General features: G+C 60.2%; 53 protein-coding genes (1 of these 53 running past the window's edge). 7 read left to right on the plus strand and 46 right to left on the minus strand.

From position 1 onward, the window contains the following. Window positions 1-81: 81 nt before the first annotated feature. From ABI546_RS02295 to ABI546_RS02390, 20 genes are all read right to left on the minus strand, one after another. Window positions 82-606 carry a phosphoribosyltransferase gene (locus tag ABI546_RS02295; RefSeq protein WP_348043698.1) on the minus strand — a complete coding sequence of 175 codons (525 nt, stop codon included), beginning with the start codon at window positions 604-606 and terminating at the stop codon, window positions 82-84. A gap of 75 nt (window positions 607-681) precedes the next feature. After that, window positions 682-2,022 (minus strand): adenylosuccinate synthase, encoded by a 1,341-nt coding sequence (locus tag ABI546_RS02300; protein WP_348043700.1) that lies wholly within the window; start codon window positions 2,020-2,022, stop codon window positions 682-684. Window positions 2,023-2,074: 52 nt separating this feature from the next. After that, on the minus strand, window positions 2,075-3,265 hold the full coding sequence (locus ABI546_RS02305) for an ATP phosphoribosyltransferase regulatory subunit (RefSeq protein ID WP_348043702.1): 1,191 nt from the start codon (window positions 3,263-3,265) through the stop codon (window positions 2,075-2,077). Window positions 3,266-3,403: 138 nt separating this feature from the next. Beyond that, complete coding sequence (locus ABI546_RS02310; protein WP_348043704.1) at window positions 3,404-3,592, minus strand: DUF2065 domain-containing protein; 189 nt, start codon at window positions 3,590-3,592, stop codon at window positions 3,404-3,406. A gap of 6 nt (window positions 3,593-3,598) precedes the next feature. Next, window positions 3,599-4,504, minus strand: coding sequence for a protease modulator HflC (gene hflC, locus ABI546_RS02315; protein ID WP_348043706.1), 906 nt, complete (start codon window positions 4,502-4,504; stop codon window positions 3,599-3,601). 11 nt (window positions 4,505-4,515) lie between these two features. Continuing rightward, window positions 4,516-5,931: an FtsH protease activity modulator HflK gene (gene hflK, locus ABI546_RS02320; protein WP_348043708.1), complete on the minus strand. Its 1,416-nt coding sequence runs from the start codon at window positions 5,929-5,931 to the stop codon at window positions 4,516-4,518. A gap of 57 nt (window positions 5,932-5,988) precedes the next feature. Continuing rightward, window positions 5,989-7,122, minus strand: a complete 1,134-nt coding sequence (gene hflX / locus ABI546_RS02325) for a GTPase HflX (protein ID WP_348043710.1) — start codon at window positions 7,120-7,122, stop codon at window positions 5,989-5,991. 44 nt (window positions 7,123-7,166) lie between these two features. Next, window positions 7,167-7,436 carry an RNA chaperone Hfq gene (hfq, locus tag ABI546_RS02330; RefSeq protein WP_309683960.1) on the minus strand — a complete coding sequence of 90 codons (270 nt, stop codon included), beginning with the start codon at window positions 7,434-7,436 and terminating at the stop codon, window positions 7,167-7,169. A gap of 51 nt (window positions 7,437-7,487) precedes the next feature. Beyond that, window positions 7,488-8,831, minus strand: coding sequence for a ribosome biogenesis GTPase Der (gene der / locus ABI546_RS02335; protein ID WP_348043712.1), 1,344 nt, complete (start codon window positions 8,829-8,831; stop codon window positions 7,488-7,490). A 27-nt stretch (window positions 8,832-8,858) separates the two neighbouring features. Then, window positions 8,859-10,013 (minus strand): outer membrane protein assembly factor BamB, encoded by a 1,155-nt coding sequence (gene bamB, locus ABI546_RS02340; protein WP_348043714.1) that lies wholly within the window; start codon window positions 10,011-10,013, stop codon window positions 8,859-8,861. Continuing rightward, complete coding sequence (locus ABI546_RS02345; RefSeq protein WP_348043716.1) at window positions 10,010-10,702, minus strand: tetratricopeptide repeat protein; 693 nt, start codon at window positions 10,700-10,702, stop codon at window positions 10,010-10,012. Before ABI546_RS02345 ends, bamB begins: the two co-directional genes overlap by 4 nt. A 90-nt stretch (window positions 10,703-10,792) precedes the next feature. Continuing rightward, window positions 10,793-12,142, minus strand: a complete 1,350-nt coding sequence (hisS, locus tag ABI546_RS02350) for a histidine--tRNA ligase (RefSeq protein WP_348043718.1) — start codon at window positions 12,140-12,142, stop codon at window positions 10,793-10,795. A 5-nt stretch (window positions 12,143-12,147) separates the two neighbouring features. Beyond that, window positions 12,148-13,425, minus strand: a complete 1,278-nt coding sequence (ispG, locus tag ABI546_RS02355; RefSeq protein ID WP_348043720.1) for a flavodoxin-dependent (E)-4-hydroxy-3-methylbut-2-enyl-diphosphate synthase — start codon at window positions 13,423-13,425, stop codon at window positions 12,148-12,150. After that, window positions 13,426-14,433 (minus strand): RodZ domain-containing protein, encoded by a 1,008-nt coding sequence (locus ABI546_RS02360; RefSeq protein ID WP_348043722.1) that lies wholly within the window; start codon window positions 14,431-14,433, stop codon window positions 13,426-13,428. It abuts the gene before it with no gap. Beyond that, window positions 14,426-15,235: a type IV pilus biogenesis/stability protein PilW gene (gene pilW / locus ABI546_RS02365; protein WP_348043724.1), complete on the minus strand. Its 810-nt coding sequence runs from the start codon at window positions 15,233-15,235 to the stop codon at window positions 14,426-14,428. Before pilW ends, ABI546_RS02360 begins: the two co-directional genes overlap by 8 nt. After that, window positions 15,232-16,380 (minus strand): 23S rRNA (adenine(2503)-C(2))-methyltransferase RlmN, encoded by a 1,149-nt coding sequence (rlmN, locus tag ABI546_RS02370; RefSeq protein ID WP_348043726.1) that lies wholly within the window; start codon window positions 16,378-16,380, stop codon window positions 15,232-15,234. Before rlmN ends, pilW begins: the two co-directional genes overlap by 4 nt. A gap of 79 nt (window positions 16,381-16,459) precedes the next feature. After that, window positions 16,460-16,885 (minus strand): nucleoside-diphosphate kinase, encoded by a 426-nt coding sequence (ndk, locus tag ABI546_RS02375; protein WP_348043728.1) that lies wholly within the window; start codon window positions 16,883-16,885, stop codon window positions 16,460-16,462. A gap of 128 nt (window positions 16,886-17,013) precedes the next feature. After that, entirely contained in the window at window positions 17,014-18,630 is a 1,617-nt protein-coding gene (locus tag ABI546_RS02380) for a pseudouridine synthase (protein WP_348043730.1), read from the minus strand. A 3-nt stretch (window positions 18,631-18,633) separates the two neighbouring features. Next, a complete protein-coding gene (gene scpB / locus ABI546_RS02385; protein WP_348043732.1) occupies window positions 18,634-19,398 on the minus strand; it encodes an SMC-Scp complex subunit ScpB in 765 nt (254 codons plus the stop codon). 122 nt (window positions 19,399-19,520) lie between these two features. Beyond that, window positions 19,521-20,555, minus strand: coding sequence for an RluA family pseudouridine synthase (locus tag ABI546_RS02390; RefSeq protein WP_348043734.1), 1,035 nt, complete (start codon window positions 20,553-20,555; stop codon window positions 19,521-19,523). Window positions 20,556-20,572: 17 nt separating this feature from the next. Here ABI546_RS02390 and ABI546_RS02395 point away from each other — a divergent pair, with 17 nt between their 5' ends. Next, a complete protein-coding gene (locus tag ABI546_RS02395; protein ID WP_348043736.1) occupies window positions 20,573-21,397 on the plus strand; it encodes an outer membrane protein assembly factor BamD in 825 nt (274 codons plus the stop codon). On the opposite strand, the gene ABI546_RS02400 is transcribed toward ABI546_RS02395, so the two are convergent. Together ABI546_RS02400 and ABI546_RS02405 are read right to left on the minus strand one after the other, a co-directional pair. Next, window positions 21,360-23,366: an ATP-dependent DNA helicase gene (locus tag ABI546_RS02400; RefSeq protein WP_348043738.1), complete on the minus strand. Its 2,007-nt coding sequence runs from the start codon at window positions 23,364-23,366 to the stop codon at window positions 21,360-21,362. The genes ABI546_RS02395 and ABI546_RS02400 overlap by 38 nt on opposite strands. Further along, window positions 23,366-23,569 (minus strand): DUF465 domain-containing protein, encoded by a 204-nt coding sequence (locus tag ABI546_RS02405; protein WP_348043740.1) that lies wholly within the window; start codon window positions 23,567-23,569, stop codon window positions 23,366-23,368. Before ABI546_RS02405 ends, ABI546_RS02400 begins: the two co-directional genes overlap by 1 nt. Before the next feature lie 84 nt (window positions 23,570-23,653). Here ABI546_RS02405 and ABI546_RS02410 point away from each other — a divergent pair, with 84 nt between their 5' ends. Next, on the plus strand, window positions 23,654-24,412 hold the full coding sequence (locus tag ABI546_RS02410; RefSeq protein WP_348043742.1) for a protein phosphatase 2C domain-containing protein: 759 nt from the start codon (window positions 23,654-23,656) through the stop codon (window positions 24,410-24,412). Between the two features lie 32 nt (window positions 24,413-24,444). Here ABI546_RS02410 and ABI546_RS02415 read toward each other — a convergent pair whose 3' ends face one another. The 14 genes from ABI546_RS02415 to ABI546_RS02480 all read right to left on the minus strand — a co-directional run bounded on the left by ABI546_RS02415 (window position 24,445) and on the right by ABI546_RS02480 (window position 39,919). Then, window positions 24,445-25,104, minus strand: a complete 660-nt coding sequence (locus tag ABI546_RS02415; protein WP_348043743.1) for a hypothetical protein — start codon at window positions 25,102-25,104, stop codon at window positions 24,445-24,447. Next, window positions 25,101-26,204: a cell division protein ZapE gene (gene zapE, locus ABI546_RS02420; protein WP_348043745.1), complete on the minus strand. Its 1,104-nt coding sequence runs from the start codon at window positions 26,202-26,204 to the stop codon at window positions 25,101-25,103. Before zapE ends, ABI546_RS02415 begins: the two co-directional genes overlap by 4 nt. Window positions 26,205-26,223: 19 nt before the next feature. Further along, a complete protein-coding gene (gene lpdA, locus ABI546_RS02425) occupies window positions 26,224-27,651 on the minus strand; it encodes a dihydrolipoyl dehydrogenase (RefSeq protein ID WP_348043747.1) in 1,428 nt (475 codons plus the stop codon). 3 nt (window positions 27,652-27,654) lie between these two features. After that, on the minus strand, window positions 27,655-28,128 hold the full coding sequence (locus ABI546_RS02430) for a hypothetical protein (RefSeq protein WP_348043749.1): 474 nt from the start codon (window positions 28,126-28,128) through the stop codon (window positions 27,655-27,657). An 8-nt stretch (window positions 28,129-28,136) separates the two neighbouring features. Further along, window positions 28,137-29,411 carry a 2-oxoglutarate dehydrogenase complex dihydrolipoyllysine-residue succinyltransferase gene (gene odhB / locus ABI546_RS02435; protein WP_348043751.1) on the minus strand — a complete coding sequence of 425 codons (1,275 nt, stop codon included), beginning with the start codon at window positions 29,409-29,411 and terminating at the stop codon, window positions 28,137-28,139. Between the two features lie 55 nt (window positions 29,412-29,466). Then, window positions 29,467-32,355 (minus strand): 2-oxoglutarate dehydrogenase E1 component, encoded by a 2,889-nt coding sequence (locus tag ABI546_RS02440; RefSeq protein ID WP_348043753.1) that lies wholly within the window; start codon window positions 32,353-32,355, stop codon window positions 29,467-29,469. 285 nt (window positions 32,356-32,640) lie between these two features. Beyond that, window positions 32,641-34,359 carry a thiosulfohydrolase SoxB gene (gene soxB / locus ABI546_RS02445; protein WP_348043755.1) on the minus strand — a complete coding sequence of 573 codons (1,719 nt, stop codon included), beginning with the start codon at window positions 34,357-34,359 and terminating at the stop codon, window positions 32,641-32,643. Between the two features lie 108 nt (window positions 34,360-34,467). Further along, complete coding sequence (gene soxX / locus ABI546_RS02450) at window positions 34,468-35,127, minus strand: sulfur oxidation c-type cytochrome SoxX (RefSeq protein WP_348043757.1); 660 nt, start codon at window positions 35,125-35,127, stop codon at window positions 34,468-34,470. Between the two features lie 17 nt (window positions 35,128-35,144). Continuing rightward, window positions 35,145-35,951: a sulfur oxidation c-type cytochrome SoxA gene (gene soxA / locus ABI546_RS02455; RefSeq protein ID WP_348043759.1), complete on the minus strand. Its 807-nt coding sequence runs from the start codon at window positions 35,949-35,951 to the stop codon at window positions 35,145-35,147. A gap of 84 nt (window positions 35,952-36,035) precedes the next feature. Further along, window positions 36,036-36,347, minus strand: a complete 312-nt coding sequence (gene soxZ, locus ABI546_RS02460) for a thiosulfate oxidation carrier complex protein SoxZ (protein ID WP_348043761.1) — start codon at window positions 36,345-36,347, stop codon at window positions 36,036-36,038. Window positions 36,348-36,383: 36 nt separating this feature from the next. Continuing rightward, complete coding sequence (gene soxY, locus ABI546_RS02465; RefSeq protein WP_348043763.1) at window positions 36,384-36,851, minus strand: thiosulfate oxidation carrier protein SoxY; 468 nt, start codon at window positions 36,849-36,851, stop codon at window positions 36,384-36,386. Between the two features lie 146 nt (window positions 36,852-36,997). After that, window positions 36,998-38,197 (minus strand): c-type cytochrome, encoded by a 1,200-nt coding sequence (locus ABI546_RS02470; RefSeq protein WP_348043765.1) that lies wholly within the window; start codon window positions 38,195-38,197, stop codon window positions 36,998-37,000. Further along, window positions 38,184-39,518 (minus strand): sulfite dehydrogenase, encoded by a 1,335-nt coding sequence (gene soxC / locus ABI546_RS02475; protein ID WP_348043767.1) that lies wholly within the window; start codon window positions 39,516-39,518, stop codon window positions 38,184-38,186. Before soxC ends, ABI546_RS02470 begins: the two co-directional genes overlap by 14 nt. A 17-nt stretch (window positions 39,519-39,535) precedes the next feature. Further along, window positions 39,536-39,919 carry a metalloregulator ArsR/SmtB family transcription factor gene (locus tag ABI546_RS02480; protein WP_348043769.1) on the minus strand — a complete coding sequence of 128 codons (384 nt, stop codon included), beginning with the start codon at window positions 39,917-39,919 and terminating at the stop codon, window positions 39,536-39,538. Between the two features lie 254 nt (window positions 39,920-40,173). On the opposite strand from ABI546_RS02480, the gene ABI546_RS02485 reads away from it, so the two are divergent. Beyond that, on the plus strand, window positions 40,174-41,505 hold the full coding sequence (locus tag ABI546_RS02485) for a surface lipoprotein assembly modifier (protein WP_348043771.1): 1,332 nt from the start codon (window positions 40,174-40,176) through the stop codon (window positions 41,503-41,505). Between the two features lie 37 nt (window positions 41,506-41,542). Further along, window positions 41,543-42,874 (plus strand): FecR family protein, encoded by a 1,332-nt coding sequence (locus ABI546_RS02490; protein ID WP_348043773.1) that lies wholly within the window; start codon window positions 41,543-41,545, stop codon window positions 42,872-42,874. On the opposite strand, the gene ABI546_RS02495 is transcribed toward ABI546_RS02490, so the two are convergent. Further along, complete coding sequence (locus tag ABI546_RS02495; protein ID WP_348043775.1) at window positions 42,846-43,874, minus strand: glycosyltransferase family 4 protein; 1,029 nt, start codon at window positions 43,872-43,874, stop codon at window positions 42,846-42,848. The genes ABI546_RS02490 and ABI546_RS02495 overlap by 29 nt on opposite strands. Window positions 43,875-44,052: 178 nt before the next feature. Between ABI546_RS02495 and ABI546_RS02500 the strand changes: the two genes are divergently transcribed. Beyond that, window positions 44,053-46,143 (plus strand): tetratricopeptide repeat protein, encoded by a 2,091-nt coding sequence (locus ABI546_RS02500; RefSeq protein ID WP_348043777.1) that lies wholly within the window; start codon window positions 44,053-44,055, stop codon window positions 46,141-46,143. A 68-nt stretch (window positions 46,144-46,211) separates the two neighbouring features. On the opposite strand, the gene ABI546_RS02505 is transcribed toward ABI546_RS02500, so the two are convergent. The 3 genes from ABI546_RS02505 to ABI546_RS02515 form a co-directional block, all read right to left on the minus strand. Next, complete coding sequence (locus ABI546_RS02505) at window positions 46,212-47,255, minus strand: XdhC family protein (RefSeq protein WP_348043779.1); 1,044 nt, start codon at window positions 47,253-47,255, stop codon at window positions 46,212-46,214. Window positions 47,256-47,330: 75 nt separating this feature from the next. Further along, window positions 47,331-49,481 carry a xanthine dehydrogenase family protein molybdopterin-binding subunit gene (locus tag ABI546_RS02510; RefSeq protein WP_348043781.1) on the minus strand — a complete coding sequence of 717 codons (2,151 nt, stop codon included), beginning with the start codon at window positions 49,479-49,481 and terminating at the stop codon, window positions 47,331-47,333. A gap of 13 nt (window positions 49,482-49,494) precedes the next feature. Next, complete coding sequence (locus ABI546_RS02515) at window positions 49,495-49,959, minus strand: (2Fe-2S)-binding protein (protein WP_348043783.1); 465 nt, start codon at window positions 49,957-49,959, stop codon at window positions 49,495-49,497. Between the two features lie 314 nt (window positions 49,960-50,273). Between ABI546_RS02515 and ABI546_RS02520 the strand changes: the two genes are divergently transcribed. Further along, a complete protein-coding gene (locus ABI546_RS02520) occupies window positions 50,274-50,903 on the plus strand; it encodes a hypothetical protein (RefSeq protein WP_348043785.1) in 630 nt (209 codons plus the stop codon). A gap of 60 nt (window positions 50,904-50,963) precedes the next feature. Further along, window positions 50,964-51,572 (plus strand): hypothetical protein, encoded by a 609-nt coding sequence (locus tag ABI546_RS02525; RefSeq protein WP_348043787.1) that lies wholly within the window; start codon window positions 50,964-50,966, stop codon window positions 51,570-51,572. A 111-nt stretch (window positions 51,573-51,683) separates the two neighbouring features. Here the strand turns inward: ABI546_RS02525 and ABI546_RS02530 are convergent, their stop codons facing one another. From ABI546_RS02530 to ABI546_RS02555, 6 genes are all read right to left on the minus strand, one after another. Continuing rightward, window positions 51,684-53,609, minus strand: a complete 1,926-nt coding sequence (locus ABI546_RS02530; protein WP_348043831.1) for a propionate--CoA ligase — start codon at window positions 53,607-53,609, stop codon at window positions 51,684-51,686. A 26-nt stretch (window positions 53,610-53,635) separates the two neighbouring features. Next, complete coding sequence (locus tag ABI546_RS02535; protein WP_348043789.1) at window positions 53,636-54,613, minus strand: MDR family oxidoreductase; 978 nt, start codon at window positions 54,611-54,613, stop codon at window positions 53,636-53,638. A gap of 413 nt (window positions 54,614-55,026) precedes the next feature. Continuing rightward, window positions 55,027-55,917: a DMT family transporter gene (locus ABI546_RS02540; RefSeq protein ID WP_348043791.1), complete on the minus strand. Its 891-nt coding sequence runs from the start codon at window positions 55,915-55,917 to the stop codon at window positions 55,027-55,029. A 122-nt stretch (window positions 55,918-56,039) separates the two neighbouring features. Beyond that, window positions 56,040-56,594 (minus strand): NUDIX hydrolase, encoded by a 555-nt coding sequence (locus ABI546_RS02545; RefSeq protein ID WP_348043793.1) that lies wholly within the window; start codon window positions 56,592-56,594, stop codon window positions 56,040-56,042. A gap of 12 nt (window positions 56,595-56,606) precedes the next feature. Next, window positions 56,607-57,002 (minus strand): NAD(+)--rifampin ADP-ribosyltransferase, encoded by a 396-nt coding sequence (arr, locus tag ABI546_RS02550; protein WP_348043795.1) that lies wholly within the window; start codon window positions 57,000-57,002, stop codon window positions 56,607-56,609. Between the two features lie 231 nt (window positions 57,003-57,233). After that, window positions 57,234-57,671, minus strand: the 3' portion of a protein-coding gene (locus ABI546_RS02555; protein ID WP_348043797.1) for a hypothetical protein. It continues 243 nt past the right edge of the window; the window shows 438 of its 681 coding nt (coding positions 244-681); its start codon lies beyond the right edge, outside the window; it ends in the stop codon at window positions 57,234-57,236.

Below are 57,671 nucleotides of genomic sequence, written 5' to 3' on the forward strand. Positions count from 1 at the left end.
CGCGGAACCGGCTTAGCCGGGCCGCAGGCGCAGCGCCCCCTCGGGGGGCAGCGCATTACACGCAGTGAAAAGCGTGGGGGCCTATATCTTCCACTTGGCCATGAGCTGCTCAGGCGAGAGCGCGTCATAGCCTTCAAACGGCTGGTGAATCCATGGATTGGTGGGCAGCAGCTCGACCGAGTAATCGGGCTGAAAGGTGGAGACGCCCTTGGTCCAGATCACGGCGCTGCGCAGCTCTGTGATCGGTTTGTAGTTGTTCTTCAACTGGTGGATCACGGCATTGAGCGTGTGACCTGAATCGGCCAGGTCATCGACCAGCAGCACCTTGCCGGCGATTTCGCCCTTGGGTGTGGTGATGAAGCGGGCGATGTCGAGGTTGCCCTGCGTCATGCCGGCGTCGGCCCGGTAGGAGCTGGTGGACATGATGGCCAGCGGCTTGTCAAAGATGCGCGACAAGATGTCGCCGGGGCGCATGCCGCCGCGGGCCAGGCACAGGATGGTGTCGAACTTCCACTCGGACTGGTGAATCTTGATAGCCAGTTTTTCAATCAGGTTGTGGTATTCGTCATAGCTCACATAGAGATGCTTGCCGTCTTCTGTCAACATGAAATGCTCCTGATTTGATAGCTGCTTGCGCCCGCCCTGATTGGGCTGGAAGCCTGTTTTTCCAAATATTTCGGACTAGGCGGCGTAAGGGTTGCGCAGCAGGATGGTGTGGTCTCGGTCCGGGCTGGTGGAGACCATGTGGATCGGCACGCCGGTGACTTCTTCGATCCGGTGCAGGTACTTTTGGGCAGCCGCCGGCAGCTTGTCATATTCCGTCACGCCCACCGTGCTCTGGCTCCAGCCCAGCAGGGTTTCGTAAATCGGCTTGCAGCGCTCGATTTCTTCGGCGCCCATGGGCAGGATGTCGGTGATGTGGCCGTCGAGCTCGTAGCCGGTGCACAGTTTGAGTTCGTCAATACCGTCGAGCACGTCGAGCTTGGTAATGCACAGGCCCGACAGGCCGTTGACCTGCGCCGAGCGCTTGAGCAAAGCAGCGTCAAACCAGCCGCAACGGCGGCTGCGCCCGGTGGTCACGCCTTTTTCAGCGCCCACGGTGCTGAGGTGGTAACCCACAGTACCGGGCTTTTCCCAGTCGAGCTCGGTCGGGAAAGGCCCGCCGCCCACGCGCGTGCAGTAAGCCTTGGTGATACCCAGGATGTAATGCAGCATGCCAGGGCCCACGCCGGCGCCGGCAGCCGCATTGCCGGCCACGCAGTTGCTGGAGGTCACGTAGGGGTAGGTGCCGTGGTCAACGTCGAGCAAGGTGCCTTGTGCGCCTTCAAACAGCAGGTTGGCGCCGCCTTCATTGGCGTCGTTGAGTTCGCGCGAAACGTCAGCCATCATGGGCTTTAGCAGCTCGGCGTGGCGCATGGCTTCTGCGTACACGGTGTCGAAATCAACAGCCGGCGCATGCAGGTAGCCGGTCAGCACGAAGTTGTGCAGATCCAGCAACTCGCGCAGCTTGGCGGCAAAACGGTCGGGGTATTTGAGATCCTGCACGCGCAGGGCGCGGCGGGCTATTTTGTCTTCGTAGGCGGGGCCGATGCCGCGTCCGGTGGTGCCGATCTTGGTCGTTCCGCCCTTCTCGCGATAGGCTTCGCGTGCGACATCCAGCGCGACGTGGAAAGGCAGAATCAGCGGGCAGGCTTCGCTGACGCGCAAGCGCGAACGCACCTCAACACCGGCTTTTTCAAGCCCTTCAATCTCTTCAAACAGCTTGGCGGCCGACAGCACCACGCCGTTGCCGATGTAGCACTTCACCCCCGGGCGCATGATGCCGCTGGGAATCAGGTGCAACGCCGTCTTGACGCCGTTGATGACCAGCGTGTGGCCGGCGTTGTGGCCGCCCTGAAAGCGCACCACGCCCTGCGACATCCCGGTCAGCCAGTCGACCAGCTTGCCCTTGCCTTCGTCGCCCCATTGGGTACCCACGACCACGACATTGCGGCCCGCGGTTGCGGTTTGTTTGTTTGTCATCTTCAATTCTCGTTAAGGTTCGTTGGAGTCAAGCCGGGCGGAGCTGAGGCCCTTAGGCGGCTTTCTTGAGGGGCTGGACCACCCATTGACCGGCAGCCTGGGCCAGTTCGCGGTCGCAATCAAATTCATTGACTTCGTGTTCGTGGCCCGGCAACACGCAGGCCACGGTTTCACCGCCGGCGCGCAGGCGGGCAATGGCCGCGCGCAAGCCGGCGTCTTCGCCCCAAGGCGCGCGGATGGCGGCCTTCAGGGGCCGGGGCAGCAGCACGCTGACCAGCTCCTTCAAATCCAGACTGAAGCCCGCTGCCGGGCGGTTACGGCCGAACACGGCGCCGACTTCGTCATAACGGCCACCACGGGCCAGTTCGGCGCCCTGCCCATAAATGGCAAAGCGGGTGCCGCTGTAATACGCATAACCGCGCAGGTCGGCCAGGTCAAAGCTGACCTTGACGTCGCCTTTTTCGCCGCCGGTGTGGGCAGCCAGCCATTTGAGGTTCTGCAACGCTGCCTTCAAACCGGTCGAAGGCGGCAAGACTCTTTCGGCCTCGGCCAAAACTTTCTCATCACCGTAGAGTTGCAACAGCGCCTTCAGGCCCTCGCGCGCTTCTGCGGAAATGCCGTCCTTGAGGCTGGCCACGAGGCTGCCGAGCTCGCTCGCGTCCTTAGCCGCCAGCGCGGCGTGGATGAGTGCCAATGTCTTGGCGTTGACGGTGGCGCCGGCCAGCAGGCTGTTGACGATGCGCACGTCGGCCATATCAACGCTCAATTCGGTGACGCCGGCAGCCTTCAGGCCTTCGAGTGCCAGTTGCTGGGCTTCAAGGTCGGCTTCAAGGCCGGCGTGGCCGTAGATTTCGGCGCCGAACTGCAATGGTTCACGGGTGGCGTGGGGCTTGTCGGTGCGGGTATGCAGAACGGGGCCGCAATAGCAAAGCCGCGTGACACTGTTGCGGTTAAGCAGATGGGCATCAATACGGGCCACCTGAGGCGTGGTGTCGGCGCGCAAGCCCAGGGTGCGGCCAGAGAGCTGGTCTACCAGCTTGAAGGTCTGTAAATCAAGGGCTTCACCGGTTCCGGTCAGGAGCGATTCGAGATGCTCCAGCAGCGGCGGCATGACCAATTCATAGCCATAGCTGCGGGCGGTGTCCAGGAAGAGGCGGCGCAGCTCTTCGATGTGGCGCGCCTCGGAGGGCAGGACATCGGCAATTTGATCAGGCAATTGCCATGACGACGACCAGGCGGGCATTGTAATTTTCGTGGGCTGTTAAAAACAGCATTTTACCGGGCTTGAAGCGGGTTTCCGACATACCGGGTGATCAATGCCGCAGTCAACCGCAAATACTGGCCCGAGCTGGATGTGCCGGGGCGACAGCGGCCAATCAGTTCATGCCAGCACGACCAGCATGATCACGCCGGCGGCGATGCTGCAAAGTCCAAAAAAACGGATTTGCCCATTGCCCAGAGCAAGGACTTGCTCAAACATGCGGCGCCAGCCGCCTGGAGAGATAAAGGGTAACAACCCCTCGATCACCAGCACCAGGGCCAGCGCCTGCCAGAGGGTGTTGCCGTCCACGGAGGATTATTTTTTGGCGGGCGCGGCATTGTTGCCGGTGCCGGGGCCGCGCATGGCCTTGAAAAAGTCCGACGACGGGTCCAGCACCATCACATCGCTCTTCTTGTTGAAGCTCGCCTTGTAGGCGTCCAGGCTGCGGTAGAACTGGGCAAACTGCGGATCGCGGCCAAACGATTCTGCATACGCGCGGGCCGCTTCGGCATCGCCCTCGCCCTTGACCTTCTGCGCATCGCGGTAAGCATTGGCGATCGTGACTTCACGTTGGCGGTCAGCATCAGCACGGATTTTTTCGCCTTCGGCAAAACCGGTGGAGCGCAGCTCGTTGGCGACACGCTGGCGCTCGGCCACCATACGCTTGTAGACGGAATCGGTGATCGCTTCCACGTAATCGACACGGGTGATGCGCACATCGACCACGTCCACGCCCCAGGGCTGCGCGCCCTGCACGGCCTGAAGCACTTCACGCTTGACGTCTGCCATCAGGGCTTCGCGCTTGAGCGAAAGCAAATCCTTGACGGTGCGTTTATTGATTTCTTCCTGGAAGGCATTGCGGACCACACGGTTGAGCTGACTGGCCCCCGCTTTTTCGTCCAGCCCGACGTTGCGGATGTATTCGCTGGGCTGGGTGATGCGCCAGCGAACATACCAGTCAATCACCACCCGCTGCTTTTCAGCCGTGAGCATCGGCTCTGCATCGACGCTGTCGAGCACGAGAAGGCGTTTATCGATATACGACACGTTCTGGAACGGCGGCGGGAGCTTGAAATGAAGACCCGGCTCGGTGACGACGTCTTTAATTTGGCCCAAGGCGTAAACCACGCCAAACTGGCGCTGGTCAACGACAAACAGCGTGGAACTGAGCAGCGCCAGGATGACCAGCAGCGAAGAAGCAATAAATCCAACTCTATTCACGATCGTCTTCCTTAGCGTGTTTCACGATCGCGCGTGCGGGAAGCATCGCGGGAACGGGCATCGAGGGGCAAGCTGGAAACGGGCGCAGCAGGCACCGCCAGCGAAGCCGCGGCTCCGGGTGCCGCCTCTGAGGCCGCATCGCCCTGCGCCGTCATCTGCATGATTTTGTCGAGCGGCAGGTACAAGAGGTTGGAGCCCTGTCGGGACTCCACCATCACCTTGGTCACACTGGAATAAACCTGCTGCATGGTGTCGGTGTACATGCGGTCGCGGGTGACTTGGGGTGCCTTCTGGTATTCGGTCAGAACAGAACGAAAGCGCTGGGCGTCACCCTGTGCCTGCGCCACAATTTTTGCCTTGTAGGCTTCGGATTCTTCCTTGAGGCGGGATGCGGAGCCGACGGCCCGTGGAATCACATTGTTGGCGTAAGCCTGGGCTTCGTTTTTGGCGCGCTCACGCTCCTGGCCGGCCTTGAGCACATCGTCAAACGCCGCCTGTACCTGCTCGGGAGGACGTACGCCGCTTTGCTGAAGGTTGATGCCCACCACTTCAACCCCGACCTTGTAACGATCAAGAATGGTTTGCATCAAGGCGCGGACGCGCGGTCCGATCTGGTCGCGCTCGTCTGCCAGGGCCAGATCCATCTTCATTTTGCCAACCACCTCGCGGACGGCTGTTTCGGCGGCTTGAACCACTGCGGCAGCAGGATCCTTGCTTTCAAACAGGTACGCACGTGCGTCGTTCAGGCGGTACTGCACGGCAAATTTGATTTCGACAATGTTCTCGTCTTCGGTCAGCATGGCCGAATCGCGAAGGCCTGTCGCCTTGATGATGACGTCGCGGCCGACATCCACAGAACGAATCTGCGTGACCACCACGATCTCGTGGCGCTGCACCGGATAAGGCATGCGCCAGTTAAAACCCGCACCCACCGTGGAATGGTATTTACCGAACTGGGTGATGACGGCCTGCTGGCCTTCCTGAACAATGAAAAAACCGGTGCCAAGCCAGATCAGCACAGCCACGCTGGCAATCAGCCCCACGCCGATGCCGGCACTTTTCATGTCGGGCTGAAAGCCGCCGCCATTGCCGCCGTTGTTACCCCCGCCATTGCCGCGGCCGAAACCTCCGCGGCCGGGATTGTTTTTACCGCCGCCGAAAAGGCCGCCGAGCTTGCGGTTGAAGTCGCGCCAGAGCTCGTCGAGATCAGGTGGCCCCTGATTCGGTCCCTGCCCCTGCGGGCGGTTGGCCGGCTTTGTGGGTGGACGTTCCTCGCGAGGGGCTTCGGGCTTGGCATCGTCGCCGGAAGACGGCTTGTCGTCGTCGCGGCCCCAGCGTGGATCATTGAGGTTGAACATGCCTTGGGCGCGTTGCTTGAGCCGGCCTGGCAAGCTCGTCAAGTTCTGCAGCACGGGGTTCAGATTCATGGGTTCAAACTCACTTTTTTTCATTACACCGACATTGTGCCTAATGAAACCGCCATATCAGGCAAGGTCCTCGGCAGTTTGGGGGATTTCGTCCGTCGGCGGGTTGGCCGCATAACCGGTCAGCAAGGCCCGCAGAAGCGGCAGACCCTCGCCGGTCTGTGCACTCACGAACACCCGTTCCACGCTGCGGCTGGATCCCTCAAACGCGTCCCTGAGTTCGAACATGTCTTGCATGTGCAGGGGCCAGTTGCCCTTTTCAATAGCGTCCAGTTTGTTGAACACCAATATTTGTGGCACGTCGGCCGCGCCAATTTCCGAAAGCACCCGTTGAACCTGCTCGATTTGCTCAAGGAAATCGGGATTGGCGCCGTCCACCACATGCAGCAACAGGTCGGCATCTGCGGCCTCCTGCAACGTTGCAGCGAAAGCGTCAATTAGCCCGTGAGGCAAGTCGCGGATAAAACCCACGGTGTCCGACAGGGAGACGGAGCGCGCAGCATCTCCAAGATAAAGCTGCCGGGTCGTGGTGTCCAGCGTGGCAAACAGCTGGTCGGCTGCGTAGGCACGCGCCTTGACGAGCGCATTGAAGAGGGTGGATTTACCCGCGTTGGTGTACCCCACGAGCGAAATGGTGAACGAGTTGCGGCGCACGCGCTGCTTTCGCTGGGTTTGCCGTTGCTTCTTCACCTTGGCCAGGCGCTCTTTGGTGCGCTTGATGGCGTCGCCGATCATGCGTTTGTCGAGCTCAATCTGCTTTTCACCCGGGCCGCCGCGCACGCCCGCACCGCCGGTTTGCCGCTCCAGGTGAGACCAGCGCCGTACCAGACGCGTTGACGTGTACTGCAGCCTGGCCAGCTCCACCTGAAGCTTGCCTTCATGGCTGCGGGCCCGCTGGGCGAAAATTTCGAGGATCAACAGGGTCCGGTCATTGACCGGCATGTCCAGGTGCCGCTCCAGGTTGCGCTGCTGCGCCGGGCTCAAGGACTGGTCAAAAAGCACCTCGGTGGCGCCGGTATCCAGCGCGAGCAACTTGATTTCGTCGGCTTTTCCCGTTCCGATAAAAAGCGCCGCGTCGGGCGCCCTGCGCTTGCAAGTCACGCGCGCAACCGGCTGCAGGCCTGCTGTTTGCGCGAGCAAACCCAGTTCCTGCAGATCGGCATCGAAATTTGGCAACCCCAGATCAACCCCCACGAGCAGAACCCGGGGTGTTGCGCTTACCGGAGTATCGTACGAACTCAGCTGGCGGGGCTTTCTTCAGAATCGCTGGTCGCGAAATTCACTGCGCGGCCTGGAACGATGGTGGAAATCGCATGTTTGTAGACCATTTGGGTCACAGTGTTGCGAAGCAGAACCACGTACTGATCGAAGGATTCGATCTGGCCCTGCAATTTGATCCCGTTGACGAGATAGATGGAAACAGGAACATGCTCGCGACGCAAGGTGTTGAGAAATGGGTCCTGCAAGAGCTGGCCTTTGTTATTGCTCACGATATTTTCCGTGTTCAAAAGTTAATAGAACCTGACCTTACCACAGGGCGTGTTCGTGGTCATGTAGTCCTAAGCCGATTCCTTGTCCTTAAAGGGGTTGTGAGAGCTCTTCATCTGGATGCGCAGTGGTGTGCCGACCAGATCGAACTCCTTGCGGAAACGCCCTTCCAGGTAGCGCTTGTATGACTCAGTGACGTGCTCAAGCGAGTTGCCGTGGATGATGATGATGGGCGGGTTCATGCCGCCCTGGTGGGCATAACGCAGCTTGGGGCGAAACACACCGGACCGCTGAGGCTGCTGAAACTGCACGGCTTCCAGCAGCAACCGCGTCAGAACCGGCGTGGACATCTTGCGGTTGGCCGAGGCATGCGCCTGAACAATGGACTTCCAGACCGGGCCCAACCCTTGGCGCTTGATGGCTGAGATCGGATGGATGGCTGCGAACTTGAGAAAACCCAGGCGCGTCTCAATCGACCGCTCCAACAGTTCGCGTTGGTAGGAGTCCACAGCGTCCGACTTGTTGATCGCCAGCACCACCGAACGGCCGCTTTCCAGGATGTAGCCGGCAATATGCGCGTCTTGATCGGTCACACCCTGTGTGGCGTCCAGCAGCAGTAGCACCACGTTGGCGTTTTCGATGGCCTGCAAGGTTTTCACAACGGAAAACTTCTCAATGGCCTCGAAGACTTTCCCTTTGCGGCGCAGCCCAGCGGTATCAATTAGTTCAAACTTTTGCCCATCCCGTTCAAAAGGCACTGAAATGGCGTCGCGCGTGGTGCCGGGCAGGTCGAATGCAACCAGACGCTCTTCCCCCAACCAGGTGTTGATCAGCGTGGACTTGCCCACATTGGGGCGCCCTGCTACGGCCAGACGGATGACCGATGGGTCTTGCGGTTCGACCTCTTCCTCGGGATCCGGCAAATTGAGCGGCGCGAGCGCCATGTCGACCAGCGTACGCATGCCCTGCCCGTGCGAAGCCGACACCGCCAGCATTTCGCCCAGGCCCAGTTCAAAGAACTCAGAAAGCTGCACGCCTTCAGTCATGCCTTCGGCCTTGTTGGCTGTCAGGACCGTGGGCTTGCCCAGCTTGCGCAGGTATTTGGCAATGTCGTAGTCTTGCGCGCTGATGCCGGCACGGGCATCGACCACAAAGACGACCACATCGGCTTCCGCGACGGCCTGCCGCGTCTGCTTGGCCATTTCCTTGTAGATGCCCGACGCCGCATCGGGTTCAAACCCGCCGGTGTCGATCACGATGTATTCGTGGGGGCCCAGCTTTCCGTTACCGTAATGACGATCCCGCGTCAGCCCGGCGAAATCGGCCACGATCGCATCCCGCGTCTTGGTCAACCGGTTGAAAAGCGTCGACTTGCCCACATTCGGGCGGCCAACGAGCGCTATGACAGGTTTCATCAATCAGTTTCTACGGGCCGGTGGCCCTTATTGGGGCTGGAAGCCGTAAACACCACCATTTTGGGTCACGGCAATCAGCGTACTGCCTACCAGCACGGGTGTTGCCGCGATGGCTGAGCCATCGGTGGGCAAGCGGTTGAGCAAGGAACCATCTTCGCGGGACAGCAGGTGGATAAAACCCGAAAAATCGCCGATTGCGATGGAACGACCCACCACCACCGGCGCCGTCAGGCTGCGATAACGCAGACGGTCCGTCGACCAGGCACGCTCGCCATCGGTTCGGCGCCAGGCGTTCACAGTGCCATCGGCTTCTGTGCCGAACAGCAGGCGATCATCGCCGTCAATACCCTGTATGCCATTGGCGGGCTTGGCCCAGAGCAAATTACCGCGCGCGGCGTTGACACAGCCGACGCTGGCCTGAAATGCCCGCGTACAAACAATGTCACCTTGCCGGCTGACGCGGCCCACGAGGTCCACCAGACGCTCAACGTCATTGATACCGCGGGGAGTGGCCACAGGTGCCTCCCAGCGGACGCTGCCATTGGATGGGTTGAGGCCTACGAGGCGACCCGCCAAGCCGACCACCAGGGTGTCACCCACCGCCAGCATGACGCCAGATTGGCGAAGCACCAGCGGTTCGTTGGGACGCTGCTGTGTCCACAGCTTGCGGCCCGTTTGTCCGTCAAAAGCCGAGACGGAGCGGTCTGCGGCCAGCACAAAGACCCTTAGCCCTGCCACGAACGGAGCCGAAAACGCCTGCGCGCCAAGCTTTTGGCGCCAGAGTTCACGGCCTTCCTGCAATGCGACGACTTCATTGGCCTTGGTGACGACAGCAACCAGCTTGCCGTCGTTTCCTACGCCTGCTGCCAGCGGCGTGTTCAGCGCAAAGCGCCAGACATCACGGCCGGTCTGGGCATCCAGCAAAGCCACGGTGCCATCGCTGCTGGCCACGGCTACGCTATTGCCGGAAACACCCATTTCAAGCGGAAAGTTCACTGCCCCAACACGGGTGGCCCAGATTTGGCGAGCCGACACCAGGCCCGTCACCGGCTGAAGTTCTGTGGGTTGCGGCTTGGCAGGTCCCCCACCAAAGAAAGAGCACCCCCCCAGAAGTGCTATGAAAATGATAGCTACTGGCGCACGCAGCACGTAGGCCAGGGGCCTGAAAGACTTATAAATCATTTTTTCACCTCTGCATTGGGTGTATCGGAAGCTTTGGCCTGCCCTGCCGCGGGATCAACTCCCAGCGCATTGAGCTTGACCTCAACCAGGCGGCGGTATTCGGAACGCTCATCGAGCCCTTTGTACGCCTTGTCGTACGCCTCTTTGGCATCGGACTTCTTGCCTTGCGCAGACAAAATGTCACCGCGCCGGTCCGCCGCCAGTGCGTCGAAATCTTTCGGGAACGGAGCGGAAAGCTGCTGCAAGGCTTCGTCATAGGACTTCTTTTCAAGAAGCAGCCCAGCCAGACGTAACCGGGCGACCGACTGATAACCTGCGTCGTTCGCTTTTTCAGCGACCCAATTCAGGGCGGCGCGCGAAGCGTCTATATTGCCTTTGTCGTAGTACGCCTTGGCCGCGAGCAATCCCGCCTGCTGCGCATAGCTTGTCCGGCCAAAACGGTCTTTCATATCGGCCAGCGAACGGTCCACTTTGGCCATGTCGCCGGACTGTACCGCGCGCTCAACTTCGTCATACATAACCGACGCCTGGGCATCCTGACTACGCTGCCAATACTGGTAGCCGTTCCATGCCGCGAAGGCTCCGAGCACCACGATCAGGGCCCAGGTGATCATGTCGCCGTACTGTTTCCAGAAATGCTTGAGCTCATCAAGCTGTTCCTGTTCTTCCAAATCGAGATGTTTTGCCATAAAGTTCTTGTTCTGCCCCGAGAAACGGCGCGGATTGAGTTGAGGTGATTGTAGAGGCCCGGCCGCCGCCCGAATGGCGGCCTTTCCAGGTCAGCTGAGCAGCGTGCGGGCCCAGCCCGCAATATCGGCCAGCGGCTGAAGTGCCTGGGCCGTCAGGGCCTCATTCTTTTCACCCCGGAGGTGCTTGACGGCAACGCAGCCTTGGGCGAGTTCAGTTTCGCCAAAAATCAGGGCATATCGCGCACCGCTGCCATCGGCCTTTTTGAATTGGGATTTCATGCTCCCCATGCCGTCTGTCGTGCCGGCGTGCATCTGCACGTTGACGCCAGCGGCACGCAAGGCTTCGCAGCTTGCCATCACGACCGGCATCGCATCGGCCGACGGCACGATCGCGTAGACGTCGGGACCGCTTGGGGGGGGCAGCACGCCAACAGCCTCAAGCAGAAGCAGCATCCGCTCCACACCCATGCCCCAGCCGACCGCGGGCGTAGGCTTGCCGCCCAGCTGCTCGAACAGGCCGTCATAGCGGCCACCACCGCAAACTGTTCCTTGAGAGCCCAGTTTGTCGGTGATCCATTCAAAGACCGTGAGGTTGTAATAGTCCATGCCGCGCACCAAGCGTGGATTGATGCGGTAGGCCAGCCCCGCAGCATCAAGCACCGCACGCACCGCATTCAGGTGCGCCAGCGAAGCCTCGCCAAGGAAGTCCATGAGCTGCGGCGCCGCGTTGACGATGGCCTGCATGGCTGGATTTTTGGTGTCAAGAATGCGCAGCGGATTGCTATGCAGCCGCCGCCTGGCATCTTCGTCGAGCACATCGGCGTGCGCTTCAAAGTGCGCAATCAGCGCGGCACGGTGCGCCATGCGCTCATCCGGCTGACCCAGACTGTTCAGTTCGAGCCGCACATGCTCCATCGGAATGCCCAGATTCTGCAGCAGCGCGCGGCACATTAGAATCTGCTCGGCGTCTACATCGGGGCCGGCAAAGCCCAGCGCTTCGACATCGATCTGGTGAAACTGGCGGTAGCGCCCCTTCTGTGGCCGTTCGTGGCGGAACAGCGGCACGGCCGACCAGACCCGCATGGGGCCGTTGTACAGGGCGTTGTGTTCGACCATCGCACGCACAATGCCGGCGGTGGCTTCCGGCCGCAATGTGAGCCGGTCTCCGTTCATGGAGTCGACGAAGGAATACATCTCCTTCTCGACTATGTCGGTGACCTCGCCCAGGCCGCGCACAAACAATGCGGTCGGCTCGACGATCGGGGTGCGCACGTTAGCGTAGGCATAGCGCGCCATCAAGGCGCGGACCTTGGCTTCGAACCACTCCCAGCGCGCCGACTCCGGCGGCAGGATGTCGTTCATGCCTTTGACGCCCGCCAGTTTTTCCGATTTGGACACGACAGTCTTCTCTACCGGGCCGGCAGTTGTTTTTTCAACCATGGGTATCACGCAACTTCAGCGACGGTATGCGTGCCAAAGCGTTTTTCAATATAGTTTTCGACAATGACCTGGAACTCCCGGGCGATGTTGTCACCGCGCAGAGTCAGCCTTTTTTCGCCATCAATGAACACCGGTGCGGCTGGCGCTTCGCCGGAACCGGGCAAGCTGATACCGATATCGGCATGTTTGCTTTCCCCCGGGCCATTGACGATACAACCCATGACGGCGACCTTGAGTCCTTCCACACCAGGGTACTGTTCACGCCAGACGGGCATCTGCGCGCGAAGGAAATCGTCAATTTGCTTGGCAAGCTCCTGGAACGTGGTGCTGGTCGTCCGCCCGCAACCCGGGCAGGCCGTGACACTGGGCACGAAAGTCCGCAGGCCAAGCGCCTGGAGGATTTCCGAGGCGACAACAACTTCCTGGGTACGAGCCTCGCCTGGCTGAGGCGTCAATGACACCCGGATGGTGTCGCCCACACCCTCTTGCAACAAAATCGACAGCGCCGCCGTAGAAGCGACGGTTCCCTTGGTTGCCATTCCAGCTTCGGTCAGGCCGAGATGGAGCACGTGGTCTGTCCGCTTTGCGAGCTCACGATAGACTGAAATCAGGTCCTGGACGCCGCTGACCTTGCAGGAAAGAATAATCTGGTTGCGGGGCATTCCCATTTCTTCGGCGCGCCGGGCGGAGTCGACCGCCGAGGTAATCAAGGCTTCGTACATGACCTGCCGGGCATCCCACGGAACAGCACGCGCGCTGTTTTCATCCATCAGACTGGCCAGCAACTCTTGGTCAAGGCTGCCCCAATTCACACCGATGCGGACAGGTTTTTTCCAGCGCATGGCCACTTCAATCATCTGGCCGAACTGCCGGTCGCGCTTGTCACCCTTGCCAACGTTGCCAGGGTTGATCCGGTACTTGGACAATGCTTCCGCACAAGCGGGGTAGTCAGTCAGCAGACGGTGTCCGTTGTAGTGGAAGTCACCGATCAACGGGACATCAATGCCCATCCGGTCGAGCTGCTCACGCACATACGGGACCGCCTGCGCCGCTTCTGGAGTATTGACAGTGATACGGACCATCTCGGAGCCCGCCAGCGCCAGCTCTTTGACCTGAATCGCGGTACCGATGGCGTCCACCGTGTCGGTATTGGTCATGGACTGAACGCGCACTGGCGCATCTCCGCCCACAGTCAAAATACGTCCGCCCCACGACACCTGCGCCTGGAGGGACCGGCGCGCTTTGGGAAATGCAGAATCGATTGGAAGACAGCCCGTCAGCATTTATTTCACCTCAAACCGGGCAACATTGTCACGGGCCACGCTGCCCAGGTCAAAAGCCTGTCCACGTATCTGTACCTGGGTGACGTCGGCTTTTCCCACCACGGCAGCCAGCGGCAATGCGCCTGACACGCCCGCCACTTCCCCGGCTGCCAGGGTGCGACGCAGCACAACGGTCCCCTTGGCATCAGTCACCTCCACCCAGGAAGCACCCTTGGCGCGGAAAACCACAATGCCCGATGGCGCAGCCGACGATGCTGGTGATGCGGCCGGCGTTACGGCACTGCCTGATACCGACGCCGGTGCAGGTTGAATCGCAGGAAGGGCTGAACCCGGTAGCGAGGCGGTTGGGGGGGAACTGGGCGGCGAGCCGGACGTCACGACGGAACCGGTGCCCGAAGTATTTTCATTAGTTTGCGGTGTGGGAAAGGCTGCCGGGGCGTCGTTTACCGGCCCCGCGCCAGTGATGGCCACGGCCGCGGGCAGCGGTTTGACAGCCTCGGCCCCGCCAGCCTGATCGCCGTCACCTTTTGCGGTATCCGGTTTAAGAACAGGCAGAAAAATCAACACCAAAGCGCCAAGCAGCAACGCCAGGACTGCGACCACCGCCGGCTTGGAAAGATGGGTCCACTTGGTAGGCCGCGGACCTTCGCCCGGCGAACGGAACGGCGTATTGATGCCCGCCTTGTGATAAGTCAGCTTTGGAGCGGTGGTTTGAGGCAGGCGCTCCAGCACAGGAGCGGCATCGAGCTTCAGGCTGCGGCATACGCTGGACGCCAGCGCACGAACAAAAACGGCATCCGGCAGCAACTCAAAACGATCCTGCTCCAACGCTTCGAGTTTTTTCACCGGAACCTTGAGAGAGACCGCGAGGGCAGCAATATGCATGCCCGCCGCCTCTCTTGCCTGGCGAAGCAGCGCACCGGCCGTGGGTTCGGGAGCGGTGTTGTGCTCAGAAGCAGACGCGTCCGTCGCCGACTCAGCAGCCATCGCCATATCAGCGTCACTCATTGAACGCCCCTTTGTCATAGGCCGCGGCTTCCTTCGACTGCGCGAAACGTTTTTTGAGCTGATCGCCAAGCTGCCGCACCGAGTCGCGGTTATTCAATTTGCGCTCAATTTTGATACCGAGCCAAAGTGTTTCTGCATTCGCCAAATCGCTGTTATTCAAGCGCCGAATGTAAAACTGGGCGCGCGTCAAATCACCGCGCTCATACAAAATACTTGCCAGGTTGTACCCAATGATAGGGTTGCCGGCATCCAGCTCGTAGGCCTGCGTCAAACTTTGCTCCGCTTCAGCACGCTGACCTGCACGCAGCTGGCAAATCCCCTGCGTCATCAAAGTTTTGGCTCTGCCAGCGTAGGTTGGGTTGGCGATTGCTTGAGCAAACCAGCGAAGCGAATCAGTGTATTTGGCTTGCTGACACAAGAGCCAGCCGTAGTTATGCGCTACGCCAGCGTCGCGCGGGTTCAATGCAAGTGCGCGGCGGAAACTGTCTTCCGCCAAAGGAATATCGTTTAGCCTCATATAAGCAAGCCCACGCAAGTTGTAGGCATCTGCAAAAGTGGGATCAATTACGAGTGCCTGCTTGATTTCATCAAGCGCCACATTGATCTGCCCCTGCTCGAAATAGCCTGTGGCCAACTCAAGGCGCAGCCTCGCACGCCGACGCTGATCGGGTTCGTCGGATTCGGTGACGATGTCATTGCGGTTACCCGCAGCTCCCGAAGCGCCGGTGTGATTGGCACATCCGGTCAGTAGCACAGCCAGCAGGCATGCCGGCATCCAGATCATATTGGCGAGAAATCTCATGTACCCATCCCTTTGGCCACAACGACCTTGATTCCCCCGAGCATACCTTGCCGCTGTGCCGCCATACGCTGATCTACCCCCGTACGATCCTGCACGTCACCGGCCAGTTGCCCACAAGCCGCATCAATGTCGTCCCCGCGTGTTTTCCTGACGGTCGTGACAATTCCCGCGTCCATCAGGATCTTCGCAAATGCTGCCACCTGCGGCATATCGGAGCGCTTCAAACCGGACGCCGGAAACGGGTTGAACGGAATCAGGTTGAACTTGCACGAGAGGCCATGTGCCGCGTGCCCCTGAACCAGTGCGACGAGTTGCCGCGCGTGCCCAGGCTGGTCGTTCACGCCGTCGAGCATGCAATACTCAAATGTGATGAAATCCCGGGGCGCTGACGACTGGTAGCGGGTACAAGCCTCCAGCAGCTCAGCTATGGGATATTTTTTATTCAGCGGCACAAGGTTGTCGCGCAGCCCATCTTCAGGCGCATGCAGCGACACCGCCAAAGCGACGGGGCAATCGGCGGCCAACCGGTCAATCATCGGTACCACGCCTGACGTCGACACGGTTACCCGTCGGCGCGAGAGGCCGTAACCATGGTCATCCAGCATGACCCTGAGCGCAGGCAACAACTGTGAATAGTTCTGCAAGGGCTCGCCCATGCCCATCATGACCACATTGGAAATTACCCGTTCGTCCCTGCCCAGGTGCTGGCGCAGAAAATGCTCAGCGAACCACAATTGGGAAATGATCTCCCCCGTAGTCAGATTACGGCTGAAGCCCTGGTGGCCTGTGGAGCAAAACCGGCAGCCCACGGCACACCCTGCCTGAGAGGAAATGCACAGTGTTCCACGGTCGGTTTCCGGAATAAAGACGGTCTCGATGACATCGCCCGCCCCGACATCAAATAGCCATTTGATGGTTCCGTCGGTGGAGTCGTGGCGAGAAAGCACCTTGAGACCCGCGACGTGAGCAGACCCTGCGAGTTTGTCGCGCAAGGACTTCGCCAAGTCCGTCATTTGCGCGAAGTCGGCAATCCCTTTTTGGTGAATCCAGCGAAAAAGCTGCGTGGCCCGAAAACGCTTTTCGCCAAGCTGCCCGCAGAAGGCCGCCAAACCATCCAGATCGTAGTCAAGAAGGTTGGCAGTCATGGCGGTGGGCAGCCAACTGACCCGCCCCACGCAAGCGGCAGCCCTCGAAATGGGCAGCGGAGCATGGGGAGAGGCATATTTAACGCGAGTAAACGTTCATGCCGGGAAAGAAGAATGCAATTTCCGCTTTGGCCGTTTCGGCGGCATCGGAACCATGCACGGCATTGGCGTCAATGCTGTCAGCGAAATCGGCGCGGATGGTGCCGGCAGCAGCTTTCTTCGGGTCGGTAGCGCCCATCAGGTCGCGATTTTTCAGAATGGCGCCTTCACCTTCCAGTGCCTGGATCATGACGGGACCGGAAATCATGAAGGAAACGAGATCCTTGAAGAAAGGACGTTCTTTATGCACAGCGTAAAAAGCCTCCGCCTCGCCTTGCGACAGATGAGCCATCTTGGCGGCCACAACCTTCAGGCCGGCAGCTTCAAAACGCGCATAGATTTGCCCGATGACATTTTTTGCCACTGCGTCGGGTTTGATGATGGAGAGGGTGCGTTCGATTGCCATGAGATTTTCCTTAACTTTGGATTTTTTGGAGTTTTAAATTATTCAAAAATTCGAATAAAGCCCATGATTTTAACCTGTGGGTGGCTTCATTCAAATCAACCTTGCAGGTTGAAGTGACTCTGCAACAGTCAGCGATTCCCACCGCGGTTTCCACCGCCACGATTCCCGCCACCCCTGTTTCCCCCACCGCTGGTACCACCACGGCGCGGCCCGCCTGTCCCGTTTCCACCCATGCCGTTGCCGCCGCCGCGACGTTGCTGCCCTTGGCCTTGTCCCTGACCCTGTCGTTGCCGGGTAAAGGTGTCCGCGCCGATATACCCGAATGACGTCTTCATCGGGTCAGGCTGGGCGCCTCCGGGAGGCTTGTCTCCTCGGTCATCACGCCGCTTTTGACCTTGCGCACTGCCGCCTTGCGGCTGGCCCGCCCGGTAACCACCAGTGTTGCCGCCCTGGTTTCGCGCCTTGCCGCCACGGCGCCGGTTGCCGCGCGGCGCCGAATCATTGAGATTGAGTGGTGGCTGCAGTTCATGCGGGTCATGCTCGTCCCCCACACTGCCTTGTGGGGTCCCTGAAAATGGCGCACTGTTAGGTGCAGGGGGCCGTGTCCGTCCACCACGCGACCGTTCATTTCTGCGCGGCCCCCGTCCGGGTTGTTCGGTACCCTCCCCGCTCGCACCAACCGCCGGCTGGTCACCAGCCGCCGCATGGGAAGAGGCACGAGATTCAGAGCGCGTCAAGGCGCTGGTCAGCGCCCAAATATCGCGATCATCAAGTTCAACAAAAGCACCCCGCTTGAGGCCCCTGGGAAGAACCATAGCCCCATAACGAATCCGGATGAGACGGCTGACGGCATGGCCTACCGCCTCAAACATACGCCTCACTTCGCGGTTTCGCCCCTCGGAAATGGTGACTTTGTACCAACAGTTGGCACCTTCGCCTCCGCCGGCCTCAATCGAACCGAACTGGGCCACGCCGTCGTCCAGGCTAACCCCTTCCAACAGGCGTTTTTTCTCCTCGTTGTTCAGGGCTCCAAGCACCCGAACGGCATACTCACGTTCCAGACCGAAGCGTGGATGCATCAACTTGTTGGCCAACTCACCTGAGCTGGTCAGCAACAACAGGCCTTCGGTATTCAGGTCCAGCCGCCCCACGGATTGCCACTTTCCCTGAAACAGCTTGGGCAGCCGCCGAAACACAGTCGGGCGATTCTGCGGATCATCATGCGTGACGACCTCTCCGGTCGGCTTGTGATAGGCAATCACCCGCGGTGGCGGGGGGTCGATGCGTACCCGGATCGGCTTGCCGTTGATCTTGACCGTGTCACCAAACTGGATGCGCTGCCCAATGTGCGCAGGCTCGGCATTGACCGAAATGCGTCCCTCCAAAATCAGCTGTTCCATCTCGAGCCGCGAACCCAAACCCGCCTGTGCAAGCACCTTGTGCAGCTTGGGTGTTTCGGGCTGAGGCGCCAACACCCGTTTAGGCAGGGTCAACGCGACATCTTCTTCGTCGGCATCGAATTGCCCGGTCACCACATCCTCAAAGCGGATAGCATCCGGCGAGGGAGCGTTACGACCGCGTGGAGGACGAGTCTCCGGGGCACGATCCGTCTGGGTCTCGGCGGATTCAGGTGGGACTGACGCACCCGGCATATCTGGCGCGGCGTTTTTCTGTCTTAAAGACTCATCGCGAGGCTCACGGGGCGTATCCGCAGATTCAGGCACAGAAGGGTCTGGTTGGGTCATTTTTTACATTCGTGCAGGATCATCGCCCACGTGCTCGTTTTGCTCGACAGGCTCTGTGTCACCGTCGCTGGCGGGTGCCAGTGCGTCCTGAGTCGGCAACCCCAACGATTCGGGCATTGCAGACTCTTGGATAGCCTCAGAAGCGGGATCCGTCGAGGAGGATTCAGGTACTGCCACATCAACATCATCGACTTCAACCTTGGCCGCCAATTCAGAGATACCGAATTCGATCTGCTCGAGCATCGGGAGCTGATTCGGGCTGGCGTCCATCACCGGAAGCTGGTCCAGCGACTCAACGCCGAGATCATCCAGAAACTGTCGGGTGGTCGCATACAGCGCCGGGCGACCGACGGTCTCCCGATGGCCGATCACCTCGACCCAACCGCGATCTTCGAGCTGCTTGAGGATCATGCTGTTGATCGTGACCCCCCGGATGTCTTCCATGTCTCCGCGGGTTACAGGCTGGCGATAGGCAATGATGGCCAAGGTTTCCAGCGTGGCACGGCTATAGCGCGGCGGCTTCTCGGGATGCAGCCGATCCAGATACTCACGCATCTGGGGCCTGCTTTGAAAACGCCACCCGGTCGCGACATGAACGAGTTCCACGCCACGGCCCGACCAGTCATTTTGCAGCTCCTCAAGCACCAGCTTGAGGCTGTCTGCAGTCAATACCCCGTTAAACAGGACGCCCATTTCACGCAGGGGTAACGGTTGCTGCGCGCAAATGAGTGCTGTTTCGAGGACGCGTTTTGCATCCGTCGTATTCATGGTTGTGCTCGTTCCGAAAATAAGCGGAAAAAAAGGCCGGGAAAACGTGGGTCGGCGCTTGTTGCGCAAGGCACCCGATACGCAACTCCTGATCAGGGCGCCATGGTGCAGGTAGCTGAAAACTACTGGTTTTGATTGTATATCAGGCCTAAACCGGCAATAGCCGCCTGAATGTCCGCGGGAGGGTCCGACCTGAAAGCCAGGGCCTCGCCCGTAAAAGGGTGTTTGAACGCCAGCCGGCAGGCATGCAGCGCCTGCCTGCCAAGACCCGCTGCGGGTGCTCCCCCATACAACGCGTCCGATACCAGCGGATGGCCGATGGAGGCCATGTGCACCCGGATCTGGTGCGTGCGACCGGTGTGCAACTTGCAACGGACAAGGCAATGCTTGCCGACGGTTTGCAGCAGCGAGACCATGGTGGAAGCGGTTTTCCCGGCGTTTCTCTCCAGGTCCACCACCGCCATGCGCAGTCGATTGCGTGGATCCCGTCCAATGGCGGTATCGACCTGCCGGGCTTTCGCACCCTGCCACGCGCCATGTGCCAGCGCCACATATTCGCGGCTCACGTCGCGGGCGGCGATCAGACCCACCAGCTGGTCCATCACCGACCGCTGGCGAGCAACCACCATCAGTCCACTGGTGTCCTTGTCAAGACGGTGGACGATGCCGGCGCGCGGCAACAAAACCGCCCGTGGATCATGCGCCAGCAAGCCGTTCAACAAAGTTCCATGCCAATTTCCGGGCGCCGGATGCACTACCAGCCCAGCGGGCTTGTTAATCACCATCAGGTAAGCATCCTCGAACACGATTTCCAGCGCCATGGCCTCTGGTTTGAACGCCTGGCTTTGCGGCGTCGGACGCAGCTCAATCGCCAGCGCATCGCCCGCTTTGACCTTTGCGGACGCCTTGGTGACTGTCACGCCCCCGATGCTTACCATGCCCGAGTCAATCAATTGCTGAAGGTATGTCCGGGAGAACTCGGGCACAATGACAGCCAGCGCACGGTCCAGGCGACTGCCATGGTTGTCGGCCGGAACCGCTACCTGACGCAGCTCCATTTCGACAGTCGCATCTCCCTCCTCCAGCGCCTCGTCTGGTACGTCCTCAGGCGCAGCAGCGCCCGATATAATCAATTTGCTTTGTTCTGAATCAGTCATCAAGAAGGTCGATTGCAATGTTTTCCACCAAATTATCGGTTGTTCCCAATGCAATGCCGCTTTTTGCAGCCGTTTGCGCCTTGTCTTTCGTGATCGCGGGATGCTCCAGCACCCCTGCGCCAGACAAAACCGCGACATGGAGTCCCAACAAGATTTACGCGGAAGCCAAGGACGAGGCCAGCGGCGGGGCATATGACAAGGCAATTCCGTTGTATGAAAAGCTGGAAGGCCGCGCGGCGGGCACTCCTCTTGCGCAGCAAGCACAACTTGAAAAGGCCTATGCCCAGTACAAGGGCGGCGAACAAGCCCAAGCCATCGCGACGCTGGACCGGTTCATCAGGTTGCACCCTGCCAGCCCTGCTCTGGACTATGCCCTGTACCTCAAAGGTCTCGTGAATTTCAACGACAACCTCGGCATTTTTGGTTTTATCTCGCGCCAGGACTTATCCGAGAGAGACCAGAAAGCGGCCAAAGAGTGCTTCGAATCGTTCAGGGAACTTGTGACCCGTTTTCCGGACTCCAAGTATTCGCCCGATGCCCGCCTGCGGATGAGCTATATCGTGAATTCACTGGCGCAGTCCGAGGTGCATGTCGCTCGGTATTACTACTCTCGTGGTGCATACGTGGCGGCCATCAACCGCGCACAAAGCGCGATTTCCGACTACCGCGATGTCCCCGCGCTTGAGGAGGCGACCTTTATTCTCTACAAGTCTTACGATGCATTGGGCATGGTCGAATTGCGCGATGACACCCGCCGTATCCTCGAAAAGAGCTACCCGCAAAGCGAGTACCTCACCAAGGGCTTCAAGTCTGCAGACAATCCTTGGTACAAGTTCTGGTAAGGGCGTCCAGCCTGTCCAGCAGCTCCTGTTCGGATGTCAGGCGTAGCATTGGCGGCAATGCCTTTAGCAAACGTTTGCCGTAACCCATCGCGCCCAGGCGGCTGTCGCAGACGACCAGCACGCCTTCGTCACTTTCCCGGCGTATCAGCCGTCCAGCCCCCTGCTTGAGGGCCACCGCGGCTTCGGGCAGAAAATAATCGTTAAAAGCACTGCGTCCTTGCGACTCCAGGAGCTTTGAACGTGCTTCGGCCAGCGGGTCGTTCGGAGGAGGAAAAGGCAGCTTGTCAATAATGACCAGTTGAAGCGCATCACCGGGAACATCAATGCCTTCCCAGAACGACGCTGACGCCACCAACACGCAGCCTTTGCCGCCGGCACTGCTGCCTTCACGGAAGCGCTCAATCAGTACGCGCTTGGGCATGGCCCCTTGAACCAGCACCTCCATGTCCGGCGAATCCATGAACGCTTCCCTGAGCGCATCACCAATGGTTCGCAAGGCTCGCAGTGTGGTTGTCAAAACCATGGTGCGGCCCCCAAGGCGTCTTGACCATCGGGCGGCTGCCTCAGCAACTTTGGGGGTATGAGCGGGGTCTCCAGGTTTAGGAAACGAGGCAGGCACGTACAGTGCCGCTTGCCGCCCATAGTCAAAAGGGCTTCCGACCCGCAACACCTTGGCCTCTTCAAGCCCGCAGGGCTGCGTAAACCAGCTGAGCTTGTCGTCATCGCCCAACGTGGCCGAGGTGAATATCCAGGACTTCACCGCGCCCCCCGCATCGCCCAGTACCTTGCTTTTCACAGCCTTCGAGATGTTCAGCGGCGACTCGACCAATCGGAGCTGGACGCCCACGTCCGCCCAACGCACACAGCCCGGTTCGCAGTCATGTACAAATCGTTCAGCGCGTTCCACCAACGCAACAGCGCGCTCCTGAAGTCGGACAAAATCGGGCGCTATTTCACTGACGGTATCCAACGCCTCACACGCCAGCTTGCAGGATGCGTGAACACCCTCCAGCGCGGCGCCCCATTCAGCGGCATCCAGACCCTCAGGGGTGTCGCCAACCCATCGTAGTTTGGTTCCCGGGTATTGCTTTCCTGCGCACAACCGCATCTCGCGGGCCGCATGCTCGACGGCGGAAACCACTTCTTGCCAATCCACCAGCCCTCGGGCCAATTGCAAGCCAGCGGCCAGCATATCCCGCGCGAAATCAAGAAGCTGTCCGGTGGTCAGATGGGTACCCAAAAACTGGATGCCGGTCTCATTGAGCTGATGCGCTTCGTCAAATATGGCAATCCGCACCGAAGGCAGTAACTCGGCCACACCGGATTCACGAACGGCCAGGTCGGCGAAGAAGAGATGGTGGTTGATCACGACCACATCCGCCGCCATCGCTTCGCGGCGTGCAAGATTCACATGACAGGCCCGAAAACGTGGACAGGTGGCGCCCAGGCAGTTCTCTCGGGTTGACGTGACGAGCGGAATCATGGGAGAGCGTTCGTCGAGTCCCGGAAGCTCGGCGAGGTCTCCGGTGCGTGTGACTCCGGACCATGTTTCGATTTTGGCCAGGGCGCGCAAAGAAGCGCCGTCGGGCAGGTGCGCCTCCTGCCGTGCCATTTCCATGCGATGCAGGCACAGGTAACTGGCCCGCCCTTTGAGCAAGGCCGTGCTGACTGGAAGGCCAAGCGCTTCGACAAGACGCGGCAAATCCCGCCCAAAAAGTTGGTCCTGCAGGGCCTTTGTCGCCGTAGACAACAGAACCCGCTCGCCGCTGAGCAATGCCGGAACCAGGTAGGAAAAGGTCTTCCCTACGCCAGTGCTGGCTTCAACCACGAGAGGGTATGCGCCCTCTATGGCACGCGCAACGGCCAGCGCCATTTCGGTTTGCCCGCTGCGCGGTACGAAATGCTCGGCGGCGCGCGACAAAACACCGCCTGCCGCAAAAGCCTCTTCCACTTCAATCGCAAGGGTCATCAGGCGGGCTCGGGCGGGTCCAGTGACAACTCGAGCTGTGCGATCTGGTCACGAAGCTGCAGGCGCCGCTTTTTGAGGCGCCTGAGCAACAATTCATCGATGGGGAAAGCGTGCGCAGTCATGTCCACCAGCGCATTGAGGTCGGCGTGCTCCATCTTGAGTTCAATCAGCTGGCGTTCCGGGGAATGTAAATTTAAGTCCAAGGTTTTGTATCCGTACGCGCTGCTTCGCTTGATAATACGTCGATTGCGACCATAAATCGAGCTTCGCGCTCGAACGACCACACAATGTCCAAAGGTTATCGACTCACAGCGTCTACCGGTATCCACAAAGGTGATCGGGACTACCAGCAAGATCAGGTCAATCTATTCAGCCACTCGCGCATTCCCGGCTGCATGCTTGCCATCGTGGCTGACGGCATGGGAGGCCGCAGCGGCGGCCGCAAAGCTTCCGATCAGGTCATGATGACGGCAAAGCAGCTTTTTGAGCGCTATGACCCTGAAACGGATGACGCGCCTGCAATGCTCAAGCAGATCATTGAAGAAGCGCACATCGTCATCAAGCTGACCGCGATCTCGGCCGAGCAGGAGCCTCACAGCACCTTGGCGGCGTTCTTGATTAACCCGGGCGGCGACTGTCACTGGGTGCATACGGGCGACTCCCGCATTTACCACTACCAGGGCAGCAAGCTTGTGCACAGAACGGTTGACCATTCGTATGTGCAGACCCTGGTCGACAAAGGCGAGATTACCGAAGAAGAAGCCAATGTTCATCCGCAGTCAAACATTCTGATGGGCTGTCTGGGCACGGAAGACGCACCGCCAATTACCCACCATTTCATCCCGCAGTTGCGCCCTGAAGATATTCTGCTGGCCTGCAGCGACGGGGTCTGGCATTACTTCAGCACCAGCGAAATGGGGTCGGCCCTTTCCATGCTGTCGCCGCGCGAGGCCACTGAATTCCTGATTCAAAAAGCCAGATCCCGCGCACGAGGCGGCGGTGACAACCTTTCGTTGGCAATCGTCAAACTCGAACCATTGGCTTAAGCGCCCACACCGCCCGCACCGCCTAATCCAGGTTACTGCGGCAAGGGCAGCTGTTTCGCCGGGGGTTTTGTCTGTTTGAGCCGATCACGCTCATGCTGGGCTTTGCGTTCCTGGGCCTCTTTCTGGCGATCACTGAATTTTTTAGCCTCTTCCGCGGCAGCGCTTTGCTTGTCAAGCCGGTCGCGCGATTTTTCCTGGCTGCCCTTTAGCTTGGCTGCGTTCGCATCACTGCTGCCTTGCTCCGCGGCTTTGGCCGAAGCACGCTCTTCATTTTTCTTTTGCTCCCGTTCAAGGCGGGAGCGAGAATCTTCCAGCGCTTTGGCTCTGCGGTCGGCAGCCTCCTGCTGCTTTTCAGCAGAAGACTTTTCTTCGGTTTTGCGAATCTGTTCCGCGCCCTTGATGCGGCGCTCCTCGTCATTGAGAGAAATTTCCTGCCGCCGCAGATCTCCCATGGCCTCACGCCGGCGGTCATTGACCTTTTCCAGGCAGCGGTTGACGGCAAACCGGTCGTAGCAAGCGGCATCTTCGGCGAGGAAACCAGCCTCCAGCCTGTTGCGTTCGGCGCTGATTCTGGTTCTTTCAGCGTCGATACTCCGAATTTGTTCGGCAGGTGCAGCCGAGTCCACCGTCGGCTGGGCACTCGCCAACGCAGCAAGTGTGCTCAAAAAACAGGCGATTGCCAGATGTTTCATGTGAGTGCGGTATCCACGTTTCTGCGTTCAAGTGCCAGGAATTCTTTTGACTGCATTTCATTGAGCCGGGAGACAGTACGGGGAAACTCGTGTACCAGTGGTCCCTCGGTGTACAACGCGTCGGGCGCAACTTCAGCCGACATGATCAACTTGACCCTGCGGTCATACAACACGTCTACCAGCCAGGTAAATCGCCGCGCCTCGGACGCCATACGTACCGGCATGTGCGGTACATCGCTTAGCAGCACGGTATGAAACTGCGTGGCTATTTCGAGGTAATCATTTTGCGAGCGCGGCCCGCCGCACAAGGTTTTGAAGTCAAACCACACAACCCCGCCCGCCTTGCGCCTTGCCTGGATTTGCCTTGATTCAATCTGCAATATCGGATTTTCATCCTGAGACTCCGCCAGGGCATTGAAAGTCTCCGTCATTTCGGCGTCTGCCTGAGGGCCAAGCGGTGTGTGATAAAGCTTCGCCTGCGCCAGGGTGCGTCCGCGGTAGTCGGTGCCGTTATCAACACTGATGACCTCCAGATGAGCCTTGAGGAGCTCAATTGCCGGAAGGACGCGGTCGCGATGCATGCCATTGGGGTACAACCCGTCAGGCTCGAAGTTCGAGGTCGTGACAAAACCCACCCCATTCTCAAACAGCGCCGACAACAAGCGATGCAGAATCATCGCGTCGGTGATGTCTGCCACATGAAACTCGTCAAAACAGATAAGCCGATATCGCTTTGCAATGCGCCGGCCAAGCTCATCGAGCGGATTTGCCGTGCCCTGGAGGTCCTGCAGTTCCCGGTGCACCTCGCGCATGAACTCATGAAAATGCAACCGTACCTTGCGTTTGAGCGGAACAGCCCCAAAAAAGCAATCCATCAAAAAACTTTTACCCCGGCCAACGCCACCGTGCATGTACACGCCACGGGGCACATCGGGCCGGTTGATCAGCTTCTTGATGGCGTTGGAGCGCTGCTCCTTGAACGCCGCCCACTCAGAGGCACAACGCTCAAGCGCCTCGACCGCCCGCAACTGGGCAGGGTCGCTTTTATAGCCCCGCGCCGCGAGTTCGGCGTCGTACGCCGCGCGCACCGGTTGAGTCACCGTATTCGTGCCCGTGTGCTCAGAAGTTCAAAGTGCGCTTATCGACTGCCAACGCGGCTTCCTTGGTCGCCTCGCTCAGAGACGGATGGGCATGGCAGATGCGCGCAATATCTTCACTGCTGGCACGGAATTCCATGGCCACCACGCACTCGGCAATCAGTTCACTGGCCATCGGCCCAACGATGTGCACACCGAGAATCTCATCTGTGGCGGCATCGGCCAACATCTTCACCATGCCGGTCGTGTCGCCCAGCGCGCGCGCGCGGCCATTGGCCATGAACGGGAAAGTCCCTGCCTTGTACGCCCGCCCGGCAGCCTTGAGCTGCTCTTCGGTCTGGCCGACCCAAGCGATTTCGGGGTTGGTGTAAATGACCCAGGGAATCGTGTTGAAGTTGACGTGACCGTGCTGCCCGGCAATACGCTCGGCAACCGCAACGCCCTCTTCCTCGGCCTTGTGCGCCAGCATGGGGCCGCGCACCACATCGCCGATGGCCCACACGTTCGGCAGGCTGGTCTTGCATTCGTCATCCACCACCACAGCGCCGCGCTCGTCGAGCTTCAGGCCCACAGCCTCAGGGTTGAGGCCCTGGGTGTTGGCCACCCGGCCAATGGAGATGATGAGCTTGTCCACTTCCAGGGTCTGGGCGTCACCCTTGGCATCGGTGTAGGCAACACTCACGCCCTTCTTGCCGCTTTTGATCTCGCCGACCTTCACGCCGAGCGCGATTTTCAGGCCCTGCTTGTCGAATGCCTTCTTGGCCTCTTTGGCGATCTGCTGATCGACTGCGCCCAGAAAAGTCGGCAGGCCTTCGAGCACGGTGACTTCGGCGCCCAGACGGCGCCAGACCGAACCCATTTCCAGGCCGATCACGCCGGAGCCGATCAAGCCCAACTTTTTGGGCACGGCGCCGACGCGCAGCGCGCCGTCGTTCGACAGGATGTTTTCCTCGTCAAACGGCGCGCCGGGCAACGCACGGGCGTTGGAACCCGTGGCCACAATGATGTGCTTGCCGGAGATGGTTTCCTCTGCGGCACCGGCCACCTTGACGTCATAAAGGCCGTCTTTGACGGCGACAAAAGAGCCGCGGCCGTGAAAAAAGGTGACCTTGTTCTTCTTGAACAGGTAAACGATGCCGTCGTTGTTCTGCTTGACGACCGTGTCCTTGCGGGCCAGCATCTTCGCGACGTCCAGGCCCAGGCCCTTGACCTCAATGCCGTGCTCGGCGAAGTGGTGGCTGGCATGGTCAAAATGTTCGGACGATTGCAGCAGCGCCTTGGAGGGGATGCAGCCCACGTTGGTGCAGGTGCCGCCCAGGGCGGGGCCGCCCTTGGCATTTTTCCATTCGTCGATGCAGGCAACGTTAAAGCCCAGCTGGGCCGCGCGGATGGCGGCGATGTAGCCGCCGGGGCCGCCGCCGATGACGATGACGTCGAATTGTTTAGACATTTTCTATTCCTTATTGAGTTCAAACGCCCCCGCGTGGAGGAGTATTCCAAATACGCCGGTGCTCGCCAGCAGGCTTTCCTGCGTGGGGCCATCGGGGCCAAGTTTTACGGTCGTGCCGGGCGTGGTCCTGCAGACGAATATGTGACTGGCATCAAGGCATTCAATCTGGCCAGCGGCATGCAGAGCTACCCAACCAAAGCCTTCGTACTCCGTCTCCAGGAAGCGCCGCAGGGATACGGTTTGCGTGGGAGTCTGCACATAGGCAATAGTCCAGCGGGCCAGGTCCGACTGGTATTTTTCCATCAGTTTTCCGGGGTCGGCATCCGGCGCCTTGACCAGTACCACCCGGGAGCCCGGCTGCGAAGCGCCAAGCCACTGCAGCCCGTAATGACCGCTCCAGTTGTCGTCAACCGGCGCTGCAGCCGCAGCCAGGCCCACGCTCAACGTGCAGGCCAGGCAGGCGACTAGGCGGCGCATCGACAGCCTTAGATGTCGAACAGCAGACGTGCGGGATCTTCCAGCGCTTCCTTCATGGCCACCAGGCCCAGCACGGCTTCGCGGCCGTCGACGATACGGTGGTCATAGCTCATGGCGAGGTAGTTCATCGGGCGCACCACGATCTGGCCGTTTTCGACCACAGCACGGTCTTTGGTCGCGTGCACACCCAGGATGGCCGACTGTGGCGGGTTGATGATGGGGGTGGACAGCATGGAGCCGAACACGCCGCCATTGGAGATCGAGAAGGTGCCGCCTGACATCTCCTCGATGCCCAGCTTGCCGTCACGCGCTTTCGCACCGTACTCGGCAATCTTCTTTTCAATGTCGGCAAAGCTCATCTGGTCAGCATTGCGCAGGATAGGAACCACCAGGCCGCGCGGCGAACCCACAGCGATACCGATGTCGAAATAGCCGTGGTAGACGATGTCATTGCCGTCAACCGAAGCGTTGAGCACGGGATATTTCTTCAGCGCGTGCACAGCCGCCTTGACGAAGAAGCTCATGAAACCAATTTTGGTGCCATGTTCTTTTTCGAACTTTTCCTGGAAGCGCTTGCGCATTTCCATCACGGGCGCCATGTTCACTTCATTGAAGGTGGTCAGGATGGCATTGGTCGATTGCGACTGCAGCAGGCGCTCGGCAATCCGGGCGCGCAAGCGGCTCATGGGCACGCGCTGCTCCGGACGATCACCCAGGTCGGCAGGCTTGGCGGATGCCGCGACCTGAGGCAAGGTGGTGGTCGGCGCGCCGGTGGGGATGACAGCAGCTGCCGGCTTGGCGGCACCGCCAGCAGTTGCACCCAGTACATCGCCCTTGGTGACGCGCCCGTCCTTACCGGTTCCAGCCACCGAGCCAGCGGCAAGGTTGTTGTCGGCCATCAACTTGGCGGCGGCGGGCATAGCAACGCCAGCCATGGAGCCACCGGCTGCGGGAGCAGGTGCAGCCGTAGACGCAGCAGCAGGCGCTGCGACGGCCGCAGCTGCCGCCGGGGCAGCTGCAGGAGCCGCAGCACCTGCCTTGCCTTCGGTGTCGATACGCGCGATCACCTGATCCGACACCACGGTGCCGCCATCAGCGACAACCAGCTCGGTCAATACGCCAGCAGAGGGCGCCGGCACTTCCAGCACCACCTTGTCGGTCTCGATTTCAATCAGGATTTCATCCACAGCGATTGCTTCACCGACTTTTTTCTTCCACTGAAGCATGGTGGCTTCTGCCACGGACTCGGACAATTGGGGGACTTTGACTTCTACGATAGCCATTTGATTCTTTCGGGGTTCGTTCTTGTATTCGTTCGTGATGGGGATTGGGCTGACCTTATTTGGTCAGCACAAAACCCTTGAGCTTGGCAAACGCCCCGTCCACCAGAGCCTTTTGCTGCTCCTGGTGCAGATGCGAGTAACCTGCTGCCGGCGAAGCCGAAGCCGCACGGCCCGAGTAACCCAGTTTTTGGCCTTCGTTCATGTTCTCGTGGATGTAATGCTGCACGAAGAACCAGGCGCCCTGGTTTTGCGGCTCGTCCTGACACCACACGATGTCGGTGACATTCGGGTACTTTTTCAGTTCAGCCGCAAAAGCTTTGTGCGGGAACGGATAAAGCTGCTCAACGCGAAGGATGACCGTGTCGTCAAAGCCTTTTTCTTCGCGCTTTTTAGCCAGGTCGTAGTACACCTTGCCGGAGCACGCCACGACGCGTTTGACCTTGTCGGCCTTTTTGTTGATCTCTTCCTTGTTCTCGGGAATAACCGTCTGGAAACTGCCCTTGGTGAACTCGCTCAAAGGAGATGCCGCATCCTTGGCACGCAGCAGTGACTTGGGCGTCATGATGACCAGCGGCTTGCGCAGGTTGCGCACCATCTGGCGGCGCAACACGTGGAAGATCTGGCTGGCGGTCGTCGGTTGCACCACCTGCATATTGGTGTCGGCCGACAACTGCATGAAGCGCTCCAGGCGCGCCGAGCTGTGCTCAGGGCCCTGTCCTTCATAGCCGTGCGGCAGCATCAGCGTGATGCCGTTGACGCGGCCCCACTTCACTTCACCCGAAGCAATGAACTGGTCGATCACGACCTGCGCGCCGTTGGCGAAATCGCCGAACTGGGCTTCCCAGATCACCAGCGTATTGGGATCGTTGGACGCGTAGCCGTATTCAAACGCCAGCACCGCCTCTTCGGACAGGATGGAGTCGATGACGACGAACGGGGCCTGATTGTCGGCCACGTTCGACAGCGGCACATAGGTGCCGGTGTCGAATTTTTCGCGGTTCTGGTCGTGAATCACGGCGTGGCGGTGCGTGAAGGTACCGCGTCCGCAATCTTCGCCCGACAGGCGCACCGGATAGCCACTGGCCACCAGGGAGGCAAACGCCATGTGCTCGCCCATGCCCCAGTCCACCGGCACGTCGCCGCGGCCCATGGCTGCGCGGTCGTCATAGACCTTCTTGACCAGGTTGTGCGGCGTCACCGTGGCAGGAATCGTCGTGATCTTCTCGGCCAGGCGCTTCCACTCGGCCATGGGGATAGCGGTGTCGCCAGCATCGGTCCACTTCTTGCCCAGGTAAGGCACCCAGTCGACCGCGTACTTGCTCTTGAAGTTGGTGAGCACAGGATCAAAGGTGCTCTTGCCGGCATCCAGCGCGGCGCGCGTGGCCTTGACCATGTCGTCACCCAGCGTATCGCCCATGCCCTGCGCCGCCAGCTTGTCGGCGTACAGGCGGCGTGTGCCGGGGTGCTGTGCGATTTTCTTGTACATCAGCGGCTGGGTGAGCGCAGGCGTGTCCTGCTCGTTGTGGCCCAGTTTGCGGAAGCAGATGATGTCGACCACGACATCCTTGTGGAACTCCATGCGGAATTCGAGCGCCAGCTGGGTGGCCAGCACGACAGCTTCAGGATCGTCCCCGTTGACGTGCAGCACCGGCGCTTCGATCATCTTGACGACGTCAGTGCAATACAACGTTGAACGGCTGTCACGCGGGTCGCTGGTGGTGAAGCCGATCTGGTTATTAATCACGATGTGCACCGTGCCGCCGGTGAAATAACCCCGGGTTTCGGCCAGCGCCAGCGTTTCCATGACCACGCCCTGCCCTGCGAAGGCGGCATCGCCGTGCACCAGCACTGGCAGCACCTGCAGGCCCTGAGGGTCGGCGCGGCGGTCCATGCGGGCGCGCACCGAGCCTTCAACCACAGGGTTGACGATCTCGAGGTGCGAGGGGTTGAAGGCCAGCGTCAGGTGGACGGGGCCGCCGGGGGTTGTCACATCGGAGCTGAAGCCCTGGTGGTATTTGACGTCTCCGCTGGGCAGGTCTTCTGGCGCGGTGTGGTCGAACTCCGCGAACAAATCGGCCGGCACTTTACCGAGGGAGTTGACCAGCACGTTCAGGCGGCCGCGGTGGGCCATGCCGATCACGATTTCCTGCACGCCCTTGATGCCGCCTTGCTGGATCAGCTCGTCCATGCTGGCGATGAAGCTTTCGCCGCCTTCCAGCGAGAAGCGCTTCTGGCCGACGTATTTGGTGTGGAGGAAGCGCTCCAGGCCTTCGGCGGCCGACAGGCGGTCCAGGATGTGAAGCTTCTTTTCCTTGGCGAAGTTGGGCTTGCTGCGAATCGATTCGAGCTTTTGCTGCCACCAGCGCTTGTGGTTCTGGTCAGTGGCGTACATGTATTCGGCGCCGATGGTGCCGCAATAGGTTTCGCGCAGCGCGTTCATGAGCTCGCGCAGGCTCATCGTGTCTTTGCCGAAGAAGGTGTTGCTGGTGTTGAACACGGTTTCCTGGTCGGCGTCGCTGAAGCCGTAGAACGATGGCTCCAGTTCGGGAATCTTGTCGCGTTCGGCGCGCTTGAGCGGATCGAGGTCGGCCCAGCGAGCGCCGACGTTGCGGTAGGCGGCGATCAATTGCTGGACGGCGGTGCGCTTGCGGCCCATTTCGGAGTCTGCGCCGCTGGCGACCACCACTTTGGTCTGGCCTTGCTTGGCGCGCTCGGCAAAGGCATTGACGACCGGCAGATGCGGAACGTCCTTGGCATTGCTGCCGTCAACGGCGGGAACGTGCTGGAGTGCGTCGAAATACTCGCGCCAGTTGTCGGGCACGCTGCCGGGGTTCGCGAGGTAGTTTTCGTACATCTCTTCGACATAGGGCGCATTGCCGCCGAAGAGATAGGTGTTGCCCTGATAGGCTGAATAGACGGACGACGCCGTCGGGTTGGAACTCATATCCGCTGACCTCCGTTTCCCTTGGGGAAACATTAGCTGGTTAAAGCTTGTTAAATTAACCTTCCGCAACACGGCTGGACCGATTAGCGGATGCGACTGTGGCAGGAAGGGCCTTCAGAAACAACCCAGATTGTGCCACCGAACTGTGACAGCGGAAAGACCGTGTCATGACCATAGCCGAAAAGCCATGGCTTCTGCGCACTCACAACGCCCTCACATACCTCTTACATGCTCTCACATGCCTTCACATGCCTTGGAGCTACTGCTGCATCTGGGGGCTGAAAGTCACCCGGCAAGGCCTGGGTTGCCGGCCACACCCACAAGCCGCGGGGTATTGGGTTTGACGGGTTTGATAACCTTTTGGGCCTTCAGATAGGTTTCCACGACATCCCAGACCGGTGGACCGGCATTTTTGCTGGCCTCGGCCACAGGCGCCCAACCGGCCACCTTGTAGGTCTTGCCGGCGTCAATGAGCTTGCCGCCCAGGCGCATGTCCTGGATGCGTTCCCCCATTTTGGCGCCAGGCTCGCAGGTGTAGGTGAGCCCGCCCACACGCACCATGTCGCCGCCCTGCTGGTAATACGGGTCGGGGTTGAAGAGGTTGTCACCCACGTCTTCCAGAATGGTCTTGATCATGTCGCCGCGCATGTCCGTCAGCGTGGTCCAGGGGTAAGTGATGGCGGTCTGGTCCATCACATGCTCGCGCGTGATGGCCTGGCCGGGCAGCAGCGAAGTCCCCCAGCGAAAGCCCGGCGAAAATGCGATGTCGGCGCCACGCACCTTCATCAGCGCATCCAGGATCAGCTGGTCGAAGCTGCCGTTGAAGTTGCCGCGCCGATAAAGCGTGCCTTCCGTCACCGCCAGCTTTTCGCCCAGTTTGTCGGCATAAGGCGCCCTCACCTTCGCAATCAGCTCGTCCATGGTCGCGTCGGCTGGCAGCAAGTTGGCAAACACCGGAAGCAGCCGGTAGTTGAAGCCCGCCACTTTGCCATCCTTCACGTTCAGGTCCAGTACGCCGAGAAACTTGCCGTTGCTGCCGGCATTGGTCACGATGGTCTGACCGCCCGGGTTTTTGACGATCACCGGCACCGGCACGCCGTCATGCGTGTGGCCGCCCAAAATGGCGTCGATCCCCGTGACACGCGAAGCCATTTTGAGGTCCACGTCCATGCCGTTGTGGCTGAGCAGCACCACGGCCTGCGCACCCTTGGCGCGGGCCTCGTTCACGGTCTCCTGCATCTCGCTCTCACGAATGCCGAAACTCCAGTTGGGTGTGAGCCACGCCGGGTTGGCAATAGGCGTATAGGGAAAGGCCTGGCCGACGATGGCGACCGGCACACCGTTCAGTTCCTTGATCACATAGGGCTTGAAGACCGGGTCGCCGAAGTCGGCAGTCTTGACGTTTTGGGCGACGAAATCGACCTTGCCGGCGAAATCCTGCTCGACGATCTTCTTGATGCGCTCTTCGCCGTAGGTGAAGTCCCAGTGGCCGGTCATCACGTCCACCCCCAGCAGCTTGGCCGCATCGACCATGTCCTGCCCTTGCGTCCAGAGCGCGGTGGCGCTGCCCTGCCAGGTGTCGCCACCGTCCAGCAACAAGGCGCCGGGACGTCCGGCTTTCAGCTGTTTGACAAGCGTGGCCAGATGGGCAAAACCGCCGACCTTGCCATACTGGCGAGCGGCCCGCTCGAAGTTGAGGAAGGTCAAGGCATGGGCCTCAGGCGTGCCCGACTTCAAACTGGCGGCTTTGAGCAAATGCTCGCCCACCAGGTGGGGTGCCTGCCCGCGCATGGCGCCCACGCCCAGGTTGACGGAGGGCTCGCGAAAGTAAATCGGCAGCAACTGGGCGTGGCAGTCGGTCATGTGCAGCAGGTGCACGTTGCCGGTGCGCGGCAGTTCATACAGGCTAGCGGCCTGGGCGGCGCCAGCCTCACGCTGCAGGGGAAAACCGGCGGCCAGCGCGGCCGCCATGACACTTGCAAACTCGCGGCGGGAAAGATTCATGGCGTTGGACATCCTGCCCGGTGCACCAGGCATGCTTTCAGATTGCTATCACTTCAGTAGCTGCTTGCGCTCGTCACTATTGGGCTGCAAGCCTAAAACACCATCAACTTACTTGTTGACGGGAGAATTCGGGTCCAGCAGCAGCGCCATCACGTCGCGGATCTGTTGCTCGTTCAGGATGGCGGCGTGGCCGAACCTCGGCATGTCGGAGCAGGCGTTGTAGGCTTTGGCGTTCCACAGCTTGCCCCAGGTGTAGTCCACGATGGGCTTGCTCTCGGCGGAGGCCGGGTTGCTCACGCCGCGCAGCTTGCCGTAGTTGTAGAGGCTGGGGCCGATGGAGCCGAAGGACAACTCGGCTTTGCTGATCTGGTGGCAGTTGTAGCAGCTGCCGCCGTTGGCTTCGCCGGGCTTGTCGCTCCAGGTCAGGCCACGGCCGTTTTGCGCGATCTTCTCGCCTTCGCTCCAGTTGCCGAGATACTTGCCATCGGAAGGCAGTTTCACGGTTTTGAGGTTGGCTTCTTCGATGGACTTGGCAAGTTTTTCGTCCAGCGGCTTGCCGGCGGCTTCGGAGCAAGCCTGGTTGGAGGCGTCCGGCGTCAGGCGGTCCATCTTGGCGATGCCCTGCTCACGGAAGGAGCTTTTGAGCACCAGCTGGGTGGCTTCGTCTACCTGCTGCGCCGTGGGTGCAACTGCGCAACTGGACAGGAAAAAGGCGGTCAATGCCAGGCAGGCAGTGGACAGGGCGGCTTTGGTGTAAATCATCTTCATCGGGTTCTCCTGCCGGATTAGCGTTTGAGGGCCGGCGCAATGGAAGCGCCACCCTTGCTGTTGACGCCCATGAACACACCCAGGGCAATGGTGGCGTCAGACGCGTAGCCCGGGAAGGGGAAGCGCTGCTGGCGGTAGCAGTCGTTCAGGCGGCGCTGCATGCTCCACAGGTCACCGCTGGAGACGCGGTAGGCCGGCCAGGAGCCGAATCCGGTGCCCGCACCGGGCTGCTTGGTGAGGTTCGGCAAATCCTGCAAGCGCACACGCTTGTTGTCTTCCCCGTGGCAAGAGGCGCAGGAGAAGTCGTACGGGCCGCCGCGAAGGTAAAACACCTTCTTGCCCACTTCGTACATCAGCTTTTCCTTGTCGTGCGACTGGGGCACGTTAAAAGCCAGGTCACGCGACTCGCCCGAGATATAGGCCACCAACGATTCGATGGTTTTCTGCTCGCCAGCGCCAAAGCGGGTTTTGGCAATCTCGCTGGCGTTAAAGCCCTGCAGCTGCTCCATGCAGGTCAAGAGGCGCGACTCCAGGTCTTGCACGCGCTGCGTGTCGGCAAAAAACCGAGGCAGCTCGACAAAAGCGCCCTTCACCACGCCTGGACCCTTGCCCAGGTCGCATTTTTCAAGCGACGCATTTTTGGGGCCACGCGCCTGTTTCCAGAGGGCCTCGCCTTTGGCTTCGTAGAGCTCGGCAGGATTGCCGTCGGCCAGCATGGCGCGGTATTCGGCAATGCCTTCTGCCGTGCTTTTCTGCGCCAGCGCAGTCAAAGGCAAGGCAGATATCGCGGCCAGTGCCGCCAGCCCAAACAGGCTTGATTTCATCGTGGTCTCCTCAAATGTCGTTGTGGGCGGCCTCTGCCGCGGCGGGAACGCCCCGGCTCCAGCCGGGTTCAGGCGCAGGCCCGATCAGGAAATAACGGCTTCGTCTGTCCGCTTGTCGCCGTGGTTGTCGACCCAGCTGACCGCAATCTTCTCACCGGCCTTGCCGCCCTTGAAGCTGAACTGCACAAACGGGTTCTTGGACACCGCCGTGCCCCACTGCGCGCTCATCACGGTTTTACCGTTCCAGGTTGCGGTGATGTTCTGGATAAACCAGGCTGGCACGGTCTTGCCGGCGGCGTCTTTGCGCTGGCCGCTTTCCATTTCGTGGCTCACGAGCACGCGTACCGTGGTTTTATCGCCTTGGGCCTGTGCCCGGATTCGCATTGGATCTGACATGTCTTGTTCCTTTCAGTCGTTAGGTGTTGCGGGGACTCAGCCGCCGCAGCCGCCCAGGGTCACTTTGACTTCTTTTACTGCGTAGAAGTACTTGTCGCCGGCTTTGGCCAGCGCATACACGTTGGAGGACTGGCCCATCTTGAGATTGGTCGAGACGTTGGCGTCGGTGCCGGCGGGAATGTCGAACATCGCGGCCAGCGCGCTGGGGTTTTTCTCAACCACAAACGCAATTTGCGTGGTGTTGGCGATATTGCTTTGCGCCCCAACGCGCACCACATTGCCGTTCTCGGCGATCTCGGGCGCCTGCAGCAGCAGGTCCTTGCTTTCGACCGGGGCGCTGGTCGCACCCATGGCTTTGGCGGCATCGGCCAGGGACTTGCTGTCAAAAGCGGCCTTGTTCCAGCCCGGCGCGTTTTGCGCGTGGGCCGGGTTCAGGCCCGAAGCGGCGGCCAGCACCAGCGCGGTGGCGCCAGAGCTGCTGGCCAGAAAATCACGACGTTCCATGGTGAACTCCTTTTATATAACTTGAATGTCTTAAAAACTAGGCTCGATTGGACACAAAAACGCAGGATTCGGGGAGAGTGCTTCTCCCGAGAATGCCGTAAAAATAACTTTCCGGTTGGTGCATGGGTTTTCAGGCTTGCGCCCCCTTATTTGGCAGCGCCCTGCGCCAGCCACTGGGAAATCTGCGCCGCCTCGGCCGCGCTCAAGGCCTGCGGTGGCATGGGCATTGCGCCCCAGACACCCTGCCCACCTGCCTTGATTTTGCCTGAGAGGTAGACCGCCGCATCCGCACGATCCTTATATTTGTTGGCTATATCCCTGAAGGAAGGTCCCACCAGTTTGTTCTCTACACCGTGGCAGGCGGTGCAGGTATTTTTCTGCAGCAGCGGCATGACGGCGGCGAGTCCGGTAGCGGTCTGCTTCGCCGGATCGCCGGACGTATTGGCAGTGGGCGCCAAGGTGACCGGCGCTGAGATTGCTATCTTTTCAGGAGCTGCTTGCGCACGTTCTGATTGGGCTACAGCCTGATTTTTTATTGAACTGGCGGCTGCTGGTGGAAGCGTGGTATCCACCCCGCGGGTACCCCCCACCCCGCGCGACTGCTCGGCCAGGTTGCCATGCGCGTTGCGCGCGTAGTCCGGTAAAAAGCTTTTGATCACCACCTCGGTCCGGCAGTTCGCCATGCAGCCCGAACCCTGCACATCAGGGCGCGCGGTGCCACCCAGCTCTTTGCCCGGCCACATCGCGTGCGCCGTGGTCATGCCATTGCGATTGGGCAAGCGGGCCTGTACCTCCCGGATATTGCCGTCCGACAGCGTGAAGTCATCGGGGAGGATATTGCCCAGGTTCAGGATGTAGGCCGTGACGGCATAGACCTCGTCAGCCGTCAATGTTTTCGGTGCATTCCAGGGCATGGCGCGGTTGATGTAGTCCCAAAGCGTCGACAGCGTGGAGACTTTCATCAGCGTGGTGCGGTTCGGCTGGTTGGAGCCAGGCATCAGGCCGTCCACACGGCCATTCTTGATGTCTTCAGCCGTGATACCGCCGGCAATTGGCGTGAACACTTCGGAAGACTCGGCAAAACTGCCGTGGCAGGACGCGCATTGCGCCTCCCAGACCACCTCGCCCTGCCGTACCGAGCCCTGCCCTTTGGGCAGGCCCTTGAAGTCGGGTCGCACGTCGATGTCCCAGGCCTTGACTTCCGCCGGCGTCGCCGTGCGGCCGATACCCGCAAGGCTTACCTGCTTGTCCGCAGCCGCAGCCCACTGGGCGAAGCCCGCCAGCAACAGCGAACCCATTGCAACGCGCACGCCAGGGAAAGCGGACCAGGCTTTAAATCTGGACATTTTTCACCTCGCCGTTTTCTTCCAGCGACCACGACTGAATGGCATTGTTGTGATAAATGCTGCGCGACGCACGCACCTTGCGCAGTTCGTTGTACGTTGGCTGGATCTGGCCGGTTTCGTCCACGGCGCGGCTCTGGAAAATGGCCGGTTTTCCGTCCCACACGAAGTCGGCATTAAAACGCGTAAGGCATTTGGCCAGCACCGGCCCTTCCAGGCGTGCGGGTGCCCAATTGCGCCCGCCATCCACGGAGACATCCACACGCTTGACCTTGCCCCGGCCGCTCCAGGCCAGGCCCGTGATGTTGTGAAAGCCCTTTTGCAGCAACACCTGCCCGCCGCTGGGAGAGGTGACCACGCTTTTGACTTCCTGGATGCTGGTGTATTGCCGGTGCAGGCCGCTTGGCTGCAGGTCAACGTAATGAATCGTCTCGTCCTTGGTCCCGTAAGGCATATCGCCCACTTCAATACGCCGCAGGTACTTGATCCAGCTCACGCCCTGCACGCCAGGCACGATGAGCCGCAGTGGGTAACCGTTTTCGGGGCGCAGCATTTCGCCGTTCTGCCCGTAGGCCACCAGTACCTCACCGCTCATCACCAGGCTCATGGGAATGGTGCGAGTCATGCCCGAGCCGTCAGCCCCCTCGGCCAGGATGAACTTGGCGCGTTTAAGGTCCGCACCGCACAGCTCCAGCAGCGCGCGCAGCGGCACGCCGGTGAATTCGCTGCAGCTCAGCATGCCGTGGGTGTACTGCACCGTCGGCACCGCCGCATTGCCCCACTCCATGCCGGTGTTGGCGCCGCATTCGATGAAATGCATGCGGCTGACGTTCGGCAGGCGCATCAGCTCATCCATGCTGAAAACCATGGGCCGCTTCAGCATGGCCTCATCGGAGCCGTTGACCATCAGGCGGTGCCTGGACGGGTCAATGTCCCACCAGCCCTGGTGATGGCGCTCAAAGTGCAGGCCGCTGGGCGTGATGATGCCGAACAATCCCTGCAAAGGGCAAAAGCTCACGCTGGCCTGGCCAATGCGCGTCAGGCCCGGGCTTTCACGGCGCTGCAGGTTCTTTTCCCATTCACTGGGCAGACCATAGCCCCTGGCAGCCACGGGCTGGCCCAGGCCTTTGCTGTGGGCGGGCAGGTTCAGGATATTGGCATCGCCCTCAGGAGTCGCAGCCCGCGCCTGGCCTGCAAGCGCTACACCTGCCGACGCAGCCGCAAACGCGCCGGCCAGAAAACCGCGGCGCCCGGCGCGCACATCCGCCATTTGATCTTTTGAAAGGAAATTCTCGGGCGCACGCTGTATGAAACGGCTCAGCATAAAAAGCGTTCCTTCGTTCAGGCGTCGTGGGGGGAGGATCGCGGCGACAGGCTTTCTTCCGGCGACAAGCCGCCCGGTTCATCCAGCTCAATGGCGATCTGGGTACACACACTGCGGCACAGCGCCACCGCTTTTTCGCTCTGAACGCGGTAAATCACCTGGGTGCCTTCCTTGCGCTTGGCCAGCACGCCGGTGCGATACAGCACAGCCAGATGCTGGGACAGGTTGGGTTGCGTGGTGTCGATTTCCGCCAGCAGCTCGTTGACGGACTTTTCACGCTCGCACAGCGCGCTCAGGACGCGCAGACGCATGGGCGTCGCCAGTACAGCAAACAGCTCGGCCGCCAGTTCAAATACACGGCCTCTCTCGACTTGCGCACTCGTCTGAATCATCTCAGTCATAGCGATTTATTCTTAATATAAGTGATTGCTAATATTAAGCGCGAAGCCGCCTCAAAAAACCCGTAAATACCCTAGGCGCACCGGGCAAAGACGTAAATATCACCCACCAGCTTGCCAAACACCCAAAAGGTGTTGCCCGCACGCACTTCCACCGGGTGGTAAAGGTGTAATAAAGGGTTGAAAGACCCCTCATCGTGATATAAAACTTTTGTTACTTACGAGTTGTTACCCGGGGCCAGTAAAACCCAATACTTATGTTTTCAAAAAACACCTTTATCTTCCGCAGCACCGCCATCTTCCTCGCCGTCATGATGGCCAGTGCGGTGCATGCGGAAGTCGATGCACTCGTCACCGATGCACGCACCCTGCTCGACCAGAGCCAGGCACAAAAAGCCTTCGACCTGCTTGAGCCCCAAGAGACCACCCGTGCAGGTGACCCTGACTTCGACACCGTATTGGGGATTGCAGCCAATGAAACAGGCCAGTACACCCGGGCCGTGTTCGCGTTGGAACGCGTTTTGGCCGTGCAACCCAGCAACTCCCGAGCACGCGCGGAACTCGGACGCGCGCTGTTCTCTGTCGGAGACACCAAGGCCTCCCGTCAGGTACTGATGGAAACCAAGCAGGAAAGCATTCCTGCGGAGGCCGCCGCTACCATCGACCAGTTCCTGCAAGCCATCGACCGTACGGAAGAAGCCGCCCGCTCCTCAGTCAAACCATTTCTGGAAGCCAGCATTGGCTACGACACCAATATCAACAGCGGGCCCGGCAATTCCAACGTCGCGGTCCCACTTTTCGGCGGGGCGATTTTCGCCCTTAGCGCATCGGGTGTTGAGACCAAGGACGCATTCATGACCCTGGGCGGCGGGTTGTCAACCCGCTACGTAGTAGACCCACGCTGGTCGTTAATCGCCAATGCCTACGGCAATTCGCGCGTCAACGCCAAGTACAACGACTTCAACACAGGCCAGATCGACCTCAATGCCGGCGCCAGCTATCGCTACGAAAAACATGAGTTCACCGGGGTCGTCCAGGCCGGCACCTATACCGTTGCCGGATCCCGCGCGCGCGACCAGCAAGGCCTGGTTGGTGAGTGGACTTATCGTGTCGACGGCTTCCGCCAATGGAGCACCTATCTCCAGTGGGGCCAGTTGAGTTATCCGGGCCAATCGCTGCGCGACGCGGACCGCACCGTGCTGGGAACGTCCTATGCCCACGCATTCCGCGATGGCCTGGTGCTTTTCGCAGGCGCTTATGTGGGCACCGAGAAGGAAAAGGCCGGCGGTGTGCCACATCTGGGTCACAAGCTGTACGGCGTCCGTGTGGGCGCACAAAAATCCGTTCGCGATGACCTGGCTTTCTTCGGCAACCTCAGCTACGAAGACCGAAATTACGGCGGCACAGATCCGCTGTTCCTGGTCACCCGCCACGACAAGCAGGTCAACCTGAACGTCGGCCTCAACTGGATACCGGCAAAACTCTGGCGTGTCACACCCCAGATTTCGCTCACCTCCGTGAAATCCAATGTTGCCATCTCCGATTTCAACCGCAGCCTCTTTTCCGTCACGCTGCGTCGGGATTTCTAGCCGCACCCCAGCTCTTGATTGAAACCAGGAATACATCGTGAAAACATCATTCAATCTTCAATACACCTTGCTCGCAATGGCGCTAGCCAGCGTATACCCCCTGTCTGCCGCGGCTGCCCCGTCAGCGGGTATTGCACAGTTCACCACGGGCGAAGTCAGCGTGCGCCGCAACGACGGCAAGACGGATCCACTGGTCAAGGGCAAAGATATTGAAAGCGGGCAATCCATCATCACGGGAGCCAATGGCCGGGCACAGGTGAAGTTCACCGATGGCGGTCTCATATCACTACAGCCAGGCACAGAGTTCAAGGTGGCCAACTATGTCGATAAGGCTGACCCCAAAGAAGACCGCTTTCTGGTTGACCTGCTGCGCGGCAGCATGCGAGCCATCACCGGCCTGATCGGCAAGCGCAACCGTGAAAATTACAAGGTCACGACCACCACGGCCACTATCGGCATCCGTGGCTCGGGTTTTAACGCCGGATACAACCCCGACGGCTCGCTCAGTGTCACCACCGAGCTTGACGCAATTGAAGTGTGCAACTCAGGTGGCTGTATTGGCCTGACTGCCGGCGAGTCGGTCAGGGTGATCAATAACACGGATGCACCGGTTCGCACCAATGTGCGGGCCGCCGTGCCTACACCGCCACCCGACCAGGAGCCGATTGTGGTCGGAAACAATGTCAACGGCGAGGGCAAAGCGACCATTGTCGTGGGTGCGCTTGTACCCGTCCAAAGGACATTTACGGACATTCAGGTCGCTGCGGTAGGAACGAACGGTGGCTCCCAGTACACCCTGTTAAGTGGTGCTGGGGCCACCTCGATTTTCAGCGACAACAAACTCCTGAAGGTCGACGACAACGCTTCGGGCTTCGGAATTTGGAGTGAAACAGGCACGCCACAACCAGAGGCCAATTTCAAGGGCATCGGCAGCGTCACGGACCCCAACTTCATTGGATGGGGCACCTGGACTACAGGCCAAAAAGACTACCTCGGCATCACCATGCTGGACAACGTGCACTACGTTGCAGGGCGCCCCACCTCGCAAACGGATATCTCCGCCTTGTTGTACAGCGGCGTTGCCAACTATACATTGGTGGGCAACACCGCCCCGACGCAAAACGGCGTTGCCGGCACGCTCAATGGCGCGACCTTTTCCGTGAATTTTCAGACGGGCTACACCATCAGCGTGGCGATCAATACCTCTTTCGGTAATTTCACGGATACGGCTTCGGGCAGCACGCCCACCTTCTCAGGCGCCTATATCCAGGGCATGTTCGTCGGCAGCAATGCCGCCTTTGCAGGCCTCACATATGCCAAGGATCCCGGCGGCGGCCTGATCACAGGGGCCGTGGCCTTCCAGAAGTAGCCGCAGCCTGATAGGCAGAAAGCGCGGTCGCAATAGCCGCGTCGCCATGCAGCCGTTCCGCTTGGTGCATGGCAGCCTGCCCCATGGCATGGCGCAAGGGGGGATTGCCGGCCAGCTGTTCCAGTGCGTTCCACGCCTCCTCCTGCGAGCCCACCAGCAAACCCGTCTCGCCCGGAATCATGATTTCCGCATAACCGCCAAGCCTTCCGGCCACCACAGGCAATCCGGAGGCCATGGCCTCGGGAACTACTCGCCCATAGGCCTCCACGGTACTGCCGGTGCGATAGAAGAAGACATCCAGCGTCCGCAGGAAATCTGCCACAGCCTCCACGCCGCTGGGCAGCAGTTCCACGCCCTCGACACCCTGCAGCTGGTTCGCCAGACAGGTGCCACCCATGACTCGCACGTGCCAGCCATTCGCAGCAAGCATGCGGTACAGGTCAGGGTCTTGCGGATGGTGTTTGTCCGGGGTATCACGACTGACCCGGCCAACAGTCAAAGAATTGACAGGCGAGATCGACCGTGCCCGCCCCACCTGCAAAAACGGCTCGAGATCCATCAGGCTGTAACCCACCCGCCCCGGCAACCCGGCCGTCAGGCGCAAAGCCTGTGACGCGAATATCAGTTCGGGCTCAAGCAATGTCGTGTCCCGCAGAATCTCGATGAGGGAAAACAACCGCTCATAGCTCGCAAGGTTGCAATGCAGGATGACCCGCCCAAAGCGGGCGTATTTCAGCCAGACAGCCGGCGGAACATGGGCGCCGCCCCAACACAAGTCCCCGTCTTTCGGGAACTGGCCGGCAAAGGGCTGGATCGCCTTCACGCCCTGCGCTGCATAGTGGCGATGCGGCGGCACTACAGACCAGAGCTGCGCGGGCCGAAGCGGCGACAGCAATCCGGCGAGCGCAACAAGCTCCAGCTCGGCACCCGCATAGGGGTCGTCAAAATACCCGACGAAGTGTATCGGCCTGGGCGGCGCTGGGGCGGTGAACTGACTCATGATTTGAAATCGGCGAAAGAGGTGTTCAGAGAGTCTGTCACATAATCAAAACATACCGCCCGGTGCTCCTCTCATGCCGTCCTCTTCTTCATTTTCTGCCTCGTCTGCGCCTCCCCAGGGATCCTCAGGCAACGCAGCTGCAGGAACGGCAATGGGCGCCAGCCCTCTTCAGCATCGTATGGACCAAGGCGCAGCGGCACATGCAGCAGGAAATCTTGTGGCCGCACTGGTGCATTTTGAGGCTGCGCTGGCTTTGGCGCCTGACAACACGAACGCTGCGTCTGCGTGCGCGGCCTTGCTGTTCGAGCAGTCTCGGCCCAGAGCCGCACTTTCCCGCCTCTGCCAGGTGGAAAACCAGCTTCTGGCCGAAGCCGAAGGAGCCTGCAACCTGGGCATCGCGGCCCTCAGCTGCGCGCAACCCGCGCAGGCCAGAGGATATTTTGAGCATGCCCTGCGCCTGGACGAGAGCCATGTGCGAACGCTGATTCATCTCGGTACTCTGGCTGCCCGCGAAGGGCGTTGGTCCGACGCCATCGCTCACGCGACGCACTGCCTCAGGCTGCTGCCGCAATCCGAAACGAGCTGGACCAACCTCGCGGACTTCCTGATGGGAGGCCGCCAATCCGAAGAGGCACTGGCCCACCTTGACGAAGCGCTGGGTCGGTTTCCCGGACATCCCGAGCTTGCCCTGCGCCACGCTGTCGCCCAGGCGCTCAGTGGCAACTTTGACGCCGCCGAGCATGAAATGGCCTCGCTTGACGCACAGGCCCAGGGTGCTCTGCGTTTACTCCTGAAAAAAAGTACGCCCTTTTCCCCTGGTGACGCCGAGGCCGACACCACCCCCCGCAGCCTTTTCTGCCTGCAAGCTTTTGAGGCGATGGACGATTGCGACTGGCGTGATCGGCATAAGCTGACTGCTGCATTGAGAGAAATACTCGCGGACGTCCGGCAACCCGGCAAGGGCCGCGATTCGCGGCACACGATGCTGTACGGCCTCACGCTGCCGCTGCCCGACGAAGACCTCCTTCTCGCAAGTCAAGCAACATGGGCTGCATTGGCCGCCCCCGCCCCGGCACCTGCCAAACCTTTGATCCCGTTTTCAATTAAACAGCCGTTGCAGCGCGATGACCGCATTCACGTCGGCATTGCCGCGCGCAGCCTGCGCGACGCGGCCGCCACTTCTGCACTTGCAGCGCAGCTGGCGCTGCACGACCACAGCCGCTTTGCCTTTCATATCTACTCACCCACACCCCAGCCGCAGGCGATGTTGGCCGAGCCGCTGCACCCTCATCACGTGGTAGAGATTGCGCATTTCACCGACGAAGAAACTGTTGGCCGCATCCGGCTGGACCGGCTCGACCTGTTGGTCGACAACTGCTTTGGCACACCATGGTGGCGTCCTGGCGTTTTGCATCGGCGCGTGGCCGCGGTACAGCTGGAGCAATACGCTTTGCAGCCGTATCCCGTCAACGCTCCATTTGACTACCTGGTGTCAGACACCTTCGTGAGCCCCCACGCCCCGCAACCTCCGGCCAGCGGCGCCGCGCTTGTGCGCTTGCCGCATGCGGCCTGGTTTTTACCAGACTCGCCGCAGCCGGAACGGGCCTGCATCCGCGCGGAAGCGGGGTTGCCGGAAGACGCCTTGGTGCTGTACTCACGCGCACGGCCCTTTGCCATCAATCCGCAGAGCTTCAGCGCCTGGATGGACATCCTGAACGCGGTGCCCGACGCCGTGCTGTGGTTGCCCGACGCCGGTCAAGCTGCTGCGCAAAATCTCGCGCGGGAAGCCGCGGCCGCAGGCATCAATCCGGAACGACTCATTCTGACCAGCTCCGCCGCGCAAGACGCGCTGCGCCTGCAACACGCCGACCTGTTCGTGGATACGCTGCACCTGAGCACCTTTAAGGGCTTGTCGGATGCCCTGATGGCAGGCATTCCCGCCATCAGTTCCGCGGGCAGCTCCATGGCATCGCGGATGGGCGCCAGCAGGCTCTCAGCTGCGGGCCTGCCGGAGTGCATTGTTGAAAGTCGCCAGGCTTACGTGGCGGAAACCGTCCGGCTGGGACGTGACAGGGGTTCATTGAGCGCACTGCGGCAGCGCCTGCACGCCGCCAAATCGGATGCCGCATTTTTCGATCTGAATGCCCGTATCCGGGAACTTGAGGCTGCCTGGACCTCGATGGCACAGCGAACGCGCGACAAGCAGCCTCCGGCCGGATTTGATGTAGTGCCTCACCCCAGTATCCGTTTCAGTACTGGCAATCAATAGCTATCAATTCAATAGCTGGTTGCGCACGTACTTATTGGGCTACGGGCACTTTTATTGCCTAAATAGGCTCAAATCGCGCCCGGCGACTCCGGTAGCGCGCACACCTCACCCGTCGGCGCCAGTCCGGCCAGTTCCTTGGCCTCGGCAACGCCCACAGCCCGCGGCAGGGCCACGCCGTTCTTCACCGCCGTGAGCTCGGCCAGAATGGAAATCGCAATCTCGGGCGGGGTCTTGCTGCCGATGTAAAGGCCGATCGGGCCATGCAGTTTGTCCAGCTCCTCGGCTGTCATGTCGAAGTGCTCTGCCAGCCGTTCGCGGCGGCGCTGGTTGTTCAGCCGCGAGCCGATGGCGCCCACATAAAACGCCTCAGACCGCAAAGCCTCCATCAGCGCCAGGTCGTCCAGCTTGGGGTCGTGCGTCAGCGCAATCACCGCGCAGCGGGTGTCCAGCTTCATGGCCTGCACCACGTCGTCGGGCATGCCGGTGGCCAGCTCCACGCCGTCCACCTGCCAGCTGTCCCGGTATTCCTCGCGCGGGTCGCACACCGTCACCGCGTAGTCCATGCCCTGCGCAATCTGCGCCACAAAGCGCGACAGCTGCCCGGCGCCGACGATCAACAGGCGCCAGCGCGGGCCGTGCAAGGTGACCAGCGCGGCTTCAGATACCTGCATCGACTGGCTGGGCTGGGCCGTGCTGAGCGTGACGGCACCCGTGTGCAAATCGAGCCGGCGCGCCACCAACTCACCGGACTGCAGGCGCTGCAGCAGTTCATCGACCCGGCTGCTGGCCGACAAGGGCTCAATGGCCAGCTCGATGGTGCCGCCGCAGGGCAAGCCAAAGCGGTGTGCTTCATCGGCCGTGATGCCGTAGGTGACGATCGCCGGCTGCGTGCGGCTCAGGCCTTCGCGGCGGGCACGGTCAATCATGTCGTCTTCAATGCAGCCGCCCGACACCGAACCCACCACCCGGCCGTCTTCGCAGATCGCCAGCATGGAACCCTCGGGCCTTGGGCTGGAGCCCCAGGTCTTGAGCACAGTAATCAATTCGCAACGCAGGCCCGCGGCCAGCCATTGCGACGAGGTCTTCAGAACTTCGAGGTCGATGTTATCCATGCGTCAAATGCTAGCAGCCCGCCGTCATTTCTGCCTCGGCCCGGTGCCAATCCCTTTCAGCCACAGCACCTGTTCTCAAGCCTTCGCCAGGTTGTCGTTAAGCGGCAGCGTGCGCACCCGCTTGCCAGTGGCGGCAAACACCGCGTTGGCCACCGCGGGCGCCACCAGCGCCGTCGCCGGCTCGCCAATGCCGCCGGGCTTTTCGGTGCTGGGCACCAGCGTGATGTCCATCACCGGCGACTCGTGCATGCGCAGCACCGGGTAGTCGCCAAAATTGGTCTGCTGCACCCGGCCCTTGTCCAGCGTGATCTGGTTGTTCAGCGCCGCCGACAGGCCGAAAACGAGGCTGGACTGGATTTGCGCCACGACCGTGTCCGGGTTCACCATGCGGCCCAGGTCGGCCACCACCGTCATCTTGTGCACGGTTACCTGGTTGTCCTTCACCGACACCTCCGCCACCTGCGCCATGTAGGTGTCATAACCCTCCATCAGCGCGATGCCGCGGCTGCGGCCGGCCGGCGGCGGCGTGCCCCAGCCGGCTTTGTCGGCGGCCATCTTCAGCACATTGGCAAAGCGCGGCTGCTTTTCCAGCAAAGACATGCGATACGCATACGGATCCTTGCCGGCGGCCAGCGCCATCTCATCGACAAAGCTCTCATTGGCAAATGCGTTGAGCGCGTGGCTCACCGAGCGCCAGTAGCCCGCGCGCAGGCCGGTGTCGTTGATCACCAGGTCATATTTCGTGTTCGGGATGTCATAGGGCACCACACCGGCTTCGGCCATGAACGGGTCCAGCGTGTCCTTGGGCAGGCCAAAGGCCCGCTGCGTGATGGACTGCGAAGTCACCTTGAAATTGAACGCCACCGGTTTGCCATCAGCACCCAGCCCGGCCGACAATTGATTCAGCGCCATGGGCCGGTAAAAGTCATGCGTGGTGTCGTCTTCGCGGCTCCACAGCAGCTTGACGGGTTTGCCCACTGCCTTCGAGATTTGCGCCGCCTGGATGATGAAGTCCACCTCCAGCCGCCGGCCAAAACCGCCACCCAGGAAGGTCGTCTTCAGCGTGATGTCTTCGGGCTTGATACCCAGCGCCGCCGCCACGCCGCCTTCAGCGCCCTGCTGGAACTGCGTCGGGCCAATCAACAGGCACTTGCCGTTTTTGTAGTCGGCCGTGAAGTTCATGGGCTCCAGCGTCGCGTGCGCCAGCAGCGGCGAGATGTATTCGGCCTTCACCGTTTTGGCGGCGCCCTGCATGGCTGCCGCCGTGTCGCCCTTGGGCGCAATGATGGGGATCACCTTGCCGGTGTCCGACGCCTTGCGGATGCCCTCCAGCATGCTGGCGTTGCTGATGGCCGCAACCGGGCCTTCGTCCCACTGCACCGTCAACGCCTGGCGTGCCTTGTAGGCATGCCAGTAGCTGTCGGCCACCACCGCCACGCCATCGGGGATCTGCACCACGTCGATCACGCCGGGCATGGCCTTGGCCTTGGCGCCGTCAAAGCTCAACACCTTGCCGCCAATCACCGGGCACTGCTGCAGGCTGGCGTACACCATGCCCGGCAGCTTCACATCGATGCCGAATTCCGCCGTGCCGTTGACCTTCATCGGCGTGTCCAGCCGCTTGGTTGGTTTGCCGACGATGGTGAAGTCTTTCGGGTCTTTCAGCGCCACCTTCTCGGGCACCGGCAGTTTGGAAGCCGCCTCGGCCAGCGAGCCATACGTAGCCTTCTTGCCATTGGGGCCGATGACCATGCCGTTTTCAGCCTTGAGGGTGGAGGCATCAACATTCCATTTGGCAGCCGCCGCCGACACCAGCATCATGCGCACCTGCGCGCCGGCAATGCGCAACTTTTCCCATCCGTCGCGCACCGAGGTTGAGCCGCCGGTGATCTGCGCGCCCAGCAAGGCATTCGTATAGACCTTGCCCGGAGGCGCAATCGCCACCTTGATTTTGCGCAAATCCACATTCAACTCTTCAGCAATCAGCATGGGCATCGAGGTGTACACGCCCTGCCCCATTTCAGACCGTGCCGACAGCAGCGTGATGGTGTTGTCGTCAGCAATGTGCACCCAGGCATTGGGGGTGTAAAGCGTGCCGGCCGCCTGGGTAGCAAGCGGTAAGCCCAGCGTGACACCCATCATCAGCCCGCCCGTGACGGCGGACGAAGTCTTGAGGAAAGTACGGCGATCAGGGCGATCGAGGGAGACCAGTGTGTTGGTAGTCATGATCATGTCTCCTTCAGGCTTTGCGCATGGTGGAAGCAGCATCCTTGATCGCCGCCTTGATGCGCGGGTAGGTGCCGCAGCGGCAGATGTTGCCGCTCATCGCCGCGTCAATGTCCGCATCGCTCGGGTTCTTGTTGCCCTTGAGCAGCGCCGCTGCGCTCATCAGCTGGCCCGACTGGCAGTAGCCGCACTGCGGCACATCGTGCTTGATCCACGCCACCTGCAGCGGGTGCGTGTTGTTGCGAGAAAGGCTTTCAATCGTCGCCACCTTCTTGCCCGCCGCAGCAGACAAAGGCGTCTGGCAGGATCGCACCGGATTGCCATCAAGGTGCACGGTACAGGCGCCGCACAGCGCAGCGCCGCAGCCGAACTTGGTGCCGGTCATGCCCAGCTCATCGCGTATCACCCACAGCAAAGGGGTGTCGGGTTCAGCGTTGACGGAAACGGCACGGCCGTTCACGTTGAGTTTTGTTGTCATGGTGGGGGTCCCTTTTTAATCACTGCTTTAGTCGCTGCTTACTCGTTGTAATGACAGGATCTGGCAGGGCCCTCCAAAAGTCAGCTGTTCAGCGACTCACCCAGTTACTACCCGAAGGCCTTGCGCTGGTCATGCTACGACTGGGTATTGGGGGATGTCCGGGTAGAAACCCTTGGCTGAAACAAAGTCTCAACACTTTTTCTCAGGATGAGACAGTGTCATCTCTCCGCTAAGTTTGATCTTCCGTGAGCAACATTTATCTGGAGAATGGAGACTGCAGAGTTTCGCCCCATCAACTAACGTATGTAAGTACTATGAGTTACACCACTGAGGATGCCGCATGGGATGAAGCATATGAGCGCATGTCGGATGAGCTCTACCCCGGACACAAAGCTCAAGCAATCATCGATTTCACGCATGAGCGACTACGTTCCTACTATGTGGCCAATCCAAATTTACTCGTTCCTGCCGTATTCACGTTTAAAGAAGCACGCGAGCTACTGTCTTGCGAGCATCCAACCGCAGCATTAGTTTTTTCTGTTTCGGCGACAGAACTATTTCTCAAAGGAGCGCTGCTGAAACCCGTTATATACGGTCTTGTCCACAGCGACAGCTTGGCCGAATTGGTTGTATCGGCGGCATTGACACAAACGGGTTTTAGACGATACAGCCAACTGCTTGCAAAACTATTCCGTGAGATTACGAACACGGAGTTAGAGTCATTGACCCGAGGAAATTCGTCAAAGTCGCTTCTAGCAGAAGCGCAAGAGCTTCAGGAAACTCGAAACAAAATTGTTCATCAAGGCGAGTCTGTAAATATTCAGAAAGCCGAATTGGCCATCGATGTAGCAACAGGAATCTTTGACAAGCTACTAACTCCAGTCCTCAATGAGTTAGGTTTTTCGGTGGCCAAGGGCGGCATTCTTGTTGATGATGAGATTTAGAGAGACAGTAGGAGCACTCGCCTGAATTAAGTTGAAGTTAGCTGTGGAGATGGGATTTATATGGCTACACATACTTGGGTGGATCTAAAAATTCCTGAAGCGAGCCTTTTGGCAGATCTCAACGGAATTGTTTCTGACTTGCAACGGGCAAGGGAATTTTCAGAATTACTTATCAGTCAATATTGTGCTGATCCACCAAACTGGCAAATGGCAGAACCACTTTCCGTAGCAATTGCCGTCACCTATTCTCGGGCGTTTTCTAAAGGTGTACGTCACCACCTAAATGAAAGTGACTTAGGGATGCTTTCAGTGTCTCAACGCGAAACGCACATTTTTATGCGTGCTTACAGGGACAAACATATCGCCCACTCCGTTAACGAGTTTGAAGAAAACATAGTCAGAGCGCAGTACTGTTTAGAACGAGTGAAGACGGAAGGGATAACAGCAATTGGATACGGAGGAGCGCGCATAACCGGCCTGGGGAGCGACAAAATAAACGAGTTAATTGAAATTACAAAAATTCTCGAAAACGATGTGCGAATCCGAATCACAGAAGAAGAGAAACGGCTCCTATCCATGGTAAGAGCGCTCCCCCTGGAAGAGGTATTGCAGGGCGGTCAAAAAGCCTTTCAGCCAATCCTGGGAAATGTCAGCAAGCGCAGAAAGTAGCTCAAGCTCAGCAGGACGCACCTTTTCGACGGTCAATCAAAATTCAATGGCGATGCCTCACCATTCTTCTGAATTGCGCCACAGCTTCATGACACCCACATCCGACTGACCCTATTGAGCCACCCGATCCCGAATCTGCTGCAACGCCGCCGGGTCATCCATCGTCGTCAAATCCCCTGGGTCCCGGCCCTCACACACGGCCTGAATCGCACGCCTCAGCAGCTTGCCGCTGCGCGTCTTCGGCAGCAGGCTGACGAAGCGCACCCTTGACGGCCGGGCGACGGCGCCCAGGTCGCCGTCCACGCGCTTCATGATTTCGCCTTCGAGCTTCAGCGCGGCGGCGCTGTCTTGCAGCACGGCCGCGTCCCGGGGCACCACAAACGCCATGGCGACCTGGCCCTTGAGCTGGTCGGCTACGCCGACTACAGCGACCTCGGCCACGCCGGCATGCCCTGAAATGCTTTCCTCGATCTCGCGCGTGCCCAGACGGTGGCCTGCCACGTTGATCACGTCATCGGTGCGGCCGAGGATAAAGAAATAGCCGTCTTCGTCCTTGATGCCCCAGTCGAAGGTGCTGTAGACCATTTTGCCGGGCACGCTCTTCCAGTAGGTGTTGACGAAGCGGGCGTCGTCCTTCCAGATGGTTTGCATAAAGCCGGGCGGGGTCGGGCCTTCGATGACGACTACGCCTTTTTCGTTGGGCTGAGTCAACTCTTCACCAGTGGATTCGTGCAGGATTTTGACTTTGTAGCCATACATGGGCACGCCCGGGCTGCCGAATTTGGTGGTTTTCTTTTCAATGCCGTTGGCCAGCGTGATGATGGGCCAGCCGGATTCGGTCTGCCAGTAGTTGTCGATGATGGGCACGTTCAGGCCCTCGCTGATCCAGCGCGCCGTCGGTTCATCAAGCGGCTCACCAGCCAGGTAGAGCGCACGCAGGCTCGACAGGTCGTGCTTCTTCAGCAACGCGGCATCCTGCTTTCTCAGCACGCGCACGGCGGTGGGCGCGCTGAACATGCCGGTGACTTTGTACTTTTCCACCAGGCTCCACCAGATGGCGCCGTTGGGCTGGCCGTCCATGCCTTGCGTGGGCAGGCCTTCATACATGATGGTCGCCATGCCGGCGATGAGCGGGCCGTAGACGATGTAGCTGTGGCCCACGACCCAGCCGATGTCGCTGGTGGAGAAATAGGTTTCGCCGGCGCGGCCGTCGAAGATGTGCTTCATGCTGGCCGCCAGCGCCACGGCGTAGCCGCCGGTGTCGCGCTGCACGCCCTTGGGCTTGCCGGTGGTACCGCTGGTGTAGATGGTGTAGCTGATGGCGGTGGAGTCCAGCCATACACAGTGCACCAGCGCATGCATGTACTTGGCGCGCAGGTTTTCCCAATGCAAATCCCGCCCGGCCACGATGTTCATGGGCGCCAGGCCGCGGTCGACCAGCAGCACGGCTTCGGGCTGGTGTTTGGCCTGGCGAATGGCTTCGTCGAGCAAGGGCTTGTACGCCACCACCTTGCCGCCGCGTGAGCCGGCGTCGGCGCTGATGATGACCCGCGGCGTGGCGTCGTCAATGCGCGAAGCCAGTGAGCCGCTGGCAAAGCCACCAAACACCACGCAGTGGATCGCGCCTATGCGCGCGCAGGCCAGCATGGCAAAGGCGGCTTCGGCAATCATGGGCATGTAGATGAGCACGCGGTCGCCCTTGACCACGCCCATGGCCAGCAGGCTGGCCGCCATGCGCTGCACTTCGGCGTGCAGCTCGCGGAAGGTATAGGTTTTTTCAACGCCGGTTTCGCTTGAGACATATATCAGCGCTGCCTGGTCGGGCCGGTCTTTCAGGTGCCGGTCTACCGCGTTGTGGCAGAGGTTGGTTTGTCCGCCTTCGAACCAGTGCACAAAGGGCGGCTTGTCGTCGTTGCAGACGCGGGTGAAGGGCTTGTGCCAGTCGATCAGTTTCGCCTGCTCGGTCCAGAAGGCCTCGGGCTGGTCTATGGACTGGCGGTAGAAGTCGGCGTAGCGGGTCATCTTTTGTCTCCGGATACTGTTTTGACGTGTTGCGGGTCTGCTTATATTTTGACGACGATGCGGCCACGCACCTTGCCCGACATCAAGTCCGCGGCTTTTTCCACCGCTTTCGCCATCGGAATCTCTTCCAGCATGGCCCCCAGCTTCGCCGGGTCCAGGTCGCGCGCCAGTCGCTCCCAGGCCTGCTGGCGTTTGGCCAGCGGCGCCATCACGCTGTCGATGCCGGCCAGCGTCACACCGCGCAGGATGAAAGGCATGACCGTGGCGGGGAAATCCGCGCCCTGCGCCAGGCCGCAAGCCGTGACCACGCCGCCGTAGCGGGTCTGCGCGCAGGCGTTGGCCAGCGTGTGCGAACCCACGGCGTCCACCACCGCCGCCCAGCGTTCTTTTTGCAGCGGCTTGCCGGGCGCCGAAAGCTCGGCCCGGTCAATCACGCTGCTGGCGCCGAGCTGCTTCAAATAGGCCTCTTCACCCGCCTTGCCGGTGGCTGCCACCACGGTGTAGCCCAGCTTGCCCAGCAAGGCCACGGCCACGCTGCCCACACCGCCGGTGGCGCCGGTGACCAGTACCTCACCGCCGCCGGGCCTGACACCGTGTTGCTCCAGCGCCAGCACGCTCAGCATGGCGGTGTAGCCGGCGGTGCCGATCGCCATCGCCTGGCGTGAAGTAAAGGCCGCCGGCAGCTTCACCAGCCAGTCGCCCTGCAAGCGGGCGCGCTCGGCCATCAGCCCCCAGCGCGTTTCACCCAGGCCCCAGCCGTTGTGCACAAAGCGGTCACCGGCCTTCCAGCCTGCATGCGTAGATTCGAGCACAGTGCCCGCGCCGTCAATGCCCGCCACCATGGGCCAGTTGCGGACCACCGGCCCCTTGTTGGTAATGGCCAGCCCGTCCTTGTAGTTCAGGGTTGAGTATTCGACCTGTACCAGCACATCGCCGGCGGGAAGCTGCGCTTCGTCGGTGTCAGTGATGGCCGCCGAAAAGCCGGCGTCGGACTTGGTGAGCAGAAGTGACTTGAACACGGCGTTGTCTCCAGATAGTTGCTATCTCAAGCGGTCAGAAAACGCTGAGAACCAGCGAAACTGAATTCTTAATTATGGATAACGGGCTTTCAGGAGGCTGACGGAGCCTCCTGAATACCGGAATTACTATTATTTTGATAGCTTCTTGCGCCCGTCCCTATTGGCCTGTCGCCATTTTTTGTGCCTGAACGGTGCGGGTTTTGGCATCCTGGATGCACCTTTGGGGGCGCTTGGCGCTACTTTTAGGCCCGAGGGCCGCCGTTGTGGCTGATTTCGGCAAATATTACGAATGAAATCAGCCTCTAGCCCAATCGTGGCAAGCGCAAGCAGCTATGGTTTTGATAGCGGTACCGGCGCATGGGCATCGGTCGTGCGCTCAAGTTTTGCCTGGAGCGGCCGTGTTGCTCCAGATGTCACGGCGCACCGTCAGCCTGATGTTCAAAAATCACCAAGGCAATACCGCCAAGGATGGCCACGGAGGCCAGCAACAGACGCAGGGTGAGGGGCTCACCGAGCAAGGCCGCACCGCCCAGCGCCGCTATCACCGGAACACTCAGCTGAACCGTGGCCGCACTGGTGGCTTTCAGGGCCGGCAACGCGGTGTACCAGATGATGTAGCCGATGGCCGAGGTCAGGACACCCGACGTCAGCGCATACAAAAGGCCCGCCGCATCGACCGTCACATCTCCCATCATCAGCACGCTCAACACCAGCGCAATGGGCGCTGCGCGCAGAAAATTTCCGGTGGTGACCCGCACAGGATCGCCCTTGCCGCGACCGCGCAGCGAATAAATGCCCCATGCCGTGCCCGAGCACAGCATCAGCGCGGCGGCATCCAGGGATGGCGCGGAAACCCCCGGTAGCAGCAGGCCCACCAACCCGCCGCAGGCCAGCACCATTCCGGCCAGTTGCAGCCTGCGCAAGCGCTCCCCCGTCCAGATTCCGTGACCAATCATGGTCGCCTGCACCGCGCCGAAGAGCAGCAACGCGCCGCTGCCCGTCGGCAGACGCGAATAGGCGAAGGAAAAGCTGGCAGCATAGGCAAAGAGCGCCAGCGCGGATAGCCAGCTTCCCGCCCCCCGCGTCGCCTTGATGCCGCTGTCCTTGCCGCGATGATCTTGACTGGCACCCGCTTTGGCCCGCATTACCAGCCAGAGCGTGATGGCGCCGCTCACCAGGCGGATCGTGGTGAAACTCGCAGGGTCAATGCGGGTATGGCTCAAGGCAAGGCGGCACAGCAACGAGTTGCCCGCGAAAGCGATCATGGCAAGCGTGGTGAGCGTTGCGGTGCGTGCGAGAGACATGGTGTGCTTCTTTTCTTTATGCATACAAAGAGCGCCGGAAAACAAGCGACACAAGCCGGTTACCGGTCAACATTCTTTGTCGGCGCCCGGGCCCGCGCCTTACTCTCTTGTCGTCTTTCTTCTCACACAAGGCCCTTCAACCGCAGCAGACCAAACGCAGCCACGGTTGATGCATCCTGGATGGTTCCGTCAATGACCATTTGCTCGACTGCGGCAACAGAAAAGGTCCGGGTAATGAGCCCCTCCTCCTCGGGTTCCAGCTGCAGGCCCACATAGGAGAGCCCGGTGGCAAGGTAAACGTCAAAAGCTTGCGTGGCGAACCCATACGACGGAAAGAGCCGGCCGACATGCACCATCGAAGCAGCGGCCAGACCCGTTTCCTCCCGCAATTCGGCAGCAGCCAGATCCACCGCGGTGACGCCTGGAAGATGCGAGGAGCCTTGCGGAAATTCCCAATACCGGGCGCTGACCGGATAACGATACTGTTCGACCAGATGAAGCGCGCCGTCCTGAAAGGCCGCGATGACGACGAAGTCGGTTTTCTCAACCACACCGTAGACACCAGTCGCCCCGCTTGCGCGAACGATCCGGTCTTCCCGGACCTGCATCCAGCGATTCTTGTAAACGACCGAACTGTCGCTGGCCACGATCTCGGGCTGGGGCGAGGGTTTCTTCATGGGTATCTCCCATCAATTGATGATTTTGCCCAGACCATTGCCTATGCGCGATCTCGGTTGTTCAATGAACTGCGAGTCATAGGGTTCCCAGTGCTCGAGTTCACCAACAACTTTCAAAGCCTGCTTGCTTCGATACGACCGGGTCGGGTTCCCCGGGAATTTCTTGTCTGTGACGTTGGGATCGTTCTCAAACTCTCCCGTGGGTTCCACGATATAGACACGCGGCCGGCCGCTGCCTTTGGCTATTTCTGCGCCAAGCCCAGCGACCTTGGGAATGGCCGTGAAATAAATGTGGTTCATCACGATGCTGTCGTCGTAATTTGATTTGAAGCCAGGCGTTAGGAGATCGCCAGCCTGCAATTCGGCTTTCGTGCCGTGAAAAAAAGGGCCTGAATCCAAAACTATCATGAGTTGTCAAGTGCAAACGGGATCGATGCTGAGGACGTCTATATTGCGCCGCGCCCAACTAGTGCTGCTGAAATGACCAGCAGTTGAGGCAGCTGGACATGGTCACTATGTGTTTTCCTTCAGTTGCCAAAATAGGACCGGTCAGCCTGCACAAAACCTGACATTGGAGGGCAATCGGCCACAACCTTCATAACGAAGTCGCTTGCTGCAGTTGAGAAATGACACGTTCTATTACTGCGATTTTTTCGTACGGCTCAGATATTCATTCATCTCGCTGGGCAGCACTACCAAGGGCGTGAACACTTCCTTCTTTATCGGCATCACGGACACCATATTGGAAACCGGGATATCGGTACGGGTTCTTTGAAGAATCTCCTTATCCCGGTCCAACTGATCGGAGATAACCCAGACGCCCCCGGCAGGGACTGTCATTCCGAAAAAATTACGTCCCTTCAAGGCATCCAGTTTGATCTCGCCCACGTAGTTGACCCTGTTGGGATGGATTTCAAAGGGGATGGAGTAATCCCCTTTCGATGACCAGTTTTGCTGATAGGTGCCGTTGGCCTGATACAGCCGGAAGTTGTGAAAGCTGTAAGAACCCGCCGGAAGGCTGAACACAAAAACGGCGCCAGCACTGCTTTCCGTGTCGAAGTCATCAGGAGTCTTCCC

Origin of the sequence: Polaromonas sp. (assembly GCF_039932935.1) — a bacterium.
Lineage (GTDB): Bacteria > Pseudomonadota > Gammaproteobacteria > Burkholderiales > Burkholderiaceae_C > Polaromonas.

Coding starts and splice junctions, on each gene's coding strand:
- ABI546_RS02295 (WP_348043698.1), bottom strand. CDS start 606: ATGTTGACAGAAGACGGCAAGCATCTCTATGTGAGCTATGACGAATAC.
- ABI546_RS02300 (WP_348043700.1), bottom strand. CDS start 2,022: ATGACAAACAAACAAACCGCAACCGCGGGCCGCAATGTCGTGGTCGTG.
- ABI546_RS02305 (WP_348043702.1), bottom strand. CDS start 3,265: ATGCCCGCCTGGTCGTCGTCATGGCAATTGCCTGATCAAATTGCCGAT.
- hflK (WP_348043708.1), bottom strand. CDS start 5,931: ATGAATCTGAACCCCGTGCTGCAGAACTTGACGAGCTTGCCAGGCCGG.
- der (WP_348043712.1), bottom strand. CDS start 8,831: ATGAAACCTGTCATAGCGCTCGTTGGCCGCCCGAATGTGGGCAAGTCG.
- bamB (WP_348043714.1), bottom strand. CDS start 10,013: ATGATTTATAAGTCTTTCAGGCCCCTGGCCTACGTGCTGCGTGCGCCA.
- ABI546_RS02345 (WP_348043716.1), bottom strand. CDS start 10,702: ATGGCAAAACATCTCGATTTGGAAGAACAGGAACAGCTTGATGAGCTC.
- hisS (WP_348043718.1), bottom strand. CDS start 12,142: ATGGTTGAAAAAACAACTGCCGGCCCGGTAGAGAAGACTGTCGTGTCC.
- ispG (WP_348043720.1), bottom strand. CDS start 13,425: ATGCTGACGGGCTGTCTTCCAATCGATTCTGCATTTCCCAAAGCGCGC.
- ABI546_RS02360 (WP_348043722.1), bottom strand. CDS start 14,433: ATGAGTGACGCTGATATGGCGATGGCTGCTGAGTCGGCGACGGACGCG.
- pilW (WP_348043724.1), bottom strand. CDS start 15,235: ATGAGATTTCTCGCCAATATGATCTGGATGCCGGCATGCCTGCTGGCT.
- rlmN (WP_348043726.1), bottom strand. CDS start 16,380: ATGACTGCCAACCTTCTTGACTACGATCTGGATGGTTTGGCGGCCTTC.
- ndk (WP_348043728.1), bottom strand. CDS start 16,885: ATGGCAATCGAACGCACCCTCTCCATCATCAAACCCGACGCAGTGGCA.
- ABI546_RS02380 (WP_348043730.1), bottom strand. CDS start 18,630: ATGACCCAACCAGACCCTTCTGTGCCTGAATCTGCGGATACGCCCCGT.
- scpB (WP_348043732.1), bottom strand. CDS start 19,398: ATGAATACGACGGATGCAAAACGCGTCCTCGAAACAGCACTCATTTGC.
- ABI546_RS02390 (WP_348043734.1), bottom strand. CDS start 20,555: ATGACTGATTCAGAACAAAGCAAATTGATTATATCGGGCGCTGCTGCG.
- ABI546_RS02395 (WP_348043736.1), top strand. CDS start 20,573: ATGTTTTCCACCAAATTATCGGTTGTTCCCAATGCAATGCCGCTTTTT.
- ABI546_RS02400 (WP_348043738.1), bottom strand. CDS start 23,366: ATGACCCTTGCGATTGAAGTGGAAGAGGCTTTTGCGGCAGGCGGTGTT.
- ABI546_RS02410 (WP_348043742.1), top strand. CDS start 23,654: ATGTCCAAAGGTTATCGACTCACAGCGTCTACCGGTATCCACAAAGGT.
- ABI546_RS02415 (WP_348043743.1), bottom strand. CDS start 25,104: ATGAAACATCTGGCAATCGCCTGTTTTTTGAGCACACTTGCTGCGTTG.
- lpdA (WP_348043747.1), bottom strand. CDS start 27,651: ATGTCTAAACAATTCGACGTCATCGTCATCGGCGGCGGCCCCGGCGGC.
- ABI546_RS02430 (WP_348043749.1), bottom strand. CDS start 28,128: ATGCGCCGCCTAGTCGCCTGCCTGGCCTGCACGTTGAGCGTGGGCCTG.
- odhB (WP_348043751.1), bottom strand. CDS start 29,411: ATGGCTATCGTAGAAGTCAAAGTCCCCCAATTGTCCGAGTCCGTGGCA.
- ABI546_RS02440 (WP_348043753.1), bottom strand. CDS start 32,355: ATGAGTTCCAACCCGACGGCGTCGTCCGTCTATTCAGCCTATCAGGGC.
- soxB (WP_348043755.1), bottom strand. CDS start 34,359: ATGAATCTTTCCCGCCGCGAGTTTGCAAGTGTCATGGCGGCCGCGCTG.
- soxX (WP_348043757.1), bottom strand. CDS start 35,127: ATGAAGATGATTTACACCAAAGCCGCCCTGTCCACTGCCTGCCTGGCA.
- soxA (WP_348043759.1), bottom strand. CDS start 35,951: ATGAAATCAAGCCTGTTTGGGCTGGCGGCACTGGCCGCGATATCTGCC.
- soxZ (WP_348043761.1), bottom strand. CDS start 36,347: ATGTCAGATCCAATGCGAATCCGGGCACAGGCCCAAGGCGATAAAACC.
- soxY (WP_348043763.1), bottom strand. CDS start 36,851: ATGGAACGTCGTGATTTTCTGGCCAGCAGCTCTGGCGCCACCGCGCTG.
- ABI546_RS02470 (WP_348043765.1), bottom strand. CDS start 38,197: ATGTCCAGATTTAAAGCCTGGTCCGCTTTCCCTGGCGTGCGCGTTGCA.
- soxC (WP_348043767.1), bottom strand. CDS start 39,518: ATGCTGAGCCGTTTCATACAGCGTGCGCCCGAGAATTTCCTTTCAAAA.
- ABI546_RS02480 (WP_348043769.1), bottom strand. CDS start 39,919: ATGACTGAGATGATTCAGACGAGTGCGCAAGTCGAGAGAGGCCGTGTA.
- ABI546_RS02485 (WP_348043771.1), top strand. CDS start 40,174: ATGTTTTCAAAAAACACCTTTATCTTCCGCAGCACCGCCATCTTCCTC.
- ABI546_RS02495 (WP_348043775.1), bottom strand. CDS start 43,874: ATGAGTCAGTTCACCGCCCCAGCGCCGCCCAGGCCGATACACTTCGTC.
- ABI546_RS02500 (WP_348043777.1), top strand. CDS start 44,053: ATGGACCAAGGCGCAGCGGCACATGCAGCAGGAAATCTTGTGGCCGCA.
- ABI546_RS02505 (WP_348043779.1), bottom strand. CDS start 47,255: ATGGATAACATCGACCTCGAAGTTCTGAAGACCTCGTCGCAATGGCTG.
- ABI546_RS02510 (WP_348043781.1), bottom strand. CDS start 49,481: ATGACTACCAACACACTGGTCTCCCTCGATCGCCCTGATCGCCGTACT.
- ABI546_RS02515 (WP_348043783.1), bottom strand. CDS start 49,959: ATGACAACAAAACTCAACGTGAACGGCCGTGCCGTTTCCGTCAACGCT.
- ABI546_RS02520 (WP_348043785.1), top strand. CDS start 50,274: ATGAGTTACACCACTGAGGATGCCGCATGGGATGAAGCATATGAGCGC.
- ABI546_RS02525 (WP_348043787.1), top strand. CDS start 50,964: ATGGCTACACATACTTGGGTGGATCTAAAAATTCCTGAAGCGAGCCTT.
- ABI546_RS02540 (WP_348043791.1), bottom strand. CDS start 55,917: ATGTCTCTCGCACGCACCGCAACGCTCACCACGCTTGCCATGATCGCT.
- ABI546_RS02545 (WP_348043793.1), bottom strand. CDS start 56,594: ATGAAGAAACCCTCGCCCCAGCCCGAGATCGTGGCCAGCGACAGTTCG.
- arr (WP_348043795.1), bottom strand. CDS start 57,002: ATGATAGTTTTGGATTCAGGCCCTTTTTTTCACGGCACGAAAGCCGAA.